The organism is Streptomyces pinistramenti, assembly GCF_020564935.1.
Lineage (GTDB): Bacteria > Actinomycetota > Actinomycetes > Streptomycetales > Streptomycetaceae > Streptomyces > Streptomyces pinistramenti.
In genome coordinates, this window is the sequence record NZ_JAJCXB010000058.1 from 1 (window position 1) to 40,931 (window position 40,931).

Consider the following 40,931-nt stretch of genomic DNA (forward strand, 5'->3'; position numbering starts at 1 on the left):
TCCAGGAGCCGGGCCCGCCGCTCCGGTTCGTGGACGAAGGCCCGTACGTGCGGGTCGACGGCGTCGATCCGGTCGCAGGTGCGGCGCGCCGCGTCCACGGGGTCGTCCGCGCCGGACCGCAGGGCCGCGGTCTCCTGGACGAGCGATCTGTGCCGGAGGAAGCTCTTCACCCGTGCAGGCTACAACCGGCGGCCGCGGACCCGGCTGGTTATCCACAGCCTCCGGCGAGGCTTGCCTGCCGGCTTTTCCACAGGCGTGAGGCGGACGCGTAACCGGCCGGCGCGCCGCCCTCCCTCGGCGCCCGACAGCTCACAACTCCACGATCACCGCGCCCATATGACGTCCCTCGGTCAGCTCGCGCAGCGCGGCCGGGGCCTGCTCGATGCCGTGCAGCCTGGCGTGCGGGAAGGTGAAGGTGCCGTCGCGCAGCCCGGCTCCGAAGCGGGTGTGCCAGTCGGGGATCAGGTCCAGGTGGTCGTAGAGGGCCATGCCGCGCAGGGTGATGCTGCGGGCGAGCAGCGACAGGGTGTCGATCTCGGTGGTGGTCGGCACGCCGGTCGCCATCTGGCTGGACAGCGCGCCGACAATCGCCAGGCGGGCGCCACGGTTGGCGAGCGCGATGGCGGCCTGGAGCTGCTCACCGCCCACGTTGTCGAAGAGCGCGTCGATGCCCTCCGGTGCGGCCCGGCGCAGTTGCTCCTCCACGGGTCCTGCGCCGCGGATCACCACCGCGTCGTAGCCCAGCTCCTTGATGAGCCGGTCGGCCTTCTGCCGCGATCCGGTGCTGCCGATGACCCTCTTGGCGCCCTGCTGCCGGGCGATCTGGCCGGCCAGGGTGCCGACGCCGCCGGCCGCCCCGGTGATGAACACGGTGTCGCCCGGCTTCACTTCCGCGCCGCGGACGATGCCCATCCAGGCGGTGGGGCCCTGCGAGAGGTAGCCGGCCGGGTCGGGCAGCAGCCCGGGGGTGATCCTGCGTACGGCCGAGGCGTCGAGCAGGGCGTATTCGCGCCAGCCGAGGTGGTGTTCGACCTGGTCGCCGGGGGCGAGGTCGGTTCCGGGCGCGGCGACGACCTCGCCGATGGCCGGGCCGTTCAGCGGCTCGCCGATGCCGAACGGCGGCAGCGGCACCGTGCTGGACTCGTCCATGAGGGTGCGCATCACGGCAGCGACCCCCATGAGGGTGTTGCGTACGAGGACCTGCCCCGGGACGGGCTCGGGCACCGGCAACTCGACGATCTCGAACAGCTCGTCGGTGACCGGCCCCTCGGGGCGGCGGGCCAGGCGGACTTCGCGGTAGGTGCGGTTCGTCATGGGGAGAGGCTAAAACTTGACGCGCGCGTCAAGGTCAATCCCGTCCCTGGGCCTAGGACTTGGGTGGGAGGCGCCACCGGAGGAGAGCGTATGGCGGCTCTCCCTCGGTGGCGCCTCTGCCGCTGGCCGCTCAGTTCCTGAGCCGGTCGGCCAGTTCCTCCGGGTCCGTGGTGGGCCGCTCGCAGGTGAAGTGGCGGCACACGTAAGCGGCCGGTTTGCCGTCGACCAGGGGGCGGTCCTTGAGGAGGGGCACCTCACCGGTGTCGTCCGACCCCGGTGCGCCGAGCGCGACGACCGCGCCCGGTGCGGTGCCGAGCAGCGCGGCACGATGCAGCGCTGCGGTGGCCGGGTCGCCCTGCGGCCCGACGACGGCGACCTCGCGCGGCCCGTCCAGCGCGGCCTCGGCGACGGCGAGTCCCCAGCCGATGAACCGGGGCGCCCGGCCGCCCAGCGCCGTCACGATGGCGAGGGCCCGCTCCGCGGCGTCCCGGTGCAGTGCGCTGCCGGTGAGCGCCCCGTAGGAGAGCAGGGCACCGGCGGCCGCCGTCCAGCCGGAGGGGGTGGCGTTGTCGGTCGGGTCCTGCGGGCGGCGGATCAGCGTCTCGGCGTCGGACGCGGTGTCGTAGAGCGTGCCGTCATCGGCGCTGAACTGGACCAGTACGGTGTCCAGGAAGAACCCGGCGAACTCCACCCAGACGCCCTCGCCGGTGACCGAGGCGAGGGTCAGGAAGCCCTCGGCGACGTTCGCGTAGTCCTCCAGGACACCGGAGTTGTTGCCCGGCACGCCGTCCCGGGAGGTGCGGTGCAGCCGGGCCTGCCAGTCCATGTGGACGCGCACCAGGAGGTCGGCGGCATCGGTGGCGGCCTGGATGAGATCGGGGCGGTCGAAGTAGGCGCCGGTCTCGGCGAGTGCGGCGATGGCCAGGCCGTTCCAGGAAGCGACGATCTTGTCGTCCCGCACCGGGCGCGGCCGCTCGGCGCGCGCCGCGAGCAGCCGCTCGGTGACCGAACGCACCCGCTCGGCGTCGACCGGGCCTTCGGTGTCCGGGAGTTGGAGGACCGAGGCGCCCTCTTCGAAGGTGCCCTCGTCGGTGACGCCGAAGTGGGCCGCGGCGAACTCCGCGTCCTCCTTGCCGAGCGCTTCCCGCAGTTGCCCCGGGGTCCACGCGTAGTACGCGCCCTCGACGTGCCGCCCCGTCCCGTCGTCGCTGTCCGCATCCAGGGCGGAAGCGAATCCGCCCTGTCCGGTGCGGAGTTCACGGACCATGAAGTCGGCGGTCCCGAGCGCGATGCGGCGCGCCGACTCGGAACCCGTGGTCCGCCAGAGGTGCGCGTAGGTCCGGCACAGCAGGGCGTTGTCGTAGAGCATCTTCTCGAAGTGCGGCACGGTCCACGTCGTGTCCACCGCGTAGCGCGCGAACCCGCCGCCGAGCTGGTCGTAGATGCCGCCGCGGGCCATCGCCTCGCAGGTCGCCCGGACCATTTCCAGGGCGGCTTCGGAGCCGGTGCGCTCATGGTGGCGGAGCAGGAACTCCAGCACCATGGGCGGCGGGAACTTCGGCGCACCGGCGAATCCGCCGTGCACCGCGTCGAATTCCCGGGTCAGGCCCATCAGCGCGGCATGCAGGTCGTCCGGGCGCGGCGGCCGCTGCTCGGCGGACTCCAGGGCTCCGGCGAGGGAACGGCCCGCGAGGTCGGCGACGATCCGTCCTGCCACCTCGCCGACCTCGTCACGACGGTCGGTCCAGGCGCTCCGTACCCCTTCCAGGATCTGCCCGAAGGACGGCATGCCGTGGCGTGGCGTGGGCGGGAAGTACGTGCCGAAATAGAACGGTTCGGCGTCCGGCGTCAGGAAGACCGTCATCGGCCAGCCGCCCTGCCCGGTGGCCGCCTGTACGGCCTCCATGTAGACGGCGTCGACATCCGGCCGCTCCTCGCGGTCGACCTTCACCGCCACGAAATGCTCGTTGATCAGCGCGGCGGTCGCGGGGTCCTCGAAGCTTTCGTGCGCCATCACGTGACACCAGTGACAAGAGCTGTACCCGACACTGAGCAGCACCGGCACACCGCGCCGCCTCGCCTCTTCGAACGCCTCCGGCGCCCAGGGCCACCAGTCAACCGGGTTCTGCGCGTGTTGAAGCAGATAGGGCGACTGCGAGTTGACCAGGCGATTCATACACGAATCGTGCCACGAGCCTGGCCATGCGGCCAGCATGCTGGGCGACGACGTCTCCCTGGCCCATCTATCGCGAGTCACTCGGTATCAATGTCAGCCTCCCCAAATTCCTGCTCGGACGACTGAATTCCCAGACTCTCAATGAACGCCTTCTCCCGAGACGCTACCTCGTGTTGACGCGCAGCAATGAAGTCGGCATATTCGTCATCTTTGAGATATTCGACCGAGGAGGGACTGACTCCGTGTGAATCCAGGATGTCGGTCGCACCTTCCTCCGCGAGCCTGATGAGCGCCTGCCGGATCGAGATACCTGGCGGCGTCGCCATGACGATGCGGTTGGCCGGACTGGAGGCCCCGGGAACCCCACTCTGGGTGATGATGTGTCGGTAGGTTTCACGATGCGCTGTCGCGAGCTGATCGACCACATTGATGAGCTCGCCATCAAGATTCTTCCGCTCCGGGAAGTTCTGCAGATCCCAGAGGAGATAAGCACGCACACGCGCGCTACGCAGGTCGAATCGCTCAGGAAAGGCGCGGGCCCGCTCTCCCGAGTAGCTAAGCTCTCCCCTTCCCTCCGCGAAGGCTTTCATTTCTTCGATGAACTTACGGACCTGCGTAGTGTTGGCCCCAGCAAAGGTCCCTGCGAGCGAGGTGATCCAGAACCAGTCGCGGAGTTTACTCCGTCGCCCTTCCTCCACCTGACCGGAAAAGTGGAAGAAGACAGCGAGCAACATGATCTGAATGTTGTAAGGAACCAGACGGGCGAGCGGAACATGGGCCTCTACCCTAAGAAAATCAACCACTTCCTGCAGCGTGTGGTCGGTTTTCTCCACCGCACCCAAGAGTTGCCCTTGCACCTTACGTGCCATCATCTCCCAGGACGGGTTTTGCACATCCTCCTCACCGGACAATGCGAGCACAGTCTGGAAGATAGTCATGATCGGGATATCACCGAAACCGGAGGCCGCGATACGCCCCTGAATCTCTTCCATCTTGTCACTCAGCGTTTCTGGTCCAGTGGTTCCGTAGGTCAAAGCAGAGACCATCTGGTCAGGGCGCATCTTCTGGCCACTGCTGTTGATCCTGGAGAAGACTTCCACTGCCTGCTGGAGAGTTCCCCCCTGCATGCGAACGACGGAAACCTTATAGTTCTTCACCCGCTGCGCGATGCGCTCGCTCTCCTCCGTGAGGCGATCAGCCTCACTGCGGGAATAAGTGTCCGAAAGTTGGCGCGCATACTCAAGAAAATCCAGGGTCCGCAAAACAGATCTCATCGGCAGGTAATTATCAGGAACCTTGTCGCCGCTTTTCCAGTGCCGATAGCGCGAACCATCGTGATCCGCGCGGTCGAGTGGCCGGTAGACCCACCACATCCAGTCCTCCTGCCGGGTGGACCTTGGAGCGGCGGCCAGCCGGTGAAGAACACCGAAAAGCGTCGAAAGCCGCTGGTGACCGTCCAGAACATAGGCCACCTTCCCCCCCTCCGGTGCCGACGGGATACCTCGTCCACCAATGGAATCGAGACTCGCAAGCGGCATGGACGGTTCCCAGATGAGCAGGCTGCCCACCGGATAACCACGCTCCATACTGTCAAACAACTGCAACATCTGCTCTGGTCGCCAAAGGAAAGGGCGCTGGAATTTCGGCACCCGCAATTCTCCGGTTGAAATCCATTGCAGCACCTGTTCCAGGAACTGAACTTCTGGAACGACCGAGATATCCTTGATCACCTCAACCTCCGCCATCTTTAGATCACTCTCCGAACCTTGTCCAACATCAACCGCAACTCCTGCGTCGCTCCAAGTTGAAGGCCGTCCAGGTCCTTCTCGCTTATGCCGCCATTCTGCACTTCTTGCAGGAACAACCTTGGCAGATCCGTTCCGAAGCCCTCCTGGAGGGTGATGAGATCTTGCTCATCCACACCATCGTAGAGATCACCGTGATGCGGTGGCACGTGGTAGGTTTTCCCTGCTGTCCCAGCGTGCCGAGACTTCCTCTTCGACTCGGGAACCTTCTTTACCTTGCCCTTAAAGCCGTGCTTCATGTCGAAATGAGCACGCTGCTCGGCAGTGAATCTCTTGAGGGACTCCAATCGTTTAGCCATGTCCGCCTGGGCATCAGATTTTCTCGGCTGTCGGGCCAAAATTCGATTCGGGATATAATTCTCCATCTCTCTGAAACTAAGCACGTGGGAGTTTCCGCCTGCATGTACCACGGCATCGGATTGCTTGTGGTTATTGGTCCGCTCTCCGGGGCGGAAACTATCACTGTCGATTACTAGAACCACCCGCTTGGTTCTAGTGAACTTTGCGGCCTGATCAACAGCATGCCGGGTCGCGCCATCTTTTCCACCCCCGTTGTACACGTCCAGGTGGCCTCGCGACTCTGCATCGATGATGTCTTCACAGCCCAATACGCGCGCCAGCGCTTCGATCATCTGCCAGTCGTAGGTAGCGTTCTCAACCACGAGCACGGCGGACCGCTCTAGGTCACGGACGTCGCCTTCCAAAGTTTCTCTGGTGACCCTGACTACGCTTGCGTTCGTACCACGCGGCGCCCAGGCATGCGCGACGCCGCTCGCCTTCTGCGCGAGTAGAAGATAGACCTGAGCGAGAGTGGGAACATGACGGCGGCAGAAATCACCGACTGCATCCACGTCACGCGGAGAGAGCTCCCATTCATGCCTCGCCTGCCTGAAGAAGGAGATCAGCTTGATTACAAGCTCCGCGTTCTCGTTGCCTTCGTGGTCCCTCAGCAGCTCAACCGGTATCTCAATGCGCATCATCGACCCGATTCGCCTGCGCATCCGCGAGAGCTCGAACTTCCTCAAAGTCTTCCGCGAAGATTCCTGTTGGCCAGTAGTCAATATTGCCGAGCGCGTCTACCTGGATCTGACGCAAGAAAGCAGACCCATCTCCCTGTTCAACAAAATAGATTCTCAGATCCTCTGGCCTCAGCCGCTTCTCCGCTACTCGCCGGCGCAGGCGCAGGAGAAAGTTTTCACTGTGCGTCTCCACCAGGAAGCGAACATTGGATTGCTGCACTGCGTCAGTGTACAGATCGGCAATCGATGCGTGTGCCGACGGGTGAAGATGAAGCTCGGGTTCTTCCACGATTTCCAACACTGGATTGACTGGTGGCTCTACCTTGTCTGAGGCGCGTTGGATCAATATGGGGAGAAACTGGACCACTCCAGTGCCGACGTCATCGATGTGGACGAAAAGGTCAGGGTCGCGCGTCGAATAAAGCCGAGGAACATACATGCCCGCTCCGACGTCCGTGACCTCGATGCGCCACCCGGGCAGCATCCCCGACAAAAGACGGTTGACCTCACTCACCATGCGGCCGCGGCCGCGCATCTCATCTGCTGCTAGCATGCCCAGCGCCTTCTCGCCCTTATATCCGACGCTGCCGAAAGATCTGGTAGGCGCCCTAAAGAACCGATCCGGCTCTCCCCTGAACGGACCGAGATACCGAATCTCGTCGAACTCCTTTCGAATCCGATTGGTTACTCCATCGATTCCACCGATAGAGTCGGACCAATCGGAATCATCAGGCAAAAGGCCACGGAATGAAACTTTCCTCTCTTTTCCGCCGACGCTATACATGCGCTTCTCTGAAGAATAGGCGTCGGGGCCAGGGGTCCAGGAAAATTTCTCACTCGCCGACCCGCAAGAGATCTCCAGTTTGGAGACGAGTTGCGTTCCCCGGTCTGCAATGTTTTGAACTTCGGCGTTGACACCCAAGACTTGACCATGTTCTGCCCTGAACGAGAACCCCGCACGAATGCGCCCATGCGGTGATGATCCGTGGACTAGATCAGTGAATGAGGAGGAGAATCCCTGGGTGGAGTCCAAGTCCAAAGGGTATTTGGAATCTGCACGAATGCCCGTGTACAGGATAGGGAGGGCTCGCACGACCGCGCTCTTGCCAGCGTTATTTCTCCCCAACACCACAGTGATTCTGCCGAGCTCCACCTCCTGCCTGTCTTTGAAACAGCGGTAGTTCTCCAAGAAGAACCGCTCCAAGGGCATGTAGGCTCCCGTCCAGTCTCAGTCTGCCCGGCGAAGCCGCGTCAACGTCAGCCAGCAGCTCCGCAGGCGCACCAGGGTATCTGTGCCAATGCTTCCAGATGACGGGCTCCCAAGACAACGTTTCCCCGCTTCCGCCTCCGGCCCCCGTTCGCCTCGAATGTCCTACTCGTATGTGATGCCGCATGGAGCAACAGCACAGTGCGTTCGACTCGGGCCGAGCGCCTGGTGGCGGTATGTCGTGGACGACGAATCTGTTGTGGAGCGGCTCGGGTCGCGGCAGCTGCTGACACGACGAGCGGCCGGGGCCTGACTGGCTTCTCCCTCGCTGAAGGCCACGTCACGAGTTCACTGGCCAGTGAGCCCTTTCCAACCTGTGCTGGCAGTAGGCCAGTTGGGCTGACAACAGAGTGAAGCCCCTGGTAGATGGGTTTTCGACCAAGAGAACCATCTCCACCAGAGGCTTCACGTGCTTGTTTACCCGTCCGGGACGGCACGCTCCTGCCGATCGGCCGTATCGCCGCGGATCGGCCCTTCTACTCCGGCAATCACGAGAGGCACGGGATGAACGTGCAGGTCCTTACCGATCCCTTCGGCCGACTGCTGTGGGCATCACCAGCCCTGCCGGGCACCATCCATGATGTCCGCGCGGCCCGCGAACACGGCACCGTCGACGCGCTTGCCGACGCCGTCATTCCTTGCTGGGCCGACAAGGGCTACCGAGGCGCCGGCGGCACGGTCCGCACTCCGTACTGGGGGCGCTGGGAGACACTTTCCGCCGGCCAGAAGGCGGTGAACCGGTCCGCGAAGATTCGCGCTCTCGTTGAACAGGCCATGGCCTCACTCAAGCACTGGCGACTCCTGCGCAAGATCCGATGCTCGACCACCTGGATCACCGCCCTCGTCCAGGCCATCCTCACCCTGCATCTGACCAGCCCAGAAGGATGATGGAAAAGCCTCAGTGATGCTGATCCACGTTCCACTGCTCATTGTCTCCGGAGGCAACCCTGACAGAGCTACCTGGCTATCTTCAGCTACTGACACCAGTCACAGGAGCGGTACCCGACGCTGAGCAGCACCGGCGCGTCACGCCGCCGCGCCTCACCGAACGCTTCGGCGGACCACGGCCGCCGGTCGACCGGGTTGTCGGCGTGCTGGAGCAGATACGGGGAAGTCTCATGGGCCAGGCGATTCGGCATGGGCCCGTCCCCTCCCCGCCGGGGACGCGGAACGGAGAACGGGCGGCGCGGGGAGTTATCCACAGCCCTGCCGGATTTCTTGCGGAAGCGGAAGACTGTGCGGACGACGCGATCACGGCCGGACCGGCCGGAGAACGCATCGCGAGGACCGATCGACGCGAGGACCGAACGACCAACGACCGCACGTGCGGGAACTGCTGGAGGGGATGGGCATGCCGGGCTCACTGGCTGCGTGGCGCGATGACCACAGGACGGAGGCGGACGAACTGCTGGCGCGGACCGTCGAGGAAGAGGTGCGCCGCTCCGGCGGCCGGCTCGACGGGGACGCTCTGCTGGGGAGAGCGCGAGCCGCCTGGGACGAACTGACGGGCGCCGCGTCCGAGGAATACGCCGCGTACGTCAGCGCCCTGGACGACGCGGCTGCCGGGCAGCGCCCCCTGGCGGCACGGCTGTCCCGCAAGGAGCTGGGCACCCCGGCGGTCGTGACGGCGGTGGCGGCGCTGGCCGCCTTCGGCGCGGACGTCGCATACGGCACGGGCGCGGGTGCTGCCTTCGGGGCCGGGGCCGCGGTGGTGGTGGCCGGCGCGGTGAGCACGGTCGTGAAGCTGACGGCCGGGCACTGGCCGGCCGCGCACCGTCAGGCGGGGATGCAGGGCCGGCCTGGCGGCTCGGAACAGCTGCGGCTCCAGTGGCTGACGGCGCTGGAGATCCGCGGCATCCGGCCGTTCCTCGACCAGCAGCGGATGCTGACGGCCGCCACGGCCCGGTCCGGTGCCGCCCGGTCCGAGCCCGCCGCGGCGAAGGCGTCCCTGGTGCCGCAGCGGCGCCGCACGGACCGGAGCGCGGCGGCCCGGCAGCGGTCCGTTCTGGAGCATTCCTTCTCCCAACTCCCGCAGTCGGACGCTCCGTTCGCCGGCCGCGGAGCCGAACTGGCGCAGATCACGAACTGGGTGCAGGCGGCCCGCGCGAGCACGGAGACCAGGCCGACGGTGGTGGTGCTGCACGGCGAGGCGGGGTCGGGCCGTACAACGCTCGCCGTGCGGGCCGCGCATCAACTGCGCGATCAGTTCCGCGGTGCCTGCGTGGTGGACCTGCACGGCGACAACCCGGGCGAGGCGCCGCTGCCCACCCGGGACGCGCTGCTGCATCTGCTCAACCGCCTGGGCGCGCCGCGCGAGCAACTGCTGTTCCGGGAACGGGCCTCGAAGGACCAGCAGCTCAAGCGGCTGACCGAGCTGTACCACCAGCACCTGACGGGCCTGCCCGTGGCGGTGCTGCTGGACGACGTGTCGGACCCGGAGCAGGTACGGACCCTGGTGCCGGGCCGCTCCGACAGCCTGGTGCTGATCACCGCACGCGAGCCGCTCCAGCTGCCGTCGGACCTGCAGGCGTGGGTGCATCAACTGCCCGTCGGCGCGCTGGATGCCGCGGGCACCGAGGAGTTGCTGCGCGCGTCGGCGGTGGAGGGCGGCGGCGTCGCGGAGAGCGGACCCTACGACGCGCAGGCGATCGAAGAGATCTCCGGGCTGTGCGCCGGGCTGCCCTTGGCGCTCCGGGTCGCCGGCTCGTCCCTCGGCACGCGCACCCCCGCCTCGCTGGCCGCCGATCTCGCCGGGTACGACCCGATGACGCCGGTCGAGCGGGCCCTGTGGCTGCGCTATTCCGACCAGTCGGACGCGGCCAGGCAGCTGCTGCGGCGGCTGGCCCTGGTGGGCCGGGCGAGCCTGGGGGCGGCGGCCGCGGCCGCGCTGCTGGGTGTCAAGAACCCGGAGGCGGAGCGGCAGTTGGCGACCTTGGCCGCGGCGGGCCTCGTCGAGCACGTCCGCGGAGCGCGCTACCGCCTGCACGGCCTGGTGCACCGCTTCGCCCATGCCCGGCTGATGGACGAGGAGGAGCCGGAAGAGCGCAGCGCCGCCCAGGAGCGGCTGATCCGCGCGTATGCCGAACTGGCCGACTCGGTGATCCGGCTCGTCGACGGCCGTACTTCGACCCGCGCCGACCGCTTCGGTTCGCACGGCTTCACCTCGCTGGACGCGGCCCTCCAGTGGCTGGACGACGAGACCAGCTTCATCACCGCGGCGCTGCGGCACGCCGATCAGGGCGTCGACCAGGCGACGGTCTCCCACCTCCTGGGCGCGCTGGCCGACTACTGCCTGCTGCGCGGCGATCTCTACCGGCTCGGTGAGCTGAGCGAACTGACCCGGGCGGTCGGCCAGGGCCTGCTGGTGCGGTCGGTGCAGTGGCGTACCGGCGTCGCCGCCCGGCAGCTCGGCGAGCTGGACAAGGCGCGCACGACCCTGTCATCGGTGGTCGATCTGTACTTCGAGGCGCAGCATCCGGCGGGCGCCGCCCGTGCGCTGCGCGACCTGGGCATCACCCTCCAGCAGCAGGGCAATCTCACCGAGGCGGCGGCGAAGCTGCGGGAGGCGCTGGACATGCAGGCGGCCCCCGACATGCACGGCGACCGGGCGTGGACGCTGCACGCGCTGGCGGCGGTGGAACGGGACCGTGCGCGGCCGGCGGAGGCGCTCGACCTGCTGCGGGAGTCCCTGGAGCTGCACGAGGAGAGCGAAAGCCTGCACGGCCAGGCGTGGGCGCACTTCCAGCTGGGCCAGGTCCATCTGCGGCTGGGCGACGTGGCACGTGCCGAGGAGGCCCTGCAGTCCGCGCTGGAGCTGTACGGCCGCACGCACGACGAGCGCGGTGCGGCATGGGCGATGACGCAGCTGGCGCGGGCCCGGCTGGCGGACGGCGACACCGGCCCCGGCATCGACCAGCTGCGCCAGGCGCTGCCGCTGCACCGCAGCCACGAGGACGTACGCGGTGAGGCCTGGACGATGTACTACCTCGGCCAGGGCCTGGAGGAGAGCGGGGAGCACGACGCGGCGCTGCGGCAGCTGGAGCGGTCGCGGAACATGTTCAGCCGCATGCAGGACGGCTACGGCCTGGCGTGTGCCCGTCATCATGCGGGCCGGGTGACGCGTGAGCTGCGGGCCCAGCAGACCGGGTCGCTGCGCAACAGCGGCTTCGCCAGGCAATTGCTGCAGGACGCCCGGAAGGACTTCCAGCGGATCGGGGTGCCGCACGGCGAGGCGTGGTCCTGCCTGGAGTTGGTGATCATCGACGCGGGCAACGGCCGGACCGTGCAGGCGCTGGAGCTGGCCGACGAGGCGGCGCGGATATTCGACGGTTACGGCGACCGGCGCGGCGCGGACTGGGCGCGTTTCCTGCGGTGCACGCTGCTGCCGTTCGCGTCGCCCGGCGGTTCGGTGATCGGCACGGCGGTGGCCCAGGAGGAGCTGGCGCAGCTCGTCAGGGACGGGCACGGCGCCCGCGACCCGAAGCTGGCGGACTGCGCGGAGGCGTTCGGGCTGCTGCTGGAGCGCGGGGTGGAGCCGGAAACGGGGTGGCGGGCATGGCGGCTCGGGCTCGTGCCGAACCGCCATGCGCGCGAGGTCATGGGGGTGACCGTCGCGCCGCCTGTCGCCGAGCAGTGACGCGGCGTCCGGGCCGCCGGCGCTCCGCCGCCGGTCCGGACCGCCGGATCAGCTGGTCTTCGGCTTCGCCGTCTGCGCCGCCTTCGGAGCGGCGGGTGTGGTGCTGACCGCCTCGCCGCCCTCGGACGACTCCTCGAAGTCCACCTTCTTCATGTGCCGGTTCATGGACTTCATCAGCAGCCATACGGCGCCGCCGATGACCGCGAAGACGATGAAGCCGAGGACGCCGGGGGTCACTTTGTCCTTGTCGAAACTGTCGGCAAGAGTGACGAAGTGCGTCAGGGCGAGGGTGCTTGTCGCGCTCATCATGGGGTCAATTGTTGCGGATGCCTGCGAAGAGGTCGTCCTCGGGGAGGGAAGTATCGACGAGCGACTTCGCGAGCTCGTATTCCTCCGTCGGCCAGACCTCACGCTGGATGTCCATCGGCACCCGGAACCACCCGCCGTCGGGGTCGATCTGGGTGGCGTGCGCGATCAGCGCCTTGTCGCGGATCTCGAAGAAGTCGGCGCACGGCACGTAGGTGGTCAGGGTGCGCTCGCGCTGCTCGAACTGCTTCCAGCGCTCCAGCCACTCGCCGTACGGCGACTCCATACCGCGCCCGAGCAGCGCCTCGTGCAGCGCCACGGTGCGCGGGCGGTTGAAGCCCTGGTTGTAGTAGAGCTTCTGGGGCTGCCAGGGCTCGCCGGCCTCCGGGTACTTGTCCGGATCGCCCGCCGCTTCGAAGGCCACCATCGTGATCTTGTGGGTCATGATGTGGTCGGGGTGCGGGTAGCCGCCGTTCTCGTCGTAGGTCGTGATGACCTGCGGCTTGAACTCCCGGATCAGCTTCACCAGCGGCTCGGCCGCGGACTCGACGTCCTGGAGGGCGAAGCAGCCGTCGGGCAGCGGCGGCAGCGGGTCGCCCTCGGGCAGCCCGGAGTCGACGAAGCCGAGCCACTCCTGCTTGACGCCCAGGATCTCCCGGGCCTCGTCCATCTCCTTCTTGCGCACCTCGTGGATGTGCTCCTCGATGTACGGGTCGCCCTGGAGTTTGGGGTTGAGGATGGAACCTCGCTCACCGCCTGTGCAGGTGGCGACCAGCACGTCCACCCCCTCGGACACGTACTTGGCCATGGTGGCCGCACCCTTGCTCGACTCGTCGTCGGGGTGGGCGTGGACCGCCATCAATCGCAGCTGCTCAGTCAAGACTCGATCCTCAGTGAAAGGCTGGAGAAGATGCCTCCTATAGTGACCGAAGCGAGGGGGCCATGTATTCCCTGGGCAAGGAACCCCGCGAGGCCGGTGCTTCCCGGCCCCGTTAGCAGGAGGACAGATCATGACCGCGGTGCGCGACGGGCTCCCTGACGGACGCTACGGCCGGTCCGCGGACCGGCGCTCCGACCGCAAGCTCAAGATCGTCGGTGCGGTCTTCGGTGCCGTACTGCTCGGCGTGGTCGTCTGGTGCGGTGCCTCGTACATCGCGGGGCAGGACCTCAGCGGCCGGGTGATCACCTGGGACGCGGTGTCCGACAGCGCGGTCAAGGTGCATCTGGAAGTCGTCAAGGACAAGGACGCGAAGGGCGTGTGCACGCTGCGGTCGCAGTCCGAGGACGGTGCCGAGGTGGGCCGCAAGGACGTCGCCATCGACCAGCGCGGCAGCCAGGTGGACACCCACGTCACGGTGCGGACGACGGCTCGCGCCACCAACGCCGTCCTGGTCGGCTGTACGGCCTCCGGCAGCAACTGAGCCCGCCCCGTCCTGCCGTCCCGCGGCACCCTGCCTGCCCGGCCACAGGAGTCCGTCCGGCGGCCACCGAGGCCACGGTCTTCGACTGACCGGCTCTGACCAGCGGCGATGCGTTCCCGCGTGTTCCTTGCCGATTTCCCCTTCCCCGATTTGTGCCGGAATTGTTAGGCTCGTGGTTTCGCCCACCCGTGAAGGCGTAAATCCTTCCTGGTAGGGCGTTTGATGTATCCCCAGTACGTACCGACGAGGAGCACCTGTGACCCAGACCAGCGAAAGCGTCACCTGGCTGACCCAGGAGGCGTACGACCAGCTCAAGGCCGAGCTGGAGTACCTGTCTGGTCCCGCACGCGTCGAGATCACCGAAAAGATCGCGGCGGCCCGCGAAGAAGGTGACCTGAAGGAGAACGCCGGGTACCACGCGGCCAAGGAGGAGCAGGGCAAGCAGGAGCTTCGCGTGCGCCAGCTCACCCAGCTGCTGCAGACCGCGAAGGTCGGCGAGGCCCCCGCGGCCACCGGCGTCGTGGCTCCCGGCATGGTCGTCACCATCGCGTTCGACGGAGACCCGGACGACACCCTCCAGTTCCTGCTGGCCTCGCGGGAGTACGCGAGCTCGGACATCGAGACGTACTCCCCGCAGTCGCCGCTCGGCGAGGGCGTGAACGGCAAGAAGGTCGGCGCCGACGCGGAGTACGAGTTTCCCAACGGCAAGAAGGCGAGCGTACGGATCCTCGACGCCACCCCCTACTCGGGCTGAGCCTCGCCACCACAGAGCCTGACAGCGGCCCGGAGCAGCACGCTCCGGGCCGCTGTCGTGCGTCCGCGCCCGCCCGGGACGGTACGGATCAGGCCGTCGCCGACCGGTACTTGCGCACCGCCAGGGTCCGGAAGAGGGCGATGATCAGGAGGGACCAGATGATCGACGCCCATACCGGGTGCTCCATCGGCCAGGCCCCGGTGACCGAGACGGGGCGTCCGGCGATGCTGTTGCCGAAGAGGTCCCGGGCGGCCTGGACGGTGGCGCTGAAGGGGTTCCATTCGGCGATGTACTGGAGGAACGCGGGCATGCCGTTGACCGGCACGAAGGCGTTGGAGATGAACGTCAGCGGGAAGAGCCAGATCAGCCCGCCCGAGGTGGCCGCCTCAGGCGTCCGCACGGTGAGGCCGATCAGCGCGCCGATCCAGGAGAAGGCGTAGCCGAGCAGGAGCAGCAGCGCGAAACCGACGAGCACCTTGGCGAGGTTCTCGTGGGCGCGCCAGCCGATGATCAGCGCGACGACGGCCAGCACGACCAGCGTCAGCGCGGTCTGCACCAGGTCCGCGAGGGTCCGGCCGGTGAGCACCGCGCCGCGGGACATCGGCAGTGAGCGGAACCGGTCGATCAGCCCCTTGTGCATGTCGTCGGCGATGCCGGCGCCTGCGCCCGCCGTGGCGAAGGTGACGGTCTGCGCGAAGATGCCGGCCATCAGGAATTCGCGGTACGCCTGGGCGTTGCCCGGCGCGGCGCCCGGGATGGTGATCGAGCCGCCGAAGACGTACGTGAAGAGCACCACGAACATGATCGGCTGGATCAGGCCGAAGATGACGACCTCGGGGATCCGCAGCATCCGGATCAGGTTGCGCTTGGCCACCACGAGGGAGTCGCGTACGGAGCGGCCGATGCCGCCTCGGGGCTGCGGGGTCCGGACCGGAGCCGCTTCGGTCACCGCGCTCATTTCACGGCCTCCTTCGTGGGCTCCGGGGTGGCGTCCACCCCGTCCTTCGCGGCCTTCTTCCGCCGCTTGGTGTCCTTGCGCCGGCCGTCCTTCCGCCCGCCGGACCCACCGTCCCCGTCGGCCCCGGCGCCGTTCTCCGTCCCGGTCTCCGCGGCGTGCCCGGTGAGCGAGATGAACACGTCGTCCAGGGTCGGCCTGCGCAGCCCGATGTCGTCGATCTCGACCCCGCGGGTGTCCAGTTCGCGGATGACCTCGGCGAGGAGTTTGGCGCCGCCGGTCACCGGGACCGTCAGCTTGCGGGTGTGCGTCTCGATCGTGCCCTCGCCCGTGCCGAAGCGGCGCAGCACCTCGTCGGCGATGCGGATCTGCTCGGGGGTGTGCACCACCACCTCGACGCGTTCGCCGCCGGTGCGGGCCTTGAGCTGGTCGGAGGTGCCGCGGGCGATGACCCTGCCGTGGTCGATCACGCAGATGTCGTGCGCCAGCCGGTCGGCCTCCTCCAGGTACTGGGTGGTGAGCAGCAGCGTCGTGCCGCCCGCGACCAACTCCTGGATGACGTCCCAGAGTTGCTGGCGGTTGCGGGGGTCGAGGCCGGTGGTCGGCTCGTCCATGAACATCACGGGCGGGCTGACGACCAGTGCGGCGGCGAGGTCGAGACGGCGGCGCATACCACCGGAGTAGGTCTTGGCGGTACGGTCAGCGGCGTCGGTGAGGTGGAAGCGCTCCAGGAGTTCGGCGGCCCTCCGCTTCGCGTCCCGCCCACTCATCTGGTAGAGCCGGCCGACCATCACGAGGTTCTCGCGGCCCGTCAAGTACTCGTCCACGGCGGCGAATTGGCCGGAGAGGCCGATGGACCTGCGCACCCGGTCGGGGTGGCGCAGCACGTCGATCCCGGCGACCGTCGCGCTGCCGCTGTCGGGCCTGAGCAGGGTGGTCAGTACGCGTACGGCAGTGGTCTTGCCTGCGCCGTTCGGACCGAGCAGGCCGAGGACGCTTCCTTCGGGAACGTCGAAATCGACGCCGTCCAGTGCCTTCACGTCGCCGAAGGTTTTGACCAGAGCCTCGGCATATATGGCGCCTGGCATGTGGGTTCTCCCATGGCTTGGGTGAGTTCCAGGTCGAATCTTACGGTTGGCGACTCATACCCGCTCTGCGGGCACAGGTCCGCAACGGGCCGCCGCAACGCCATACTTCTCGGAGCACCACCGCACGACAACACCTCGCGGCCCGGACTCGGATGTTACTCCGAACGCGACACAGACGCGATACATCGTGAGAAGATTCACCCGCTCTTCACGCCGTCCTTCACGGCATCACCGTGTACCCGGACGCCCGCAGCACCGTGCTCAGCTCCGCGCAGTGTTCCGGACCCGTGGTCTCCAGATGCAGCTCCACCTCGGCCTCCGTCAGCCCGAGCCGCGGGTCGGTACGGACGTGGATCACGTCCAGGACGTTGGCGTCGACATCCGACAGCACCCCCAGCAGCGTCGCCAGCGCCCCCGGCCGGTCCGTCAGCCGCAGCCGCAGCGACAGGTAGCGCCCGGCCGCCGCCATGCCGTGCCGCAGGATCCGCTGCATGAGGAGCGGGTCGACGTTCCCTCCGGACAGCACCGCGACCACCGGCCCCTCGAACGTCCCCGGTTCCGCGAGCAGCGCCGCCACCGGGCTCGCCCCGGCCGGCTCCACCACCATCTTCGCCCGCTCAAGGCACAGCAGCAGCGCGCTGGACAGCGCGTCCTCGGAGACCGTACGGACCTCGTCCACCAGGGCGTCGACGATCCGGAACGGCACCTCGCCGGGCCGCCCGACCTTGATGCCGTCCGCCATCGTCGACAGCCCCTCGATCGCGACGGGGTGCCCGGCCGCCAGCGACGGCGGATAGCAGGCGGCGCCCGCCGCCGGCACGCCGATGACCTTCACGTCCGGCCGCAGCGCCTTCACCGCGACCGCCACCCCGGCCGCAAGACCGCCGCCGCCGACTCCCACGACGACGGTCCGCACCTCGGGGCACTGTTCCAGGATCTCCAGGCCGACGGTGCCCTGGCCCGCGATGATGTCCCGGTGGTCGAAGGGGTGGATGAAGACCGCGCCGGTCTCGTGCGCGTACTCCTGGGCGGCGGCCAGCGTCTCGTCCACCACCTGGCCGTGCAGCCGCACCTCGGCGCCGTAGTCGCGGGTCGCCGCGACCTTCGGCAGCGGGGCGCCGACCGGCATGAAGACCGTCGAACGCACCCCGAGCAGGGACGCGGCGAGCGCCACCCCCTGCGCGTGATTGCCCGCGCTCGCCGCCACGACTCCGGCCGCCCGTTCCTCGGCCGAAAGACCGGCGATGCGTACGTACGCGCCGCGGATCTTGAAGGACCCGGTGCGCTGGAGGTTCTCGCACTTCAGGTGTACCGGGGAACCGATCAGCCCGGACAGATAGCGGCTGCCCTCCATCGCCGTGGCCCGCGAGACGCCGGAGAGCATCTTCTGCGCCCCGTATACGTCGTCCACCGAGAGCGCGGCGGGACCGTCGGCCGCTCCCCCGGCAGCGGGCGCCGGAGTGACGGGCGGGTGCGGCGTGTGATCTGCCATGCGGCCAGTCTCGCAGTTCCCCCCCGCTAGGGGCGTTGCGGCCCGGGGCGGCACGGAGGCGGCGGGGCGGAGCGGCGGCCGGCGGCCGCCCGCGGGCCCGGGAGGCTGCGGAGGGGAGGTGATCCGGTCGGTGAGCCCGTGCCCGAGCGGTCACGGGGAGGGGCAGGGGACGCGCACAGTGCGCAGGTGGGGCCGGTCGGACGGGGCCGCGGGCCCGTCGCAGGGCCGCGGCCGGAACCCGCAGCCCCGGTACGGGCCGGGCCCGAGCCGCGTACTCTGTCCCCCAATCCGTAAGCCCCCCATGAAGCGAGCTCCCGGCCATGCCCACCACTTCGGACATGACGACACACACCGACCCCGCCGTTCTCGACGCGCTGCAACACCAAGTGGCCGTCTTCGCCCGCCGCGCTGAACAGAGCCGGCTCGGCGGCGTGGGACAGGCGCGCAACTCCATGGACCGCGCCGCCTACCTGCTGCTCAACCGCCTGGACCAGGAAGGCCCCATGGGCGTCAAGGCCCTGGCCGCGGGCATGGGCATCGACTCCTCGACGGTGACCCGCCAGGTCGCACCGCTGGTGGACGCCGGTCTTGTCAGCCGCGCCACCCACCCCGAGGACGGCCGGGCGGTGGTCCTCCAGCTGTCCGACCGCGGCCGCTCCCGCCTCGAAGAGGTGCGCAATTCGCGCCGCGCGCTGATGGAGCTGGTGACGGACGAGTGGTCCGACGAGGAGCGCGAGGCGTTCTGCACCCTGCTGACGCGCTTCAACGCCTCGCTCGCCACCGTCACCGCTTCACTGCCCGGGTCCGGCCCCGCGTCCTGATCCGGCCGGGGGCCCGGACATGCATTCCGCACCAGGGGGCGGGACGGGCCGGCCGGTACCACCCCTCGCATGGAGGGGTGGTCGGTTCAGCGGCTCAGCCGCCCGTGCCGGTCAGCCCAGCGCCTGGGTGAGGTCGGCGAGCAGGTCGTCGACGGACTCGATGCCGACCGAGAGACGTACGAGGTCGGCGGGGACCTCCAGCGCGGAACCGGCCGTCGAGGCGTGCGTCATCCGTCCCGGGTGCTCGATCAGCGACTCGACGCCGCCGAGGGACTCACCGAGGGTGAACAGCTCCGCCCGGTTGCAGACGTCGACCGCCGCCTGCTCGCCGCCCGCGACGCGGAACGACACCATGCCGCCGAAGGCCCGCATCTGCTTGGCCGCGACCTCGTGCCCGGGGTGCTCGGCCAGGCCCGGGTAGTAGACCTGGGTCACCTTCGGGTGCGCGGTCAGCAGCTCGGCGACCCGGGCGGCGTTGGCGCTGTGCCGGTCCATCCGGACGGCGAGGGTCTTGATGCCGCGCATCACGAGCCAGGCGTCGAAAGGTCCGGCAATCGCACCCATGGCGTTCTGGTGGTAGGCCAGTTCCTCGCCGAGCGCGTCGTCGTTGACGACGAGCGCGCCGCCCACGACGTCGGAGTGGCCGCCCATGTACTTGGTCGTGGAGTAGACGACGACGTCGGCGCCGTGCGCCAGCGGCTGCTGGAGGTACGGGCTGGCGAAGGTGTTGTCGACGACGAGGCGGGCCCCGGCGTCCCGGGCGACGTCGGCCAGCGCCGCGATGTCGCTGATGCCGAGCAGCGGGTTGCTGGGCGTCTCGACCCAGATCGCCTTCGTACGGGGCCGCAGCGCGGCGCGTACCGCCTGCGGGTCGGACGTGTCGGCCACCGACCACTCGACACCCCACCGCTCGACGACCTTGGCGAACAGCCGGAAGGTGCCGCCGTAGGCGTCGTTGGGGATGACGACGTGGTCGCCGGGGGCCAGCAGGGTCCGCAGCAGGCAGTCCTCGGCTGCGAGGCCGGAGGCGAAAGCGAGGCCGCGCCGGCCGCCGTCGAGGGCCGCGAGGTTTTCCTCAAGGGCGGTACGGGTCGGGTTGGCGCTGCGGCTGTACTCGTAGCCGCCGCGCAGCCCGCCGACACCGTCCTGCTTGTACGTGGACACCTGATAGATGGGCGTCACCACCGCGCCGGTGCCCAGATCGGGCTCCTGACCTGCGTGGATGGCGAGGGTTTCGAAGTGCTGGTGGCGCTCGTCGCGCTGATCGCTCATGCCTGCCGAGGGTAGTCGTCCGCCGCGGCGGAGATTCCCGGAACTTTCTGGTTCGCTGGAGAGTGGATACATACGAAGGCCGCTCCCCGGCCCGCCCCACACCTCCGACCGGGACTCTCCACATGGACGCTCTGCTCGTGCTCATCGCCGCGACCGCGATCGGCGGTGTCGTCTTCCTGCCCTGGATGCGGCGCCGGCGGGCCGCGCAGCAGGCCCAGCAGGGCCTGGTGGTGGCCTCCGACCCGATGGCGGGCTACGGCTTCGTACCGCTCGACGCGCTCGACGTCCGCCTGCCGGGCCCCGACGAAGAACTCGACGACACGCTCGCGGAGATCTGGCGCACCGGCGACTGGCGGCCGGCCGCCGCGCTGCTGAAGTCCACCGGGGACGACTGGGAGCGGCGCTGGCAGCGGGTCCAGACGCTGGCCGGAGCGGCCGCCTTCGAACTCGCCGACGAGGCGGAGCCCGGCCGGCCCGGCTCCGCGGCCGCGGAGGGCGGCGGGCAGCAGGCCGGGATGCCGCGGGCCGGCGGCATCTGGCTGCGGACCTGGCGCATCGAAGCGCCCAAGGACCCCGGCGGCGCCCAGACCCACGCCCAGTTCCTCGTCCTCCAGGCGCTGCGCGACCCCGGGTCGCAGGACTTCCGGATGATCCTGGAGGAGGCCCGTACGGTCTGCGGCGAGGCCGCCCTGCTGGCACCCGGCAGCCCGATCCCGTACATCGTCGAACTCGCCGTCGCGCGCGGCCTGCACGACCGGCCCGCCGACTACGAAGAGCTGTGGTCCAAGGTCGTCCAGCGCGCCCCGCGGCACATGGGCGCGCATCTCGCGGCGCTGCCGTACTGGTCGGAGAAGTGGCACGGTTCCCGCAAGGAGGCCGAGGCGTTCGCCGAGCGCGCGGCATCCGGGGCCCCGGAGCGGAGCCTGCTCCCCGCCCTCCCCCTGTTCGCGGTCTACGAACACCTCCCCGAGGCCAACATGGTCCGCGGCCTCTACCAGAGCGCGGTGATCGAGCGGGCCATCGAGGGCGCGCACTTCGCGCTGCGCGAGGCACCCGCCGACCACCCCATGGCGCCGCACGTCCGCCACCTCCTCGTCTGGTTCCTGGTCCGCGCCGAGCGGTACGCCGAGGCCATGGAGCAGCTCCGCGAGGTGGACGGCCATGTCGGCGCCGTCCCGTGGTCCTACGGCCGCAACCCGGCCGGCGAATACGCCGCCTACCGCGCCCTGGCCATCGCCGGCTGGGAACGGATGGGCGGCACCTCGGCGGGCTTCACGCCGCCGGGGCACTGAGGGGGGAGGCGGCCGTGGCCCCCGCCGGAATGCCGGCCCGGCCCCCGTCGTTGCACGGAGGGCCGTCCCCGCGTGGCAGGCGGTCCGCCGCCACGTCCGCCGTCGCCGTCCCTCCCGGAGCCTGATCCCGATGCTGTTCTCCCGCTTCCAGAACCACCTCCCCACCCCCGACGAAGCGCTCAAGGGCCGCCCCGAACGGGACTTCACCGTCCCCGAACGCCACACCGTCCTCGGCAATCCACTGCTCGGCCCCTACCCGGAGGGCCTGGAGACCGCCGACTTCGGCCTGGGCTGCTTCTGGGGCGCCGAGCGGAAGTTCTGGCAGACCGAAGGCGTCTGGACGACCCTGGTCGGCTACCAGGGCGGCCACACCCCGCACCCCGCCTACGAAGAGGTCTGCAGCGGCCACACCGGCCACACCGAGGCCGTACGCGTCGTCTTCGACCCCGCCGTCGTCCCGTACACCGCCCTCCTGAAGGTCTTCTGGGAGTCCCACAACCCCACCCAGGGCTTCCGCCAGGGCAACGACGTCGGCACCCAGTACCGCTCCGCGGTCTACACCCACTCCCCCGCCCAGCAGCAGGCCGCCGAAGCCTCCCGCGACGCCTACCGCACCGTCCTCCAGGCCGGCGGCTATCCCGACATCACCACCGAAATCCTCCCGGCCGGCCCCCGCCCCTTCTATCCGGCCGAGGGGTACCACCAGCAGTACCTCGACAAGAATCCGGCCGGGTACTGCGGGATCGGCGGGACGGGCATGAGCTGCCCGGTGGGCGTCGCGCCGATGCCGACGGACGACTGAACTCGGGCTCGGCGGCAGGGACCAGGGCGTGTCCGGTGGGGCGCCGCGACGCCACGGCGACCCATCGGACGCGCCCTGCGATTGAGGGCTCGGGATTCCTCCGGTCGTCGCCTCCCGCGGCGGCTGCGCCGACTGTGGCCCACGCGGTGCGAGAAGAAGCGTTCACCTGCGTGTCAGCTCCTTCACCACGTGTAAGTGAATGGTCCGAATAGCGGGCGTTCACGCCATACGCGCAGCGTGTCCCCCCACACTCGTCAGGCTCACCGAACGTCTCAAGCAATGAACAGGCACGACCATGAGTCGGACAATCACCCGGTCGCCCCAGGGCTCCCCGCAGGCCGTGCAGAACCGCGAGTCCGCGTTGTCGCACGGCCTCAAGCAGCGCCATCTGTCGATGATCGCGCTCGGCGGGGTCATCGGCGCGGGGCTCTTCGTGGGCTCCGGAGTCGGCATCGCCGCGGCCGGTCCTGCGATCATCCTGCTCTTCATGGGTACCGGCGCGCTGGTCATGCTGATCATGCGGATGCTCGGCGAGATGTCCGCGGCCCGGCCCTCCACCGGCTCGTTCTCGGTGCATGCCGAGGAGGAACTCGGCTCCTGGGCGAGTACCACATCGGGCTGGATGTACTGGCTGATGCTCTGCGCCGGCGTGGCCGCCGAGGCCACCGCGGCAGGCACGATCATGCACACCTGGGTGTCGTTCATCCCCGCCTACGGCTGGGTGGCGATCTTCATGGCGTTCTTCTGCGCCAGCAATCTGACCGCGGTCAAGAACTTCGGCGAGTTCGAGTTCTGGTTCGCCGCGGTCAAGGTCACCACGATCGTCGCCTTTCTGGTGCTGGGCGTGCTCGGCATTCTCGGAGTGTTCGGCAGCGCACCTGGCACGAGCCATCTCACCGGCCACGGCGGCTTCTTCCCGACCGGCGCCGCCGGACTCGCCGCCGGGCTGCTGACCACCATTTCCGGGTTCGCCGGTCTTGAGACCGTCACCATCGCGGCGGCGGAGTCCGACCGGCCGAGCCGGAACGTCGCCCGTGCCGTCCGCACTGCCGTCTGGCGTATCGCCGTCTTCTACATCGGTTCCATGGCCGTGGTCGTCACCCTGGTGCCGTGGAACAACCCGAAGGTCGCGACGGACGGCCCGTATGTCACCGTGCTCGACAGGCTCGGCATCCCGGCAGCCGGCACGATCATGCAGATCGTGGTGCTGGTGGCACTGCTCTCCGCGATGAACGCCAACATCTACGGCTCGTCGCGCATGGCGTACTCCCTCGTGGGCCGGGGCCAGGGCCCGCGTTTCCTGGGCAAGGTCACCAGGGGCGTGCCGGCGGCGGCGGTGCTGGCATCCTGCGTGTTCGGCTTCGCAGCCGTGATCGCCGGGATCGTCTGGCCGACCACCGTGTTCGCCTGGCTGCTGAATATCGCCGGCTGCTCGGTGCTGGTCGTCTGGTCCGTCGTCTGCCTCACCCAGCTGAGGATGCGCCGCCGTTTGGAGCGCGAGGCACCCGAACTGCTCTCGGTACGGATGTGGGGCTTCCCCTACCTGACCTGGCTCGCGTTCGCCGCCATCGTCGGTGTCTTCGCCGTCATGGCCGCCACCGCGGACGGCCGTCATCAGCTCGCCGGCACGGCCGTCGTGGTCGCGGCGCTGGCAGGCGCAGGCCATCTCAAGCAGCGCCGCGACCGGCGGGCCGCCGTCACCGCCCCATAGGTCCCTTCCGCGGGCGTACAGCCGGAGTTGAGGGGCACGGGCCGACGGTGACGGGCCGGGGCAGACCGGGTGTGCTTCCGGAAGCGGCTGGCCGGAGCGGCGGGGCAGGAAGGGCCGCGGCAGACAGCTGCCCGGCGGTCAACCGCCCCGGCCCCGCCCCCGTTCACCCCGGACCGCCCCCTGCCAGGCGGGCACGGTCCGCCGCCGCGGTGCCCTGGTGCCAGCCGTCGGCGTCGCGTACGCCGCGCAGGCGGACGGGGGCGGTGTCGGGGAACAGGGTGCCTGCGGTCTCCTCGACGGCCAGTTCGCGGGCCGCGAGGACCGGGAGGAGGCCGGGGGCTGCGCTCTCGGCTGTGGCTTCGGCGGTGGCCGCCGAAGTGGCGGCCGTCAGGCGGGTGCGGATGCGGTCGGCGTAGGCGACGAGGAAGGTCTGGCGGAAGTCGCGGGTGCGGCGGGAGCGGCCGCGGGCGTGCTGCGCGTCGCCCGCCCGGCTCATCGCGCCGGTGGCCTGGAGCAGCAGCGAGGTGTAGAGCAACTCGGCCGCCTCCAGGTCGGGTTCAAAGCCGATGAGGGTCGAGAAGGCGACGTCGGACGACCAGACGGCCTGGCAGCGGTTGGCCGCGGCGACGGCGTCCAGGAGCAGCGCCTTGGCCTGTTCGTACGGGCCCTCGATGCCGATGCGGACCGCCGAGGGACCGCCGGGCGCCCCGGCCGCCGTGCCGTCGGCGCCGGCCAGGAGCGCTTCGTCGATGCTGTGCCGGGCCATCAGCTCCTGCGCCTTCGCCGACAGCGCCTCGGCCTCCTCGGCGTAGTCGGTCGCCTCGGCCTTGGCCAGCAGCCCGCGGATCCGGCCGAGCGCCCGGGACGCGCCGGGCCCTGCGGCCCGCTGCGCCGGGGCCGTGGCCGGGAGCGGGGTGATCCGCGGCAGCCCGGCGAGGGCGCGCAGCGCCGCCAGGACGGCGCAGGCGATCTCGAAGCGGGAGGTGCGGCGGCGGGCGGCCAGCGCGTCGAGGTAGCCGCCGTCGGACGGCCACCAGATCTCGGCGCCCAGCCGACGTACCTGCCCGTCCCAGCGCGGGTCGGCGGCGGTCGGGCGGGGGTGCCGCGCCTCGGCCGCGACGGCGTCCAGGACCAGCGGGACGAGGCCGGGCCCTGCCGCGTCCCGCCGTACGATCCGCTCCAGGTCGGCGGGGAGCCAGCCGCCCGCCCGGCACTGCCGTACGGCGTCGGCCGCGGCGGCCAGCACCGCGGCGCTGACGGCTGCCCAGTCGGCCGCGGCCAGCATCGAGGCGCCGGCCTCCACGGCGTCATCGGCCGCCGCGCCGTCCGGGGCGTACCTGACCCGGCCGAGCACGCCGCCGACCAGCTCGGCCGCATCCGACGGCGGCCGCCCGCCCCGCCCGTTCCTCGTACGCTCGCTCACCCGGTCACTGTACGAGTGCCGGGGCCGGGGCAGGTCAGCTGCCTGCGCTGCCGTTCAGGGCGCTGCCTGCGGCCCACTGCTGCCAGCTCATGTTCCAGCCGTTGAGGCCGTTGTCCGGCTGGATGGTCTTGTCCGGGGAGTTGACCATGTGGACGATGTCGCCGGTGAGGGAGTGGTCGAAGAACCACGCGCCGTCCGTGGACGGGTCGCCCGCGCCCTTGGCGTCCGCCAGGCCGATGCAGCCGTGGCTGGTGTTGGAGCTGCCGAAGATGCCCTTGCCCCAGTAGTTGCCGTGGATGAACGTGCCGGACGTGGACAGGCGCATCGCGTGCGGGACGTCGGGGATGTCGTACTCGCCCTTGCCGTCGTTGTTCGTGAAGCCGACGGTGGAGCCGTCCATCCGGGTCTGCTTGTACTTCTCGGAGATGACCATCTTGCCGTTGTAGGTCGGGTGGTCCGCGCTGCCGGCCGAGATCGGGATGGTCCTGATCGTCTTGCCGTCGCGCACCACCGTCATCCGGTGGGTGTTCGCGTCGACGGTGCTGACCTGAGAGCGGCCTACGGTGAAGCTGACGGTCTTGTCCTGGACGCCCCGGACGCCGGAGGACGCTTCGACGCCGTCGAGGTTCAGCTTCATCGTGACCTTGGAGTTCGCCTTCCAGTACTCCTGGGGGCGGAAGTCCAGGCGGGTGTCGTCGAACCAGTGGCCGACGACCTTCTGGTTGCTGCTGGACGCGACCTTGATCGCCGACTCGACGTCCTTCTTGTTCTTCACCGGCTTGTCGAAGCGGAGCGAGACCGGCATACCGACGCCGACGGTGGAGCCGTCCTCGGGCGTGAAGTTGCCGATGAAGCTGTTCGCCGGGGAGACGGTGGTGAAGGTGGAGTTCTCCACCGCCTTGCGGCCGCCGTCGTCCACCGCGTGCGCGGTGATCGTGTACTTCGTCGCGCGGTCGAGGTCCTTCTTCGGCTTCCATGACCTGCCGTCGGCGGCGAGCGTGCCGTCGACGGTCTTCTTGGAGTCGACGGCGGTCATCGTGACCCCGGTGAGCTTGCCGCCGCTGACCGTGACCTTGGCGTCGTGGCTGATGCCTGCGGTGGCCGAGCCGTCCTTGGGCACGATCTTGATCTTGGCTTGCGAGGCGTCCTTCGCGGCGGCCTCGTCGACCTGGTGGGAGGTGTCGTGCTTGGCGCCGCTGCTGCCGCCCGCGTCAGTGCCACAGGCCGCGAGCGTCACTACGCCCCCGAGCAGCGCGGCAGTGGCTATGAAGCCCTTGCGGCGCTTGCTGTCCGTCATCACACGCTTCTCCATTGCTACCGATATACGTATTTCCCCGAGCCGCTGACCGGACGCAGGCTTCCCGGCCGACGTCCTAGGAACGCCTGTTCCGTTTCGCCCGTTCCACACCTGTACAAAGTGTGGGGAAGGCCACGCAATCGACCCCTGTGCGACGAAGTGGTCGCACAGGGGTCGACGGGGGCGGTCACCGGGCCGCTGCGGGCGGCTCCGGGCGCGGTGTCGGCGCCGGGTCGGGGCGCCGGGTCAGACCTCCTCTTCGACGGCGGCGGTGTCGCCCGCGAGGTCCCACTCCGCGGCGTCCCACTCGGCGTCGGGGTCGTAGTCGGTCATTTCCTCGCTGCTCCAGGAAGCCTGCGCGAGTGCGGTACCGGGGACGGCGGTGACCAGGTCGAAGGGGTCGACCAGATGCGCCAGCGCCTCCGCCGGATCGTCCCGGACCGTCTCCTCCGCCTGCTTGCGCCCCTCCTCCGGCAGCGAGGGGTCGCCGGCGACCTGTTCGACCGCCGCCGCGGTCAGCAGGCCGGAGTCCGTGACCTCCATGACCAGTTCGACGTGAAGACGTACAAACCGTGATGTCTCACCATTGCTCATGGGACGGAGGGTAAGCACGTCCGGGGCCCGACTTCCCCGCGACCCGCGGCGGTCACTAACATCTGCGGTCAGCGGCCAATTCGCCGGACCCACAAGGGGGATTGTTCTGTGACCGCACGCCGACCACTGCTGACCGCTGCCGCCGCGGGGTCGGTGTTGTTCGCCTTGTGGTTCGTCCCGTCCGCCAACGCGATCGTGGAGTCACCCGGAGGGACCGCATCCGGCGCACACACCTCGTCGGCCGCCGGTGCGACGCCCGAGGACGGGGACGGGCAGAACAGCCCCACCACTCTGTCCGGCGGGATGCCGCGGAACGGGAACGGCGCACGGCCGGAGGGTGCGGCCCCGCATTCCCTCGCCGACACCGGCAGCCCTGACACCACGCCGTACGTCATCGGCGGCGCCGCCGGCCTCGCCCTCGGCGCGGGCCTGGTCAGCTATTCGGTGCGCCGCACCCGGGACGACTCGGCCTGACGCGGCGGGGCGGGCCCCGCCGACGCGGAACGGCGGCCCGCCCCCTTGGACGGACCGCCGTTCGTTGCCTTTGCCCACCGGACAGACCGCCCCGGGGCGGCCGTCCCGTCAGGCCAGTTCGCCGGTCACCGACTCCGCGGCCGTGACCAGCTGCCCCGAGCGCACGAACGTGTAAGCGGCCTCCAGGTCGGGCGCCAGGAAGCGGTCACCGCCGGGCCCCTGTATGCCGGCGGCGCGCGCCGCGTCCACCACCGCGCGGGTGGCGGGCGCGGGTGTCAGGCCCTCGCGCATCTCCACCGCACGGGTCGCCGCGTACAGCTCGACGGCGATGATCCGGGCCAGGTTGTCGACGGCGGTGCGCAGCTTGCGGGCCGCGGACCAGCCCATGGAGACGTGGTCCTCCTGCATGGCCGATGACGGGATGGAGTCCACCGAAGCGGGCGCGGCCAGCCGCTTCATGTCGCTGACCAGGGCGGCCTGCGTGTACTGGGCGATCATCAGGCCCGAGTCGACACCCGGGTCGCCGGCCAGGAAGGCGGGCAGGCCGTGCGAGCGGTTCTTGTCCAGCAGCCGGTCGGTGCGGCGCTCGGCGATGGATCCGAGGTCGGCGGCGGCGACGGCGAGGAAGTCCAGGACGTAGGCGACCGGCGCGCCGTGGAAGTTGCCGTTCGACTCGACCCGGCCGTCCGGCAGCACCACGGGGTTGTCGACGGCGGCGGCCAGCTCGCGGTCGGCGACCCGGCGGGCGTGGTCGAGGGTGTCCCGGCCGGCGCCGGCGACCTGCGGGGCGCAGCGGACCGAGTACGCGTCCTGGACGCGCGGCGCGTCGTCCTGGTGGTGGCCGGTGAAGCCCGAACCGGCAAGCACCTTCAGCATGTTGGCGGCCGACGCGGCCTGTCCGGGGTGCGGGCGGATGGCGTGCAGCTCGGGCGCGAGGACCTTGTCCGTGCCGAGCAGCGCCTCCAGGGAGAGGGCCGCGGTGATGTCGGCGGAGGTGAACAGGCGGGCGAGGTCGGCGCAGGCCATCACGAGCATGCCGAGCATGCCGTCGGTGCCGTTGAGGAGCGCCAGGCCCTCCTTCTCGCGCAGTTCGACGGGGGTGATGCCGTGCGCGGCGAGGAGTTCGGCGGCGGGCCGCACGGTGCCGTCGGGCCCTTCGGCCTCGCCCTCGCCCATCAGCGTCAGCGCGCAGTGCGAGAGCGGCGCGAGGTCGCCGGAGCAGCCGAGCGAACCGTATTCGTGGACGACGGGGGTGATGCCGGCGTTGAGCAGGGCCGTCATGGTCTCGACGACCAGGGGACGCACGCCGGTGTGCCCGGAGGCGAGCGTCTTCAGGCGCAGGAACATCAGGGCGCGGACGACCTCGCGCTCCACCCGCGGGCCCATCCCGGCCGCGTGCGAGCGGACGATGTTGCGCTGGAGCTGGGCGCGGAGTTCGGGGCTGATGTGGCGGACGGCGAGGGCACCGAAGCCGGTGGAGACGCCGTAGACGGGGTCGGGCTTGGCGGCGAGGTCGTCGATGAAGGCGCGGGCGGCTGCGACGGCCGCGAGGGTGTCGTCGGACAGCTCGATCCGGGCGGCGCCGCGGGCCACCGCGATGACGTCCTGAGCGGTCGTGCCGGACGTCCCGAGCACCACAGTGTGCATATCCATATTCAGGCACCCTAGAGTTTGAATCGCCGGATGTCACCACCGGATTGCCGGATCACTCCTTACCCGGACGCCGACCTGCGAGGCCGCCCGCCACGACAGGCCGCGCCGGAGTCACCGCCCGCCGCGCCGCGTCCACTCACCTCCGGAACCGCCGCCGCTCCGTCCCCGGATGCCGCTCCGGGGCGTCCGCGAGCCGCACCACCGGGTCGTCCGTGCCGCCGTCCCGCCCGGCGACCACCGGCTTGTGGGCGCGGGCAGCCTTCGCCCGGTACTGCGCGGCGTCCGCGAGCCGGAAGAGCCGCCGGGCGCTGCGCACCGGGCCGATCGGATCACCGGTCGAGGCGACACCGACCGCGACCCCCTCCCCCAGGTCCAAATCCCCCGCCCGCTCGCACAGTTCACCGGCCACGCCGACCACGTCGTCGGCCGCGGGGCCGACCGCCAGCAGGCAGAACTCGTCGCCGCCGAGCCGGGCCGCGAGGGTGCCGGGCAGCATCGCACCGCACAGCGAAAGGACCGAACCGAATCGTTCCAGCAGCCGGTCGCCGACCGCGTGGCCGCGGGAGTCGTTCACCCGCTTCAGCCCGTTCAGATCGCACACCACCAGGCTGACCACGGCGGCCTCCGCGCGGTGCAGCTCCAGCGCCTCGTCCAGCCGCATGTCGACGGCGCGGCGGTTGGCGAGCCCGGTCAGCGCATCGGTGAAGGCGAGCCTGCGGGCCTCCGCCAGCCGTTCGGTCTGCGCGATCCCGGCAGCCGTCACGGCGGCGAGCACGGTCGCGAACTCCGCGTCCCCGCCGTCGAACACCGGCTCCCCGGCCCGGCGCGCGACATACAGCTCGCCCCAGGCCCGCCCGTGCAGCACGATCGGCGCGACCACGCAGCAGCCGCGGCCGCGACGGCGCAGCGCGGCCACCCGCTGGTGGTTGTAGAGACCGGCCGCCCCGGGGGCGTCCTGGCCCCCGGGCGGCCCGTCGGCGGTCTCCACCCAGGCGTCGAGCGTGCCGCCGGCCCACTGCTCGTGCAGGAAGCCGACGATCTCCGGGAACTCGTGCACCGGGTACGACTCGCCGTCCGGGAACTCGCGCTCCCCTTCGGCGAGTTCGCCGACGTTGACCAGCACCCGCAGCCGCCCCAGTTCGCGCTCCCATGCCGAGATCGCGGCGAACGAGCCGTCCAGGGCCAGCCGCACGCCCTGCGCCGCCGCACGGGCGGACTCCCGTGGTGTGTGCGCCGCCGCCATCGCCTGCGCCAGCTCCACCACGGCCCGCAGCCTCGCATCGCCCTCAGCCGTCACCGGACCCTCACATTCCGTCACCGTGAGCACGCCTTGCACTCCAGCGTAGGAATGTTTCATCCTATTCGCCCCTTCCGTGCACCTTCCACGTCAGGGCACATTCCTTACGCGGAGTCACCTTCGACGGCGGGCCCCGCCGCGGCGGCGCGCGGCCCCCGGCTCACTCCCCGGGCCAGTCCGGATCCCGCTTCTCGTTGAACGCCGCGACACCCTCCGCACGGTCCCCGGAGAAGGCCACACTGCGCCACGCGGCGTCCTCCACCTCAAGACCGGCCCGCAGGTCCAGGCCGTGACCGAGCCGCAGCGCCCGCTTCGCCGCCCGCAGCCCGACCGGCGAATTACGGGCGATCCCGGCCGCCAGCGCCAGCGCCTCCGTACGGTCCTCGCCGTCCGCCACCAGCTGGTCGACGAGCCCGAGCCCGGCGGCCTCGGCGGCGGGCACCCGGCGGGCGGTGAACACCAGCTCGGCGGCGCGGGCCGCGCCCACCCGCCGCGGCAGCAACTGCGTCCCGCCGCCGCCCGGGATCACCCCCACCGACACCTCCGGCAGGCCGACCACCGCACTGCCGTCGGCCACGATCAGATCGCAGGCCAGCGCCAGCTCGAAGCCGCCGCCCAGCGCGAAGCCGTGCACCGCGGCGATGGTGGGCTGCGGCAGCTCCAGGACGCCCGTGTACGCGGCGCGGCTGCGCGGGCGCTGCCGCATCAGATCCGCGTCCGTGAAGGAGTTCCGCTCCTTGAGGTCGGCACCGACGCAGAACGCCCGCTCGTGCGTGGAGCTGAGGACGACCGCCCGCACGGAGGCGTCGGCGGCCAGTTCGGCGCAGGCCCGCGCCAGGCTGTCGGCCATCGCCGTCGACACCGCGTTCATCGCCTTGGGGCGGTCCATGACCAGTTCCGCCACGAAGCCGTGCCGGTCCACGCCGACCCACTCACCGAACCGCTGCATACGACCCTCCCTGTTAACGACCGTTGATTCGGTCCCGCCGGGATCATTCCAGGTACGGCGGCGGGGCGACAGGGAGGCACGGAGGACGAGGCGGCGGCCCGAAACCGCCGGGCCGCGCCCTCAGTCGCGGCGGCTCAGCAGCCAGGGCTCGACGACACCCAGGCCGCGCACCGGACGCTGCCACATCGGCTGGAGCGCGAAGCGGTACGTCGGCAGGGCCGGGACCATGCCGTCCGCCTCCGCCTGCGCCGCCGCCTTCTCCGCGGCGGCAGCGGCCGCCTCCGACACCGGCGCGTCGCCGGTGCGGCCCAGCTCCTTCGCGAACGCCTCGTCCACCAGCACCGTGTCCTTCGGCGCTATCGACGTCAGCCTGCTGGCGAGATTGACGGTCGTGCCGAAGACGTCGCCCATGCGGGTCGTGACCGTGCCGAACGCGATGCCGACCCGCAGCTCGGGCATCGTCTCGTCGTTGGTCATCGTCTCGATCAGCCGCAGGCCGATCTCCGCGGCGGTACCCGCGTCATCGGCGGCGAAGAGGACTTCGTCGCCGAGGGTCTTGATGAGCCGGCCGCCGTGCGCGGCCACCAGGTCGGAGCAGGTGGTCTCGAACGCCTCGACCAGCTCGCCCAGTTCCTCCTCCTCCAGGCGGCGGGTCAGGCGGGTGAAGCCCACCAGGTCGGCGAAGCCGACGGCCAGCCTGCGGTCGACCATCTCGTCGTCGTCCTGGGCCCGTACGACCCGGCCGGTCGCCGCGGCGAGCTGGCGCCGCCAGACGTAGACCAGGAACTCCTCCAGCTCGGGGAGGAGCAGTTCGACGAGGGGGTAGGTGATCTCCGTACGGGTCATCCCGGAGTCCTGCGGCTCGGTGAGGCCCTCCAGGAACGAGTCGATCTGCCAGTCGGCGAGCCGGGCGGTGGTCTGCCCGGTGGAACGCGCGACCTGTACGGCCATCGCCTCGCTCAGCAGCCCCGCCTCGACGAGGCCCGCGAGCCGGCGCAGGGCCAGGACGTCGGCCTCGGTGAGCGCCTTGACCTGGCCGATGTCGGCGAACCCCATGGCGCGCCAGAAGCGGGCCGCCAGATCCATCGAGACGCCGGCGCTGCGGGCCGCCTGGAACGGCGTGTAGCGGCGGTCGGCGCCGAGGATCAGCGCCTCCAGCCGGATGGCGATGGTGTCGTCCGCGTCGGCGGACGCGCCGCCTTCGGGCGCGGCGCTGTCAGCGGCCGCGCCGTCGGCCGATCCGCCGGTGGTCGATCCGGCGGCGTCGGCGCCCGCGGCGGGGCCGTCCGGTGCGGCGGCCGTGTCACGCGAAGTGGCGTCATCCGCCGCGCGCGGGGCGGTGCCCGAGTCGTCGGCGGTCACCGCCCGCTCCCTGTCCGATCCCTGCGCACTGCCCTTCCGATCACTGCTCGCCCGTGGCCCGCTCCCCGGCGGACCGCCTCAACGATACGGCAGGTGTGCTCTGGCTCACTCTCACCTGGGGCACCGTTGTGTGCGGTGGGTGGCTGTGTGGCTCGGTGGGACGGTGGCTTGGCTGCGGCTTGCGGGGGGCCGGTGGGGCCTTGTCCCCGCGCCTCGGCCCCCGTCGGCGTCAGGTTCTGCGGTTGTCCGTGTCTTCGCCTGTGGGGCGCAGGTGGATGATGTCGCCGGCGGCCACGGGTTGCTGGATGCCGTCGGCCGTGGCCAGGATCAGGCGGCCGTCGCCGTCGATGGCCACGGCTTCGCCGAGGAGCGCGGTGTCGCCGGGGAGTTCGGCACGGACCGTGCGGCCGAGGGTGGCGCAGCCTGCCGCGTACGTCTCCTGGAGGCGGCAGGCGGCCGGGTCGCCGTCGGCTGCCTGCCAGGCGCCGTACCAGTCCTCCAGGGAGCGCAGGACGGCCCGCAGGAGGGGGTCGCGGTCGGTTCCCCGGGCGCCGGCCAGGGTCAGGGATCCCGCGGTGGGGACGGGGAGTTCGTCGGCGCGCAGGGAGACGTTGAGGCCGATGCCGATGACGACGCCTTCGCCGGCGCGTTCGGCGAGGATGCCGCCGGCCTTGCGCTCCGCGCCGTCCACGGTCAGGAGCAGGTCGTTGGGCCACTTGAGTGCGGTGTCCAGGCCGGCCGTGCGGGAGAGCGCGGCGGCGGTGGCGACGCCGGCGAGCAGCGGCAGCCAGCCCCAGCGGGCCGCCGGGACGCGCGGGGTGAGGTAGAAGGAGAAGAAGAGGCCGGAGCGGGGCGGCGCCGACCAGCGGCGGTCCAGGCGGCCGCGGGCGGCGGACTGTTCCTCGGCGACGAGTACGGCGCCTTCCGGTGCGCCTTCGGCGGCCCGCGCGGCGAGGTCGGTGTTGGTGGAGCCGGTCGCGGTGACCACGTCGAGCGACGACCACAGGGATCCGGGGCGCAGCAGAGCCTTGCGGAGCGCCCGGGTGTTCAGCGGAGGACGTTCCAGGTCGGTCCACCGGCCGGCCGCGGGCCCTTCCGCGCCCTGGCCCGGGGCTCCGGTGCCGTCCGCGGGCTTCGCGGGGCGACGGTCTTTGTCCGGGTTTTCCGGTGGTTGAGGGGTCATGACACCAGCCTAGGTGTGGTCAACGACGCAGTGCCGCAGAGCAGTCCCGCCGATACGCTACGAACCGGTAGCCCACCCCGTACCACCCTCAGTACGAGCACCAGTCCAGGACGAGCAGGAGCCGCATCCCGATGTCCGAGCCGGAAGCACACATCCACACCACCGCGGGCAAACTGGCGGATCTGCAGCGGCGGATCGAAGAAGCCACCCATGCCGGTTCGGCACGCGCCGTGGAAAAGCAGCACGCGAAGGGCAAGTTGACCGCGCGTGAGCGCATCGACCTGCTGCTCGACGAGGGCTCGTTCGTCGAGCTCGACGAGTTCGCGCGCCATCGGTCGACGAATTTCGGTATCGAGAAGAACCGGCCGTACGGCGACGGCGTCGTGACCGGTTACGGCACCGTCGACGGCCGGCCGATCTGCGTCTACTCCCAGGACTTCACCGTCTTCGGCGGGTCGCTGGGCGAGGTCTACGGCGAGAAGATCATCAAGATCATGGACTTCGCGCTGAAGAACGGCTGTCCGGTCGTCGGCATCAACGACGGCGGCGGCGCGCGGATCCAGGAGGGGGTCGCCGCCCTCGGACTGTTCGGGGAGATTTTCCGGCGCAACGTGCACGCGTCGGGTGTGGTGCCGCAGATCTCGCTGGTCGTCGGGCCGTGTGCGGGCGGCGCGGTGTACTCGCCCGCGATCACCGACTTCACGGTGATGGTCGACCAGACCTCGCACATGTTCATCACCGGGCCCGACGTCATCAAGACCGTCACCGGTGAGGACGTGGGCTTCGAGGAGCTGGGCGGCGCCCGGACGCACAACACCACGTCCGGTGTGGCGCACCACATGGCGGGCGACGAGAAGGACGCCATCGAGTACGTCAAGGCACTGCTGTCCTACCTGCCGTCCAACAACCTCTCCGAGCCGCCGGCCTTCCCCGAGGAGGCCGACCTGGAGACCTCGGACTTCGACCGCGAGCTGGACACGCTGATCCCGGACTCGGCGAACCAGCCCTACGACATGCACACCGCGATCGAACACGTCCTGGACGACAACGAATTCCTGGAGACACAGGCCCTGTTCGCGCCGAACATCCTGACCGGATTCGGCCGGGTCGAGGGGCATTCGGTGGGTGTCGTCGCCAACCAGCCGATGCAGTACGCCGGCTGTCTGGACATCAGGGCGAGCGAGAAGGCCGCGCGGTTCGTGCGCACCTGCGACGCGTACAACATCCCGGTGCTGACGTTCGTCGACGTGCCCGGCTTCCTGCCCGGTACGGACCAGGAGTACGAGGGGATCATCCGCCGCGGCGCCAAGCTGATCTTCGCGTACGCGGAGGCGACGGTGCCGCTGATCACGGTGATCACGCGGAAGGCGTTCGGCGGCGCGTACGACGTCATGGGCTCCAAGCACCTGGGCGCCGACCTCAACCTCGCCTGGCCGACCGCCCAGATCGCCGTCATGGGCGCGCAGGGCGCGGTCAACATCCTGCACCGCCGCACGCTCGCCGCGGTCGAGGAGCCGGCGGCCCTGGAGGACCGGCGCCAGGAGCTGATCCAGGAGTACGAGGACACCCTGCTGAACCCGTACGTCGCCGCCGAGCGCGGCTACGTCGACGCGGTGATCATGCCGTCGGAGACCCGCAGGCACATCGTCCGCGGGCTGCGCACGCTGCGCAACAAGCGTGAGGCGCTGCCGCCGAAGAAGCACGGCAACATTCCGCTCTAGGAGGTCGGTCCGATGTTCAAGGTCGTACGGGGCAACCCCACACCCGAGGAACTGGCGGCCGCGCTCGCGGTGGTGCAGGCCACGGCGGCGGCCGGCGCCGCCGGCCTGACGTCCGCCGGTGACTGCGCGGGCACCGAATGGTCCGATCCGGCATCCACGATCCCGTCCCGCCGGCTGCCGCATCCGGGCCCGCGGTCCTGGCGCACCAGCTACTGGCCGCGCTGAGGCACCCGGGGCGGCGGCACGGTCCCGCGGCCCGCGCTCACGGAGTGTGACGCGCATCGCAGCCGGGGAGTTCCCGCCGGTCAGATGGGTGCATAGTGCACCGGCTGGTGTGGCGCGCGACGGCGCAGGATCGACGTCATGCTGTGGTCAGATCCGCCCGACGAGCCTCCCGAGGAGCTGCGCGACGCGCAGGCAAAGCTCCGTCGGCTGGGCATCGTGGTGGCCACCGCGGCAGTGGTGCTGATGTTCCTCGTCGTAGGGCGATGACGCGCAGAGGGCGCGGACGGTTGCGCCCGCCGCCGCACCGGAAGGCCGCCCCGTCCGCTCCTGAACCGCCGTACGGCGACGAGCGGCGCGCCTCACATTCCCCACGAACCCGCAACCATCCCGCCCGCAATCGCCTCTTTCTCTCCTGAACTGACAATTCCGGCGGGTGGCCCTGGGGTCACGCTGCCTGCGGGGCGCAAGGGGAGTGGGAGATCGATGAACCGGCCGCTGAGGCACATAGCCGTCTTCTGCGGGGTGCTCGTCCTCGCCCTGCTCGCCCGCGCGACCTGGGTCCAGTTCGTGCAGGCCGACTCCCTGGCGAAGGACAACAACAACCGGCGGGTCAAGATCGAGGCGTTCTCGTACCCGCGCGGCAACATCATCGTCGGCGGCAAACCGATCACCGGCTCCGTGGCGACCCCGGGCGACTTCAAGTACAAGGTGACGTTCAAGGACGGCCCGATGTACGCCCCGATCACCGGCTACGCCTCACAGGCCCAGGGCCCCACCTTCCTGGAGGGCGTCTACCAGGACGTCCTCAACGGCAAGGACGACCGGTTCTTCCTGCACCGCGCCCAGGACATGCTGACCGGCAAGAAGCCGCGCGGCGGCGACGTCATCACGACGATCAACGAGAAGGCGCAGAAGGCCGCCTACAAGGGGCTGACCGACCTGCACGCCCGCGGCGCCGTCGTCGCCATCGACCCGCGGACCGGCAAGATCCTCGCGATGGCCAGCACCCCGTCGTACGACCCGTCCGACTTCTCCGGCATCTCGCTGGCCGAGGGCAAGAAGTTCCTGGCGCTCGACCGCGACAAGGACAAGCCGATGAGCAACCGCGCGCTGCGCGAGATCTACCCGCCCGGCTCGACCTTCAAGATCCTCACCGCGGCCGCCGCCCTCGACCACGGCACGGTCACCGACATCAACACCCCCTCCGGCGCCCCCGCCCCCTACACCCTCCCCCAGACGCACACCACGGTCGGCAACGACGTCCCCAACTCCCTCTGCGACAAGGTCTCCATGAAGACCGGCATGCAGTGGTCGTGCAACAACGTCTTCCTGGACGCCGCCCACAAGCTGGGCACCGACAAGATGCGCGAGACGGCGGAGAAGTTCGGCTTCAACAAGGAGCTGTTCACGCCCGTACGGTCCGCGGCCAGCGGCTACCCCGCGAAGCTCGACCAGCCGCAGACCGCCCTCACCGGCATGGGTCAGGGCAGCCTGACCAGCACCCCGCTCCAGATGGCGGTGATCACCGCGGGCCTCGCCAACAACGGCAAGGTCATGAAGCCGTTCATGGTCGACGAGCTGCGCGGCCCCGACCTGTCCACCATCGAGAAGTTCGCCCCGGTGCCGCTGCACCCCAAGGACCCGCAGGCCGTCTCCGTGGACACCGCGAAGAAGGTGCAGGAGATGATGGAGAACACCGTCTCGGCCGGCACCGCGAAGAAAGCGCAGATCGACGGCGTGACCGTCGGCGGCAAGACCGGCACCGCCCAGCACGGCGCCGATGTCAACGACGAGCGCCCGTACGCCTGGTTCGTCTCCTATGCCAAGCAGAGCGACGGCACCTCCCCGGTGGCCGTCGCGGTCTTCGTCGACCCCAAGGACATGGACATCCCGCGCTCGGAGATCGCCGGTGGCAAGCTGGGCGGCCCGATCGCCAAGTCCGTCATGGAAGCGGTGCTGAACAAGTAGCCGGGCCCGGCGGGCGGGCCGGAGTTGTCCACAGGCGTGCCCGCCCGTCCGCCCGGCTCCGTACGATGGCGGGCATGACCGAAGCACCGAAGCCCCGCCGTCTCGTCCTCGCCTCCCAGTCCCCCGCCCGCCTGGCCCTGCTGCGCCAGGCGGGTCTCGCCCCCGAGGTCATCGTCAGCGGCGTCGACGAGGACGCGCTCACCGCCGCCACCCCCGGCGATCTCGCGCGGGTCCTGGCGGAGGCGAAGGCAGCGGCCGTCGCCGTCCGGCCGGAGGCAGACGGCGCGCTGGTCGTCGGCTGCGACTCGGTGCTCGAACTGGACGGCCGGGCGCTCGGCAAGCCGGCCGACGCCGAGGACGCCACCGCCCGCTGGAAGTCCATGCGCGGCCGCTCCGGCATCCTGCGGACCGGACACTGCGTGATCGACACCGCGGACGGCCGCCGGGTCTCCGCCACCGCCTCGACCACGGTCCGCTTCGGCGAGCCCAGCGACGCCGAGATCGCCGCGTACGTCGAGAGCGGCGAACCCCTCTTCGTCGCCGGGGCGTTCACCCTCGACGGCCGCTCGGCCCCCTTCATCGACGGCATCGACGGCGACCCCGGCAACGTCATCGGCCTGTCCCTGCCGCTGCTCCGCCGCCTGCTGGCCGACCTGGGCACCGCGATCACCGACCTGTGGACCTGAACCGCCCGTCACCGCACGCCAAGGCCACCCGACCGCCTGAACTCCCCATCCACACCACCGGCATCGACATATCGGCATAGGCTGCCGGCATGGCCAGAGTCGTCGATCTGATCACCTACCCCGTCAAGGGCTGCGCCGGAATCCCGTCAGCGAGCGCCGACCTCACACCGGCCGGCCTCGCCCACGACCGCAGCTTCCTCGTCGTCCGCGGCGACGGCGTCTTCCGAAGCCAGCGCACGGACCCGGTCCTGGCAACCGTCCGCCCCGAGGTGAGCCCCGACGGCCGCCAACTCACCCTGCGCGCACCGGACATCGAGCCACTGCACATCGACGTGGACCGCACCGGCCCGCGCACCGGCGTCGAAATGTTCGGCACGCCCTACCGCGCGATTGACCAGGGCAGCACCGCGGCCGACTGGCTGTCCGACGTACTCGGCTCCCGCAGCCGGCTGGTCCGTGTGCCGCCGGACCACGACCGGGTCACCGACGGCCTCCACCCCGGCACCTCTCACTTCGCCGACAGCAGCGCCGTCCACCTCATCTCCCGCGCCACCCTCGATGCCCTCAACACCCGCATCACCGCCGTCGGCGGCACACCGGTCCCGATGGACCGGTTCCGCCCGAACATCGTCGTGGACGGCTGGGACGAGCCGCACACCGAGGACCACGCACACCGGATCGCCATCGGCGACACCGAACTGGGCTTCACCAAGCACGCCGTCCGCTGCGCCGTCACCCTCATCGACCAGCAAACCGGCACCAAAAAAGGCCCCGACCCGCTGCGCACCCTCGCCACCTACCGCCGTATCCCCAAGGGCGGCGTCACCCTCGGCTCCAAATACTCGGTCCTACGCCCCGGCCACCTGACCCTGGGCACCACCTGCACGGCGACCACTCTCACCACACCTGTCGCCTGAGCAGCCACGGACCCCGGCAACCTCACGGTTCGACGGTGCCGACCCCCACCCGCCCCTCGCCATACGCCACCAACACCAACACAACCAGCCCCAGCACCACCATCATCACGAGGAAGGCCACCCACCCCACCAGCCCCACCGCAAACGCCCCAACCACCCCATGCACCACGGCACAACTGATCAGCACAACGCGCCCGAGGCGACCCGGCGCCCGGTCACGAAGCCCCGTACGCACCAGCACCCCGGCGCAAAAGAGCAGATACAGCCCGAAAACCGCGGCCCCCGCCCAGGCCCCCGCCGTCATCGCTCCCGGCTCCACCCCCGCCAGGGACATCCGCTGCCGATCGACCACGATGCTCAGAATCCAGTTCAGCAGCACGATCCCGAACGCCTCCAGGATCAGCATCACAGCCGCCGCCAGGGCCACCGGTCTACGCGCCGCCACCCCGCCCACCCACTTCCGCCGTCGCCGAGCACACTGTTGCCGAGAACACGCCGAACACGCCATCGCCGGGCACGGGACGCCCCGAGGGCACCCGAGAACCCCCGTTACCGCGAGTACAGAAGGCATCGCGCACGCTACTAATCGGTAATAGCCGGGGCAAGGGCCTTGCACCACTCGCCCGCGGCCCCGCTCGGCCCCGCGCCATGCGCAAAGTTTCATTCGCCCATTCGTAGGGACTCCACAAAGAATTGACGGTGTGGTGAACACGAACCGGCAGAGACCTAGACCACATCCAGGCGCGAAGCTGAGATCGTAAAACCGGGCCTACCCTGGGATATCGGGGGGCTTTACACCCCCACTGGCACCCGTACCACTCTCCGTGTGGGGAAGGTCACCACCGGGAACGGGTCGGCACACGGTGTCGCCAGTCCCTAAACTCGCTGCGTTCATTGTGTTGCGGCGTAGCGCCAAGGAAGGACCCAACGTGCGCAAGGTGCTCATCGCCAACCGTGGCGAAATCGCTGTCCGCGTTGCCCGTGCATGCCGGGACGCCGGGATCGGGAGCGTAGCGGTTTACGCCGACCCCGACCGGGATGCCCTGCACGT

The 40,931-nt window shown here is 70.1% G+C and carries 35 protein-coding genes and 2 pseudogenes; 16 read left to right on the forward strand and 21 right to left on the reverse strand.

The window, feature by feature from the left end; translation table 11 throughout:
* Positions 1-309: 309 nt before the first annotated feature.
* From LIU39_RS28640 to LIU39_RS28660, 5 genes are all read right to left on the reverse strand, one after another.
* The gene (locus tag LIU39_RS28640; protein ID WP_227049829.1) at positions 310-1,314 is read right to left on the reverse strand and encodes an MDR family NADP-dependent oxidoreductase; all 1,005 of its coding nucleotides are present in this window, start codon (positions 1,312-1,314) and stop codon (positions 310-312) included.
* A gap of 130 nt (positions 1,315-1,444) precedes the next feature.
* On the reverse strand, positions 1,445-3,490 hold the full coding sequence (locus LIU39_RS28645; RefSeq protein ID WP_227049830.1) for a thioredoxin domain-containing protein: 2,046 nt from the start codon (positions 3,488-3,490) through the stop codon (positions 1,445-1,447).
* Between the two features lie 77 nt (positions 3,491-3,567).
* Positions 3,568-5,220 carry a DUF262 domain-containing protein gene (locus LIU39_RS28650; RefSeq protein ID WP_227049831.1) on the reverse strand — a complete coding sequence of 551 codons (1,653 nt, stop codon included), beginning with the start codon at positions 5,218-5,220 and terminating at the stop codon, positions 3,568-3,570.
* Between the two features lie 17 nt (positions 5,221-5,237).
* Positions 5,238-6,275 carry a hypothetical protein gene (locus tag LIU39_RS28655; RefSeq protein WP_227049832.1) on the reverse strand — a complete coding sequence of 346 codons (1,038 nt, stop codon included), beginning with the start codon at positions 6,273-6,275 and terminating at the stop codon, positions 5,238-5,240.
* The gene (locus LIU39_RS28660) at positions 6,262-7,524 is read right to left on the reverse strand and encodes a DUF3696 domain-containing protein (protein ID WP_227049833.1); all 1,263 of its coding nucleotides are present in this window, start codon (positions 7,522-7,524) and stop codon (positions 6,262-6,264) included. The genes LIU39_RS28655 and LIU39_RS28660 overlap by 14 nt, the downstream gene beginning before the upstream one ends.
* Before the next feature lie 483 nt (positions 7,525-8,007).
* Here LIU39_RS28660 and LIU39_RS28665 point away from each other — a divergent pair.
* A pseudogene (locus LIU39_RS28665) lies at positions 8,008-8,469 on the forward strand (transposase family protein); the annotation flags it as partial.
* Positions 8,470-8,561: 92 nt separating this feature from the next.
* On the opposite strand, the pseudogene LIU39_RS28670 reads toward LIU39_RS28665, so the two are convergent.
* Positions 8,562-8,720 (reverse strand): annotated as a pseudogene (locus LIU39_RS28670) (DUF255 domain-containing protein); the annotation flags it as partial.
* Between the two features lie 212 nt (positions 8,721-8,932).
* On the opposite strand from LIU39_RS28670, the gene LIU39_RS28675 reads away from it, so the two are divergent.
* On the forward strand, positions 8,933-12,217 hold the full coding sequence (locus tag LIU39_RS28675; RefSeq protein WP_227049835.1) for a tetratricopeptide repeat protein: 3,285 nt from the start codon (positions 8,933-8,935) through the stop codon (positions 12,215-12,217).
* Positions 12,218-12,265: 48 nt separating this feature from the next.
* On the opposite strand, the gene LIU39_RS28680 is transcribed toward LIU39_RS28675, so the two are convergent.
* Positions 12,266-12,526, reverse strand: coding sequence for an RAMP4 family protein (locus LIU39_RS28680; protein ID WP_227049836.1), 261 nt, complete (start codon positions 12,524-12,526; stop codon positions 12,266-12,268).
* 4 nt (positions 12,527-12,530) lie between these two features.
* A complete protein-coding gene (mca, locus tag LIU39_RS28685; RefSeq protein ID WP_227049837.1) occupies positions 12,531-13,403 on the reverse strand; it encodes a mycothiol conjugate amidase Mca in 873 nt (290 codons plus the stop codon).
* Positions 13,404-13,533: 130 nt separating this feature from the next.
* Here mca and LIU39_RS28690 point away from each other — a divergent pair, with 130 nt between their 5' ends.
* Both LIU39_RS28690 and greA read left to right on the forward strand, forming a co-directional pair.
* On the forward strand, positions 13,534-13,944 hold the full coding sequence (locus LIU39_RS28690; RefSeq protein ID WP_227049838.1) for a DUF4307 domain-containing protein: 411 nt from the start codon (positions 13,534-13,536) through the stop codon (positions 13,942-13,944).
* A 256-nt stretch (positions 13,945-14,200) separates the two neighbouring features.
* Entirely contained in the window at positions 14,201-14,698 is a 498-nt protein-coding gene (gene greA / locus LIU39_RS28695) for a transcription elongation factor GreA (RefSeq protein ID WP_227049839.1), read from the forward strand.
* Positions 14,699-14,786: 88 nt separating this feature from the next.
* On the opposite strand, the gene LIU39_RS28700 is transcribed toward greA, so the two are convergent.
* The 3 genes from LIU39_RS28700 to ilvA all read right to left on the reverse strand — a co-directional run bounded on the left by LIU39_RS28700 (position 14,787) and on the right by ilvA (position 18,125).
* Positions 14,787-15,656 (reverse strand): ABC transporter permease, encoded by an 870-nt coding sequence (locus LIU39_RS28700; RefSeq protein WP_227049840.1) that lies wholly within the window; start codon positions 15,654-15,656, stop codon positions 14,787-14,789.
* Positions 15,653-16,741 (reverse strand): ATP-binding cassette domain-containing protein, encoded by a 1,089-nt coding sequence (locus tag LIU39_RS28705; protein WP_227049841.1) that lies wholly within the window; start codon positions 16,739-16,741, stop codon positions 15,653-15,655. Before LIU39_RS28705 ends, LIU39_RS28700 begins: the two co-directional genes overlap by 4 nt.
* 220 nt (positions 16,742-16,961) lie before the next feature.
* On the reverse strand, positions 16,962-18,125 hold the full coding sequence (gene ilvA, locus LIU39_RS28710) for a threonine ammonia-lyase (protein WP_227049860.1): 1,164 nt from the start codon (positions 18,123-18,125) through the stop codon (positions 16,962-16,964).
* A 428-nt stretch (positions 18,126-18,553) separates the two neighbouring features.
* Here ilvA and LIU39_RS28715 point away from each other — a divergent pair, with 428 nt between their 5' ends.
* On the forward strand, positions 18,554-19,054 hold the full coding sequence (locus tag LIU39_RS28715; protein ID WP_227049842.1) for a MarR family winged helix-turn-helix transcriptional regulator: 501 nt from the start codon (positions 18,554-18,556) through the stop codon (positions 19,052-19,054).
* 111 nt (positions 19,055-19,165) lie between these two features.
* Here LIU39_RS28715 and LIU39_RS28720 read toward each other — a convergent pair whose 3' ends face one another.
* The gene (locus LIU39_RS28720) at positions 19,166-20,326 is read right to left on the reverse strand and encodes a cystathionine gamma-synthase (protein WP_227049843.1); all 1,161 of its coding nucleotides are present in this window, start codon (positions 20,324-20,326) and stop codon (positions 19,166-19,168) included.
* Between the two features lie 122 nt (positions 20,327-20,448).
* Between LIU39_RS28720 and LIU39_RS28725 the strand changes: the two genes are divergently transcribed.
* From LIU39_RS28725 to LIU39_RS28735, 3 genes are all read left to right on the forward strand, one after another.
* Positions 20,449-21,618, forward strand: a complete 1,170-nt coding sequence (locus tag LIU39_RS28725; RefSeq protein ID WP_227049844.1) for a hypothetical protein — start codon at positions 20,449-20,451, stop codon at positions 21,616-21,618.
* Between the two features lie 130 nt (positions 21,619-21,748).
* Positions 21,749-22,420 (forward strand): peptide-methionine (S)-S-oxide reductase MsrA, encoded by a 672-nt coding sequence (gene msrA, locus LIU39_RS28730; protein WP_227049845.1) that lies wholly within the window; start codon positions 21,749-21,751, stop codon positions 22,418-22,420.
* A gap of 295 nt (positions 22,421-22,715) precedes the next feature.
* Entirely contained in the window at positions 22,716-24,131 is a 1,416-nt protein-coding gene (locus LIU39_RS28735) for an amino acid permease (RefSeq protein ID WP_227049846.1), read from the forward strand.
* Between the two features lie 163 nt (positions 24,132-24,294).
* On the opposite strand, the gene LIU39_RS28740 is transcribed toward LIU39_RS28735, so the two are convergent.
* From LIU39_RS28740 to LIU39_RS28750, 3 genes are all read right to left on the reverse strand, one after another.
* On the reverse strand, positions 24,295-25,485 hold the full coding sequence (locus LIU39_RS28740; RefSeq protein ID WP_372464084.1) for a DUF2786 domain-containing protein: 1,191 nt from the start codon (positions 25,483-25,485) through the stop codon (positions 24,295-24,297).
* Positions 25,486-25,588: 103 nt separating this feature from the next.
* Positions 25,589-26,866, reverse strand: a complete 1,278-nt coding sequence (locus LIU39_RS28745) for a L,D-transpeptidase (RefSeq protein ID WP_227049848.1) — start codon at positions 26,864-26,866, stop codon at positions 25,589-25,591.
* Between the two features lie 231 nt (positions 26,867-27,097).
* The gene (locus tag LIU39_RS28750; RefSeq protein WP_227049849.1) at positions 27,098-27,445 is read right to left on the reverse strand and encodes a hypothetical protein; all 348 of its coding nucleotides are present in this window, start codon (positions 27,443-27,445) and stop codon (positions 27,098-27,100) included.
* Between the two features lie 108 nt (positions 27,446-27,553).
* Here LIU39_RS28750 and LIU39_RS28755 point away from each other — a divergent pair, with 108 nt between their 5' ends.
* Positions 27,554-27,919, forward strand: coding sequence for a hypothetical protein (locus tag LIU39_RS28755; protein WP_227049850.1), 366 nt, complete (start codon positions 27,554-27,556; stop codon positions 27,917-27,919).
* A gap of 108 nt (positions 27,920-28,027) precedes the next feature.
* Here the strand turns inward: LIU39_RS28755 and hutH are convergent, their stop codons facing one another.
* The 5 genes from hutH to LIU39_RS28780 all read right to left on the reverse strand — a co-directional run bounded on the left by hutH (position 28,028) and on the right by LIU39_RS28780 (position 34,363).
* A complete protein-coding gene (gene hutH / locus LIU39_RS28760) occupies positions 28,028-29,566 on the reverse strand; it encodes a histidine ammonia-lyase (protein WP_227049861.1) in 1,539 nt (512 codons plus the stop codon).
* A 142-nt stretch (positions 29,567-29,708) separates the two neighbouring features.
* Positions 29,709-30,815: a GGDEF domain-containing protein gene (locus LIU39_RS28765; protein WP_227049862.1), complete on the reverse strand. Its 1,107-nt coding sequence runs from the start codon at positions 30,813-30,815 to the stop codon at positions 29,709-29,711.
* Positions 30,816-31,029: 214 nt separating this feature from the next.
* On the reverse strand, positions 31,030-31,818 hold the full coding sequence (locus LIU39_RS28770; protein ID WP_227049851.1) for an enoyl-CoA hydratase/isomerase family protein: 789 nt from the start codon (positions 31,816-31,818) through the stop codon (positions 31,030-31,032).
* A gap of 120 nt (positions 31,819-31,938) precedes the next feature.
* Complete coding sequence (locus LIU39_RS28775) at positions 31,939-33,180, reverse strand: adenylate/guanylate cyclase domain-containing protein (RefSeq protein ID WP_227049852.1); 1,242 nt, start codon at positions 33,178-33,180, stop codon at positions 31,939-31,941.
* 229 nt (positions 33,181-33,409) lie between these two features.
* Complete coding sequence (locus LIU39_RS28780; RefSeq protein ID WP_227049853.1) at positions 33,410-34,363, reverse strand: biotin--[acetyl-CoA-carboxylase] ligase; 954 nt, start codon at positions 34,361-34,363, stop codon at positions 33,410-33,412.
* 131 nt (positions 34,364-34,494) lie between these two features.
* On the opposite strand from LIU39_RS28780, the gene LIU39_RS28785 reads away from it, so the two are divergent.
* From LIU39_RS28785 to LIU39_RS28805, 6 genes are all read left to right on the forward strand, one after another.
* Positions 34,495-36,084 (forward strand): acyl-CoA carboxylase subunit beta, encoded by a 1,590-nt coding sequence (locus tag LIU39_RS28785; RefSeq protein WP_227049854.1) that lies wholly within the window; start codon positions 34,495-34,497, stop codon positions 36,082-36,084.
* A 12-nt stretch (positions 36,085-36,096) separates the two neighbouring features.
* On the forward strand, positions 36,097-36,309 hold the full coding sequence (locus tag LIU39_RS28790) for an acyl-CoA carboxylase epsilon subunit (RefSeq protein WP_227049855.1): 213 nt from the start codon (positions 36,097-36,099) through the stop codon (positions 36,307-36,309).
* Between the two features lie 138 nt (positions 36,310-36,447).
* Positions 36,448-36,576 (forward strand): morphogenic membrane protein MmpB, encoded by a 129-nt coding sequence (gene mmpB / locus LIU39_RS35075; RefSeq protein ID WP_264483373.1) that lies wholly within the window; start codon positions 36,448-36,450, stop codon positions 36,574-36,576.
* Between the two features lie 216 nt (positions 36,577-36,792).
* On the forward strand, positions 36,793-38,277 hold the full coding sequence (locus LIU39_RS28795; protein WP_227049856.1) for a peptidoglycan D,D-transpeptidase FtsI family protein: 1,485 nt from the start codon (positions 36,793-36,795) through the stop codon (positions 38,275-38,277).
* A gap of 74 nt (positions 38,278-38,351) precedes the next feature.
* Positions 38,352-38,963, forward strand: coding sequence for a nucleoside triphosphate pyrophosphatase (locus LIU39_RS28800; protein WP_227049857.1), 612 nt, complete (start codon positions 38,352-38,354; stop codon positions 38,961-38,963).
* A gap of 89 nt (positions 38,964-39,052) precedes the next feature.
* Entirely contained in the window at positions 39,053-39,880 is an 828-nt protein-coding gene (locus LIU39_RS28805; RefSeq protein ID WP_227049858.1) for an MOSC domain-containing protein, read from the forward strand.
* Between the two features lie 22 nt (positions 39,881-39,902).
* Here the strand turns inward: LIU39_RS28805 and LIU39_RS28810 are convergent, their stop codons facing one another.
* On the reverse strand, positions 39,903-40,286 hold the full coding sequence (locus LIU39_RS28810; RefSeq protein ID WP_227049859.1) for a hypothetical protein: 384 nt from the start codon (positions 40,284-40,286) through the stop codon (positions 39,903-39,905).
* A gap of 523 nt (positions 40,287-40,809) precedes the next feature.
* On the opposite strand from LIU39_RS28810, the gene LIU39_RS28815 reads away from it, so the two are divergent.
* Positions 40,810-40,931: biotin carboxylase N-terminal domain-containing protein (locus tag LIU39_RS28815; RefSeq protein ID WP_227049863.1), on the forward strand; the 122-nt coding region annotated here is incomplete at its 3' end.

Coding starts and splice junctions, on each gene's coding strand:
- LIU39_RS28680 (WP_227049836.1), bottom strand. CDS start 12,526: ATGATGAGCGCGACAAGCACCCTCGCCCTGACGCACTTCGTCACTCTT.
- LIU39_RS28660 (WP_227049833.1), bottom strand. CDS start 7,524: ATGCCCTTGGAGCGGTTCTTCTTGGAGAACTACCGCTGTTTCAAAGAC.
- msrA (WP_227049845.1), top strand. CDS start 21,749: ATGCTGTTCTCCCGCTTCCAGAACCACCTCCCCACCCCCGACGAAGCG.
- LIU39_RS28745 (WP_227049848.1), bottom strand. CDS start 26,866: ATGGAGAAGCGTGTGATGACGGACAGCAAGCGCCGCAAGGGCTTCATA.
- LIU39_RS28715 (WP_227049842.1), top strand. CDS start 18,554: ATGCCCACCACTTCGGACATGACGACACACACCGACCCCGCCGTTCTC.
- LIU39_RS28765 (WP_227049862.1), bottom strand. CDS start 30,815: ATGGCGGCGGCGCACACACCACGGGAGTCCGCCCGTGCGGCGGCGCAG.
- LIU39_RS28705 (WP_227049841.1), bottom strand. CDS start 16,741: ATGCCAGGCGCCATATATGCCGAGGCTCTGGTCAAAACCTTCGGCGAC.
- LIU39_RS28675 (WP_227049835.1), top strand. CDS start 8,933: ATGCCGGGCTCACTGGCTGCGTGGCGCGATGACCACAGGACGGAGGCG.
- LIU39_RS28790 (WP_227049855.1), top strand. CDS start 36,097: ATGTTCAAGGTCGTACGGGGCAACCCCACACCCGAGGAACTGGCGGCC.
- LIU39_RS28735 (WP_227049846.1), top strand. CDS start 22,716: ATGAGTCGGACAATCACCCGGTCGCCCCAGGGCTCCCCGCAGGCCGTG.
- LIU39_RS28805 (WP_227049858.1), top strand. CDS start 39,053: ATGGCCAGAGTCGTCGATCTGATCACCTACCCCGTCAAGGGCTGCGCC.
- LIU39_RS28645 (WP_227049830.1), bottom strand. CDS start 3,490: ATGAATCGCCTGGTCAACTCGCAGTCGCCCTATCTGCTTCAACACGCG.
- LIU39_RS28700 (WP_227049840.1), bottom strand. CDS start 15,656: ATGAGCGCGGTGACCGAAGCGGCTCCGGTCCGGACCCCGCAGCCCCGA.
- hutH (WP_227049861.1), bottom strand. CDS start 29,566: ATGCACACTGTGGTGCTCGGGACGTCCGGCACGACCGCTCAGGACGTC.
- LIU39_RS28720 (WP_227049843.1), bottom strand. CDS start 20,326: ATGAGCGATCAGCGCGACGAGCGCCACCAGCACTTCGAAACCCTCGCC.
- LIU39_RS28750 (WP_227049849.1), bottom strand. CDS start 27,445: ATGAGCAATGGTGAGACATCACGGTTTGTACGTCTTCACGTCGAACTG.
- LIU39_RS28780 (WP_227049853.1), bottom strand. CDS start 34,363: ATGACCCCTCAACCACCGGAAAACCCGGACAAAGACCGTCGCCCCGCG.
- LIU39_RS28725 (WP_227049844.1), top strand. CDS start 20,449: ATGGACGCTCTGCTCGTGCTCATCGCCGCGACCGCGATCGGCGGTGTC.
- LIU39_RS28690 (WP_227049838.1), top strand. CDS start 13,534: ATGACCGCGGTGCGCGACGGGCTCCCTGACGGACGCTACGGCCGGTCC.
- LIU39_RS28800 (WP_227049857.1), top strand. CDS start 38,352: ATGACCGAAGCACCGAAGCCCCGCCGTCTCGTCCTCGCCTCCCAGTCC.
- LIU39_RS28810 (WP_227049859.1), bottom strand. CDS start 40,286: ATGCTGATCCTGGAGGCGTTCGGGATCGTGCTGCTGAACTGGATTCTG.
- LIU39_RS28795 (WP_227049856.1), top strand. CDS start 36,793: ATGAACCGGCCGCTGAGGCACATAGCCGTCTTCTGCGGGGTGCTCGTC.
- LIU39_RS28640 (WP_227049829.1), bottom strand. CDS start 1,314: ATGACGAACCGCACCTACCGCGAAGTCCGCCTGGCCCGCCGCCCCGAG.
- mmpB (WP_264483373.1), top strand. CDS start 36,448: ATGCTGTGGTCAGATCCGCCCGACGAGCCTCCCGAGGAGCTGCGCGAC.
- ilvA (WP_227049860.1), bottom strand. CDS start 18,125: ATGCTCTCCGGCGTCTCGCGGGCCACGGCGATGGAGGGCAGCCGCTAT.
- LIU39_RS28770 (WP_227049851.1), bottom strand. CDS start 31,818: ATGCAGCGGTTCGGTGAGTGGGTCGGCGTGGACCGGCACGGCTTCGTG.
- LIU39_RS28655 (WP_227049832.1), bottom strand. CDS start 6,275: ATGATGCGCATTGAGATACCGGTTGAGCTGCTGAGGGACCACGAAGGC.
- LIU39_RS28785 (WP_227049854.1), top strand. CDS start 34,495: ATGTCCGAGCCGGAAGCACACATCCACACCACCGCGGGCAAACTGGCG.